Source organism: Leifsonia sp. Y878 (assembly GCF_057669685.1).
On record NZ_JBYHFS010000001.1, the window covers coordinates 401,342 to 457,022 of the forward strand.

The window sequence follows — 55,681 nt, forward strand, 5'->3', positions numbered from 1 at the left end:
GGCTGCAGGGTTGGCGGGGTGGTCGAGTGCGATAGTCATGCGCTGACCTCCTTTTCAGTGGCGTCGGCGATGCGTTCGTGTATCTCGACCATTTCGTCTGTCTCGGCCATCTCAACCTGCTCGATCACAACATCCGCTTCGGGGGCGGCCTGTGGATGTTCGGCTGCCCACTGCACCGATCTGACGATGGTGGCGTAGCCCGTGCACCGACACATCTGGCCGGAGATTGCCTGGCGGATCTCGGTGTCGCTGGGGTGGGGATTGTTGTCGAGCAGCGAGCGGGCGGTGAGCATCATGCCTGGGGTGCAGAAGCCGCATTGCAAGCCGTGTTCCTCCATGAATCCCTGCTGCACGGGGTCGAGCGTGCCGCCGACGGCCAGTCCCTCCACCGTGGTGATGGCATGCCCGTCCGCCATGGCGGCAAGCACGGTGCATGACTTCACGGGTTGGCCGTCCATGAGCACCACGCAGGTGCCGCAATTGGACGTGTCGCACCCCCAGTGCGTGCCCGTCAGTCGAAGTGTGTCCCTGATGAAATGCACGAGCAGGACACGCGGCTCGATCTCCCGTGTGACGTCGTCGCCATTGACCGTCATGCTCACCTGCATCGGCTTCAGCCTTCCTGTGGGGTGTCGGCGATGGCGCGCGCCGTGGCACGCTGCAGCACCCTGCGGGTGAGCTCGTCGGCGAGATGGAGTTTGTAGTCGATCGGCCCGCGTTGGTCGGCAACCGGTTTTGCGGCTGCCGCGGCGAGCCGACCGGCCTCGATGAACAGCTCAGCTGAGGGCTTCTGCCCCCTGAGCACAGCTTCGGCAGTGGGGATGGTTCCCTCGATCCCGACCGCCGTGAGACCGAGTGCGGCGTCGGCGATGGTGCCGTCATCGGCGAGTGTCACCGCGGCGCCGGCCGCCACGATCGCCCAGTCTCCAACGCGGCGCTCCACCTTCTCGTAGGCGCTGCCCGTGAGCGGATGAATGGGGAAACGGATCTCGCACAGTATCTCGTTGTGGGCCACGGCCGTCTCATACGGGCCCTGGTGGAATTCGGTCATGGGGATGACGCGCTCGCCGCCTGGTCCGCGGATCACGACTTCTGCGCGCAGGACATCGCACACGGTGGCGAGATCCTCCGCGGGATCTCCCTGGCACAGCGAGCCACCGATGGTTCCGCGGTTACGCACCACTGGGTCAGCAATCACACGCTCGGCGTCGGCGATGATCGGGAACAGGCTCACGACATCCGCTGATGCAAGGAGTGCGGCGTGCCGTGTCATCGCGCCCACCCGCAAGCGATCATCCTGTCTCAGGATGAAGTCGAGTTCGAAGAGGTCGTTGATGTCGATGAGCCATTCCGGCCTGGCCAGCCGGAGACGCATCATCGGGAGCAAGCTGTGCCCGCCGGCGACGACCAGGGACTCAGGTCCGTGCCGGTCGAGAAGGGCGATGGCGTCGTCGACATTTGTGGCTCTGACATAGTCGAATGGAGCCGGAATCTGCATTGTGGCCTCCTCATCTTCGAGTGGCCCACAACGTGAGCTTGGCTCAACTAGCTCACATCTTGCCCTGCCGTTTCGGTGATGTCAATATTTCTCCAACCGGCGCGACGCGTTCGGTGGCACGGACGACTCGCCAACGGTGGCGGGGGGAGTGGGCAACGATGATCGCGGTGGCGTTGTGCCTCTCTGTTGCCGCGATGGTCGTTGCGATCAGGCATCAACGGCCCGGTGCTCGCACTGTTGCGGGATCTGTTGCGGGATCTGTTGCGGGACCTGTCGCACGACCCGGTGCACAGTTTGTGCGTGGGCGACAGGTGAGCGGTCGGTGGCTACTCGGAGCATCGACGACGGTCTCGATGCTGGGCATGGGCGCGCTCATGTTCGTCCCCCTGCTGCTGCCGGAATTCACGTCGCTCATGACGGTGGCACTCGGCGGAGCGCTGCTGCTCATCGTGGTGACGATGGTCGCCGTTGATCGGATGCGGAGACTGTCAGCGCTGGGCAGCGGATCGATCCAGCATTGGCAGAAGTGTGTCGGGGGCCTTGCCGTCGTCGATCTTGGCTTCATGTCGCTCGCTGTGCTGGTGATGCCGGCTCATGGAACTCTCCAGGTGGCGACGCAGTCGCTGGCGGCCGCTACGGCCTCTGCGTCAGTGATGGGCGATCAGCATGCGATGACGGAGGGTGGCGTGATGATGTGGGCCGTGCTTGCGACGTGGCTGGCGTGTGCTGCCATCCTGGTTGCCCCTGCGCTGCGGGCAGAACGGAGTATCGGCGTTTCGCACGCCGTGTGTTCAGGGCTGATGATCGCCGCGATGGCGGTGCTTGTGCTCGCCGGAAGCTAGCCGGCAGCGTGTGGCGTGTCAGTCGTCTTCGGTGTCGTTGTCTGCAAAATGTTCGATCGCGGCGGCCTCTTCGGCCGCCTCAGCGACGGGTGCTTCATCGCTTTCGTCGGCCTCATCAGCCTCATCAGCCTCATCAGCCTCGTCGGCGTGACCAGCAGCTTCAGCCCGTGTGCCTTCGTCGAGCGTACCGGTGCCGTCCGGGTAGCCGGCCTCATCTGGATACTCGAGATCCGCCGCCGGGGTCTTCTTGTCTTTGTTGTCAGGATCGGTCATGGTCGCAGGCCTCAGTCGCGCTGGGGCAGCTCTTGCAATGCCCACGTGTTGCCGTCGGGATCGGCGAAATAGACGAAACGACCCCAGCTCTGTTCGTCAACCGGACTGGCATCCACGCCGGCAGCCACAAGCTGGGCACGCGCCGCATCGGCGTCGGCGACCACGATCTGGATGCCCTTCTGCGAACCGGGTTGCATCTCAGTGATCCCCTCGCCGAAGCAGATAGAGCACGCCGAGCCGGGCGGCGTGAGCTGCACGAATCGCAGGCTCTCGTTCACTCGCTCGTCGAAGTCGGCATTGAACCCGACCTGGTCGACATAAAAGGCTTTAGCCCGGTCGACGTCGGTGACGGGGAGTGCGACGAGTTCGATTTTCCAGTCCATGCGTATCCTCCAGGCCGTGACGCATGCTCGTCGAGCATGACACTGCCGAGGCTATCGCTGTCGGGGTCGCCCGAACAGATCCCAAACCGGCCTACACAAACGAGCGCGTCTCAACCAATTCATAGATGGCTTCCCCCCGGGGGCGCTGTTGCACCGCGAGGAGCCACATACCGGATACCGTGCGACCCCGCTGGTCGACCGGATCAACGAGGAGTGCCGGAAGATCGCCGAAACGATCGGGCTCCAGCGCGATGCGCGGTGGGTACTTGGTGAGATGTGGCCCGCGAAGTGCTGCGAGGATGAATCCTGTTTTCATGGGCTATACCTTCCGCTCAGTGACTATGGAGCACTATCGGCACGGTGCAGCGACACGTAAGCCTGCTCTGTCCTCTGGGTGTGCCGAGGCGGCTGGCGAGGCCGGCGGTTAACGTCGAGTGCACCGGATGCCAGGCATCCGGTGCACTCGTGGTGAACGGCTAAACGCTATCCGACTTCGGTGGGTGCGGTCGGGGCCGTTGCGAGGATATCGATGACGAACACGAGGGTGTCAGTGCCACTGATGCCGGCCTGTTCGTTGCCCGCCTCGCCGTAGCCCTCAGCCGGCGGGATGACGACCAAGACCTGTGAGCCGACGGTCTGGCCGACCAGTGCAGCCTTGAACCCGGGAACGACCTGATCGGTGGCGAGCGTTGTGGGGCCTGCGGTCGTCCACGAGCTGTCGAAGGTCTTGCCGGTGGCCCAGACGACGCCGGTGTACTCAAGAGCGACGGTGTCGCCGTCGGCGACGACTGCGCCGTCACCCTTCTTGAGGACGGAGATCTGGAGATCACTCGGGGCGTCGGTGCTCGGAATCGTGATGGTCGGCGAGCCGTCCTTGGCCAGCTTGACGGTGGGGAAACCGTCCTCTGCCGGCTGGTCGACGCCGGTCGCGCGAGACGGAACAACCTCGTTGACGTCAATGACGAAGATCATCGAGTCGTCTGCACCCACACCGAAGTCGGTGGAGCCCGTCTCGCCGAACGCCTCGTCTGGCGGCATGATCGCCACGACGCGGTCGCCGGTCACAGAACAGTTGAGGGCCTTCACGAGACCGGTGATGTACTGGGAGTCGTCGACGGTGAGGGTCGCTGTTGCGGCCTCATCGCCATAGCCGGTGCTGTCGATGGTTTCGCCCGAGGTGGCGTTGTATGCCGTGTACGAGATGTACAGCAACGAACCGTCTGTTGCTGCCTCGTCGCCATCGCCTTCGATGACAACGCTGCGCTCCGTGGTCTCTGTGGTGAGCGGCTCGTCAAAGGTGACAGTGGGCTCGGTGCCGAAATCGCCGCTCACCGAGATGGCGTCAGAGTTCGTTCCTGAGGTCGTGCATTCATCCGTCACCGAAGCGGCGTCGGTGTTCGCAGCGTCATCACCGCTGCTACTGCAGGCGGTGAGGGCGAGAGTAACGCCGACGATCGTAAGAATTGCGGGGAGTTTGGGCACGAGAAGTCTTCCTGTACGAGGTGAATCGAGAATTCGACCCCTTCAGAGTGCCCGGTCTACCTTTGAAGAACCTCAGTGCGACCTGAGTTTCTGCCAAGGTGCGGCTAGTCGCCTTGCTTGACCAGCGTGCCGATGTCTGCCCCGGATGCATCGAGCACCGTCATGATCTCGCCGTCGAGTGTGGCAGACGCCGCGTCCGACAGCCAGGTGTCAACGCCGTCACAGGCCATCCGCGTCGAACCGATCTCGGTGAATGTGACGGTGGTGTCGTCATCCGCGCTCCAGCCGCCGATCAGGCGGTTGCAGCCGTCAGAGCCCGACAGGTCACCGGCGTCGGCAAGTTCGAGGTAGGCGTCCCCCGACTCTGGGGATGCACCCCAGACGCCGGGAATGCCCGCTTCGGCCGAGGAGCCGGAAGCGGCGCAGCCGGTGAGCAGTGTCACGGATGCGGCGAGTGCAATCAGAATGAGTGAGGCCTTCATGGACAACACCATACTGGGATGAGGCCGCGCCATGCCGGAACGAGCCGGCACATCGACTGCGTGCCTGTGCCGGAATGGATGATGTCGTTCAGTCGTCGAATCCACGCGCCGTCAGGGCTTCGCCGATCGCGTCTGCCGCGTACAGCGAACGCACGACGACAGGGACGGCCAGCGCAACCATTGAGCCCTGCACGCCCCTGGCTTTCCGTGCCTCCAGTACCTCTGTGACGATGTCGGCGATGAGCGGAATGCATCGGATAGTGAGAGCGACGAGCAAGCCGACGCGATCGGTATCAACCCACCGGCGGAACGGCCGGAGCAACACCTGGAACGTCTCAAGCACGGACGTGACGGTTGTCGTCAGCGTGAACAGCGCAGCGAGAGCGACCGCAATGAGCAAGCGACCGGCCATCAGCGCGGCGACAACCCAGCCGGCGAAAATCGCCTGCAGCGGCACGGCAATCACGAGCAGCCACAGGACCGGTGCCACCTGGGTCCACACAACCCGAAGCGGTACCCCGGCCAGAAGAATGAGCACGACCACGCCGCCAAGGGCAGCGGCCAGATACCAGGGATCGGAGATCAGGCTGACGCCGATGACGCTCACCGCCAGCACGGTGAGCTTCAATAGCGTTGGCGTCCGATGAACGAAGGAGCGCCCCGGATAGTAGAGGCCGATCATGCCAGCAGTGACCTGTATGCCCCGAGTGCGGCGTCCGGCACGTCGTCAGCGACGACGCGTCCGTCTTCGAGGACGATGACGCGGTCGAATCGCTCCAACAGGCTCAGGTGATGAGTGACGATGATGACCTGCTGGCTCATCGATTCGAACTGCTCTGCAATGAGTCGGGCGTTGCGGGCGTCGAGCAGCGTCGTCGGTTCGTCGGCGACGATCACGTCGGGTTCGGCGACGAGAACGGATGCCAGGGCCAACAGCTGCTTCTGGCCGCCAGACAAACGGTGAGCGGGGTGCTCAGCGTGTGCGGTGAGGCCGAATCGCTCCAGCGCCGCTGCCGTTCGCGCTGCGCTCTCTGCAGCCCCCAGTTTGTGTCGCCGGAGCGTGAATGCCACGTCTTCCTGCACCGTCGGCATGACAATCTGATTGTCAGGGTTCGTGAAGATGAAGCCGATTCGGCGGCGCACCTCTTTGGCGTGCCGCGCGACGTCGAGCCCGTCTACCGTAACCGTGCCTGTGTCGGGCGTGACGAGTCCGTTGATGAGTCTGGCGAGGGTCGACTTGCCAGACCCGTTGGCGCCGACGATGCCGATTCGGTGCTCGGACAGCGTGAGTTGCAGGCTGTCGAGCACCCGACGATCGCCGAAGGAGTGGGAGACGTCGTCGAAGCGGATGGTGCTCACGGTGCGACCGGTGCTGGGGTCTCTGGGGCGTCGCGGGTGCCTGGCGTTCGGCGCCAGCGCGCCGGGGAGATCAAGCCGGGGTACGCCTTGTGCACCTGGCGGGCGACCAGGACGGTCACGACGACCTTGATCACGTCACCGGGCAGGAACTTGAGGCTGTCGAGAGCAGCCACCCACAGCGGGATGCCGAGGTTGATGGCGGTGACGGGGATGCCGATGAGGTACACGGCAACGACTCCGCCGAGGAACGTCGCACCGATGGCCTGCCAGAACGGGTAGCGGGGGAGCAAGCGAGCGGTGAGGAAACCGATCACGGCCACACCGAGCAGCCAGCCGTACGGGTAGCCAGCAGCGGGAGAGGTGGTGAACCAGACCAGTCCGCCGCGACCGCCGGAGAGCAGCGGCAACCCGGCAGCGGCCAACACGAGAAGGAGCAAGACGGCCAGAAATCCCTTGCGCGCGCCGAGGATGGCTCCGGCCAGCATGACGCCCAGCGTCTGGAACGTGATCGGCACGGCACCAGCGCCAATGCTCAGTGCGCCAGGAAGGCCAAGGGCAGCAATGATTGCAGCGAAGATCGCGATCTGCGCCAGATCCCTGGCGGTGAGCGTGGATGAAGTCATGTATTTCAATTTAGGATTCGGCTGTAGGCGGATGTCGACGAGTGTCTACAAAGATTTCGTTGGTTTTCTATGATGTTCAGTTTTGCCCGTCGGGGACGTTGGTTTCGAGACGACGGCTCCTTCGTCGCAGTCTCCTCAACCAGCGGCACGTCCGGTCGCAGCGAGGATGGCATCCGCTGCCCGTACCAGCGCCAAATGCGACAACGCTTGCGGCGTGTTCCCCGCTTGATGCTTGCTGGTGACGTCGTACTCCTCAGACAACAGTCCAACGTCGTTCGTCAGGCCGATCAGCCGGTTCATGAGTGCGACAGCATCGTCGGTCCGACCGGATGCCGCGTACTGCTCCACGAGCCAGAAGGAGCATGCAATAAATGGATGCTCACCGGGCTCCAGCCCGTCGACGTCTGCGTGCGTTCGATAGCGCATGAGCAAGCCATCGCGCATGAGGTCGGCTTCAAGTGCGGCAACGGTTCCGAGCATGCGTGGATCTGAGGCACTGCAGAACCCGACCTGGGGGAGTGCAAGGAGCGACGCATCCACTTCGTCTGACCCGAAGTACTGCACGAAGCTGTTGCGTTCCACGCTGAACCCGTGCTCTTCAATGTCTCGGCGCACCTCGTCGCGGAGTGCGGTCCAGCGTTTCAGCGGTCCGGCGAGACCGAATTCCTCAATGCCGCGCACACCACGATCGAAAGCTGCCCACACCATGACCTTGGAATGGGTGAAATCACGGGCGGGGCCGCGTACCTCCCAAATACCGTGATCCGGCCGTCGCCAGTTGTTCTCAAGAAACGACATGAGCGACCGTTGGAGCGGCCAGGAGAATTCGATCTCCTCCACGCCGGCCTCCCGCGCCGAATGCAGGGCCACCATCACCTCGCCGATGACATCGGACTGGAACTGACTCACGGCGCCGTTGCCGACCCTGACGGGAGCCGCTCCGCGGTAGCCGGGTAGCGAGTCGAGTTCACGCTCCGGCAGATAGCGCTCGCCGGCAAGGCCATACATGATCTGCACATCATTCGGGTCACCGGCGATGGCGCGGAGCAGCCAATTGCGCCAGGCCTCAGCCTCGCTCGCATAGCCGTGCGAGAGCAGCACCTGCAGGGTGAGCGCGGCGTCTCGCAGCCACACATATCGATAGTCCCAGTTGCGTGAGCCGCCGAACGACTCGGGGAGCGAGGTGGTCACCGCGGCGACGATGCCCCCTGTCGCCTCGTGGGTCAGCGCTCGAAGCACCAGCATCGACCGCACGACCTCTGCGTGGAATGGTCCGTCGTGGTCGCAGGCCTTCGCCCATTCGTTCCACCACGCCGCTGAGGCGGCGATCACGGCCGGCACGTCGGCGGCTTCGGGTGTCGGGCGATGAGAGGGATACCACGTCAGTTGCAGCTCGATCGTGTCGCCAGCATCCACGGTGAAAAAGGAGACGTGGCGTTTCTCCTCAGCGTGCAGATACAGGCCGCGCACCACGACGGCATCGGGACCGGCCACCGCGATGAGCCCGTGGGTCCGTTCACCTTTGAGCTGGCGCACCCACGGAATGACGGAGCCATAGCCGAAGCGCATACGAAGATCCTGCTGCATCTCGACAGAGCCGGAGATCCCGCGGACGAGGCGCGCGACATCCGCTCGATGATCGCCATGTGGCATGAGATCCACCACCTCCACCTGGCCGGATTTCGTGGTCCAGACCGTGCGGAGGATGAAGGTGTCATCGATGTATTCGCGCGTGCACGTCGCGCTGGGATCAACGGGAGCAACCAGCCAGCGGCCCTGGTCTTCTGCGCCCAGGAGCGCGCCGAATAGCGAGGGAGAATCGAAGCGCGGCAGGCATAGCCAGTCGATGCTGCCATCAGAGCCAACGAGCGCGCCAGTGTAGCTGTCGCTGATGAGGGCATAGTCCTCTATATTCAGCGCCATCCGCTCCTCCTGACTGTTAGCGCGCAGCACCCACCCGTCGTCGGCGGTCGTTCTTGCGACGCAGGTCGCGGTTGAGACGCCGATCACCGTGGTACAGGATCGATGACCAGTCAACAGGCTTTGACGGGTCGACGAGTGACCGTACTTCGGCTACCGGCTTCTTCTTGTCGACGTAGAGCCAGCTGAGAGTGCCGAGCCACAGGTCGACCACCGAGTTTTGGAGCCCAACGTAAGCCCAAGTCGCGTACCCGGCAAGCGACGCATTGAATGCGGCGAAGAGGGCATTTCCCCAGTTCTGTGCCGAGATGTCGCGCACCAGGGTCAGCAGCGAGAACGCAATGATCAGGTAGGGGACGACGACATAGAGCACAGGTGCCGCCGTGCGGTCCTTGACCTTCGGCGTGCGAACGAACGGGATCTTCTCGCCGGTGATGGCCTGCTGGATCGACTTCAGCACACCAGCCAGGTTGACAGGCAGCAGCACGAGGTTGAACCCGTAGATGCGCAAAATGTCGCTGAAGCGGTGGCCGCATGCGCGCAAGTCGCTGCCCATCGCGAGGAAATAGGGAAGCGCTGCCAGGAACACGACGGGGGAGAGCAAACGGCTGTCGTACGGATACGCCAGCAGGAACAGTAGACCGAAGCTGGCCCAGGCGATCGACGCCATGTAGTTGACGCGCAGCCACAGCTCGCGAACCAGGATTCGTTCGCGGCGGAAGCGGCGCTCCCTGACCTGGTCCCACAGCTTGGGGAGGATCAGGAGTCCACCGTTTGCCCAGCGACGGCGTTGCACGACGAGCGAACCGAAGTCTGGGGGAGTTGCAGAGTAGCTGAGGCGTTCGGGGTAGTTCACCAGGGTCCAGCCGTGGGTACCGAGGTCGACGCTCGACTCGGTGTCCTCGATGACCGTGCGGTCCTGGATGTAGGTGGCGATCTCAAAGCCGCCGACGTTCTCAATCTCGACGATGTCTTCGATCGCACGCTTGCGGATGACGGCGTTGGCGCCGACCCAGAAGGTGGCGCCGTAGTAGCTCATGCCCTGGTGCAGGATGTGCTGGAGGTCGGTGGTTGCACCGGCGATGCGTTCGATACGGGTGGGCGCTCCCCGGAATGAGGAATACGGGGTCTGCGTGACGGCGACCCGCTCGTTGCCCGGCTCCTCAAGGAAGTAGACCAGGCGCAGGCAGTAGTCGCGCAGCAGCAGGGAGTCAGCGTCGAGGGTGAGCAGGTACGGGCTGTCAGGAATGACCAGGTCAGCATCGGCTTCGTTGGCGGCGTGACGCAGGACGACGCCGTTCGCCGTCTTCTCCTCGCGCCAGTTGCGGCCCATCAAGCCGATGTAGGAGTTGAGGTTCATCGCCTTGTTCGACTCGTGCGAGAGCGATGAGTACTGTTTGCGCTGGAAGCTGCTCAGGCGAGCAGTGAACGTGAGCTCAAGTCGGCGACGCATCTCAAAGACGCGGTCGATGTCGGGGTATTCCTTCTGGTCAAGCGACGCGTTCAGGGCGAGAAGGTTGAGCCTGAACTCTGAGGCGAGGCCCATGAGGATCTGGTCGATGAAGAACTCATCGACATGGTCTTCCATCGGCTCTGCAGCAGCCATCTCTTCGAGCCAGACCGCGGCTGCCTCGTAGTCCCCGGCGAGTTCCTTGACGTGGCGACGCAGAACGGATGCGCCGCGCTGGCGCTCGTCGTCCAGCTTCTGCCGAGCGGCCTCGAAGCGGGAGCGTGGCCCTTCGAGGGCCTCTTCGATTTCTCCTGGGAGGCGCAGCGTTGCGGCGAGTCGTTCCCGATCGCTGTCGTTGGTCTGGACAGGGGAATCGTCAACCAGAAGCACGATGCGGACATTGGGGAACTCTTGCAGCGCGGCCGACCACAGCGTGCCGCGAACGACGGCTGGCTCTTCTGCATAAGAGGGAACAAGCACCGTGACGGCACTGTCGTAGTCGCGGAAGTGTCGGTCGAGCTCAGCGCGGGGGACGCGAGCGTGGTCGCGGAACCGGTACAGCGCACCCTGGCGGGCGAGCAGGTACATGAACGCGGAGAAGTTGAGGAACGTGACGACGATCAAATAGCTGATCGCTTCCATCGTGAAGCGGAATCCGCCCGGTGATTCGATGAACTCGCGAACGATCGTGGTGAGCACATAAATAAGCCAGAAGACGAACGTGGACAGCATCGCGATGCGTCCCCACATAATCTTGCTCACACTCGGGCGGGGATGCATGATCGAGAGCGGCTCAGATCGGCGCTCCGAACCCCACTGCCGTTTGCGGGCGCGCGATTGTTCCTGTTCAAGTGTCATTTTTTAAGCTTTTCCCCGTACTCATATTTTCGGACCGCACTCGTAGGATAGGGCAATCGTGACAATGTATTGCGTCGTGGTATGCAACTATTGTCACAATTGATACGTGCGCACCCGACCGCATACTCCCTTTTTTCTCCAACGCTGTGAGGTTTTGTGTCTGCGCGCTTTCCCAATCGACGCCTGTCCCTGGTGCGCCTCACCGTGCTCGTCGGAATTGTCGCCGGCGTGGGATTCGCCGGTGTTCAGGGCTGGAAATGGTTCGAGAACGAGTACACGGCCACAACGGATGCCTGGTTCGCCGGCTACGTCGACGTAACGGCCACGCCGCAGTTCACTTTCGAGTCGCCGCGTACCGCCGCAGACAAGAATGTTGTCCTCTCGTTCGTGGTGGCTGACGCCGACTCGGCGTGCACGCCAACGTGGGGAGCCGCATACACGCTGCAGGAAGCATCAGACCAGCTTGACCTCGACCGCCGTCTTGCCCGCCTCGAGCAGCAGGGCGGCAATGCGATGATCTCGTTCGGTGGTTTGTTGAACGACGAGCTTGCCGTGAGCTGCACCAATCCGAGCGAACTGAAGCGTGCATACGCCGATGTGATCGACCGCTACAACGTGCAGTCAATCGACCTTGACATCGAGGGCGACGCTCTCGCGAACACCGAGGCCAACGCGCGGCGGGCGAGCGTGCTCGCCGAGTTGCAGGCCGAAGCCGCTGCTGCCGGCACACCTCTTGCTGTCTGGTTCACCCTTCCCGTCACACCTGACGGCTTGTCCGTTGATGGGACGAACCTCGTTGCCGGCGCACTGGATGCCGGAGTCGAGATCACGGGCGTCAATGCCATGACCATGGACTTCGGCGACAGCAAGCCGGAAAAGCAGTCGATGATCGATGCTGTCACCTCGGCGCTGACCGCGACGCAGCGCCAGTTGGGTGTGCTCTACAGCCGCGCAGACATCAACCTCACAGACGTCACGCTCTGGGGCAAGATCGGGGCAACGCCCATGATCGGTCAGAACGACGTGCGCGATGAGGTTTTCACCCCTCAAGATGCCGAAGCGCTCAATGCCTTCGCCCAGGAGAAGCATGTCGGTCGTGTCTCGATGTGGTCGTCGAACCGTGACCAGAGTTGCGGCCCGAACTACGACGACGTGACTCGCGTCTCTGATGCCTGCAGCGGCGTTGCACAGGGCGAGGAGAGCTTCAGCTTCATTCTGGGAGCAGGATTCACTGGTGTGCCCGATTCCAGGGCTGGCGTCGAAACCACCGTGGAGCCCGTATCCGACGAAGACCTCACCGACGACCCTGCAACGAGCCCGTATCCCATTTGGTCAGAGGATGTCTCTTACCGTGCAGGAACCAAGGTTGTCTGGCACCGCAATGTGTACGAGGCAAAGTGGTGGACAAAGGGCGATGTCCCCGACAACCCCGTGCTGCAGGCCTTCGAAACGCCGTGGACACTGATCGGTCCGGTCATGCCAGGGGAAACCCCGGTGCCGGTGCCGACCATCGAGCCAGGGACTTTCCCTGAGTGGGCGGGCAACCAGACCTATGCCGCCGGCGACCGCGTTCTCTTCGACGGACACCCGTACGAGGCGAAGTGGTGGACCCAGGGCGACAGCCCACAGGCCGCTGAGACCGATCCGGACAGCTCACCGTGGATCGTGCTTGATCCCGCGGACGTGCTCGAGGAGATTGCTGGCGCGGCCACCACATCGGAAACCGCAGCGCCCGCCACTCCGTAGCCGGCCAGGTGCTGTCGCGAGAACGCGGCAGCACGGCTGCACTTTACGTGCGCAAGCTTGCTGCGAGTAGCGAGTAGCGAGTAGCGAGTAGCGAGTAGCTACGCGACGAGGCGTTCGCGCTGGCTTGATGCGCGGGCGCCAGAGGTGACCACGAGATCCGTAGACATCTCTACGTCGTGAGCAACGGCATCCGCAACCGGAGCCTCTGCAATGACAGTCGTGGGGCCTGTTACCGGATCTGCCCACACTGAGATCGGCGCTGGGGTCCAGGGAAGGGCAGCAGGTTCAGCCGTCACCTCTCCGCGCAAGACGGACAGCTGGGTGCGCAACTGGGCAGTGAGCAACTCAGCGATCTGTGTGGTCTTCAAATCGTGGAAGATCACGTCGGTGTCATCGTCGCTGCGCGGCGTGAGCGTCCAGGAGCCAGCGGAACCGATGAGTTCACCAAGCGTGGCCTGAATTGTCTCCAGGATCTGTTCGTCGCTGAGCTCAGGAGCCGGGGGTTGAACGACGGGTGCGACACGACGTCGACGACCGAACATATTGAACCCCTTCCGCGCTGGCAACAGCAGTGATACCAGTCTCGGTCACCACCGCGCTTTTACGGGCCTGACACGCCGTGCGGCGCGGAGCAATCAGCTATTTGAGCGCTTTTCATTCGCTTCCTCGACGACCGTGCCGATCGCGATCGCGGCGCCAATCGCCCATCCGATCCACATGAGGATGAGGCGCCAGTCCCTGGGGCCCTTCCTCGTGGCCTGAATGGTGTTCCAACCGCCGGACAGCACGCTGAGCATCGCAGTGCTAAAGATAAACTTTCGCATTTTTGCCTCCACGACCTAACGTACCTGCCGGTCCGGCTAAATGAACAACTGGTAGTCTGCCGTGAGCAGCAAGGTGTGAACCCCAGAGCTCACGCCGGAACGGACGAGTCATCGCAATCCCAGCCGACACCATACGAACGAACGTGAACACAGGCGCGTTCTCCCTTGTCGTGGTCTCCAACCGTTTGCCGGTTGACCACGTGGTCAACGACGACGGCACAGACGGGTGGTCGACGTCACCCGGTGGCCTCGTGACCGCGCTCGAACCATTGATGCGCGCCTCTGACGGCGCATGGGTGGGTTGGCCAGGGGTGGCCGATCGTGAGTTCGAACCCTTCGAGAACGACGGTATTTCTATCGTCCCCGTTGTCCTCACGAGCGAAGAGCTTGAGGAGTACTACGAAGGCTTCTCCAACGACACGCTGTGGCCGCTCTACCACGACGTCATCTCACCGCCGGCGTACCACCGCGAATGGTGGGACTCGTACGTCAAGGTCAACCGCCGATTCGCCGAAGCCGCCGCCGCAGTCGCGGCGACAGGCGCGACCGTATGGGTGCACGACTACCAGTTGCAGCTGGTGCCACGCATGCTGCGCAACCTCCGCCCCGACCTGGTAATCGGCTTCTTCAACCACATTCCATTCCCGCCATACGGCATCTACTCGCAGCTGCCCTGGCGCAAGCAGATTCTCGACGGCCTGCTCGGCGCCGATCTCATCGGCTTCCAGCGCATCGCCGACGCCGGGAACTTCACCCGCGCCGTCCGGCGACTGTTCGGCTACTCAACGCGTGGCGCCGCCATTGACGTCACGGACCCCGACGGACGCCCGCGTCGCGTCATTGCCAAGCAATTCCCCATCTCCATTGATGCGGACAGCTTCGAAGAATTGGCCAGGCGCCCCGAGATCCAGGCGAGGGCGCAGCAGATCAGGGAAGATCTCGGTAACCCGAAGACGATCATGCTGGGCGTCGACCGCCTCGACTACACGAAGGGGATCGGCCACCGGATCAAGGCATACGGCGAGCTGCTTCGAGAGGGCCGACTGAGCGTCGAAGATGTCACGCTGGTTCAGGTCGCCAGCCCGTCGCGTGAGCGTGTTGGCGCATACATGGCGCTCAGGGACGAAATCGAGCTCGCCGTCGGGCGACTGAATGGTGACTACTCCACCATCAGCAACTCCGCGATCAGCTACTACCACCGCGGGTACCCACGTGAAGAGATGGTCGCCCTGTACCTGGCTGCTGACGTCATGCTGGTGACGGCTCTGCGGGACGGCATGAACCTGGTTGCCAAGGAATATGTGGCCGTGCGGTTCGACGGTGACGGCGTTCTGGTGCTGAGCGAATTCGCGGGTGCCTCTGATGAGCTGAAGCAGGCCGTCCTCATCAACCCGCACGACATCGAAGGCGTGAAGAGCGCTATTTTGCAGGCCGTGCAGATGCCGAAACGTGAGCGGACCAGACGGATGCGCGCACTGCGTAAGCGTGTGTTCGACAACGACGTATCCACGTGGTCGAAGTCGTTCCTGGAGACGCTGACCGGCGGCGCCGCCGTACAGGGCGGTGTGCCAGAGAACCTGGTGGCAGCCCTGCGCGAGCTGTCTGCCAGTGAGACCCTGCTCGTCGCACTGGACTTCGACGGGACGCTCGCTCCTCACGTCGATGAACCGGACGACGCACGGGCCATTGATGGTGCCAGGGAAGCGGTGGAGAGGCTGCTGGAACTTCCCGGCGTTCGCGTCGCACTGGTATCCGGCCGGGCTCTCGAAAGCCTGCGCCATGTTGCCGAACCCTCGCAGGGAGTGCTGCTCGCCGGATCACACGGCATCGAAGTGCAATTCGATACCCCTCACGCCGAAATCACCCTGATCGACTCAGAGCTCGAACAGCTCGACACGCTGGCCAGGGTGCTCGAACGCATCAGTGGCCCGGTAGCGGGCACGTGGATCGAGAAGAAGCCGGCTGGGCTTGCCCTTCACACCAGGCTTGCCGCTCCGCAGGACGGCCCTGCCGTGCAACGCGAAGCCAGGGAACAGGTTGAGGAGCTTCTGCCCGGAATGACAATTCGAGAGGGCAAGAATGTGCTGGAGTTCTCGGTGCGCTCCAGCACCAAGGGCGATGCCCTTGAGCAGCTTCGCGACTACACAGGAGCAACGGCCGTGTTCTATGCGGGCGATGACGTGACCGATGAAGACGCCTTCGCGGTTCTCGGCGACGACGACCTCGGGCTGAAGATCGGGCCAGGAGCCAGCGGGGCCGAATACCGGGTGCGTGGCCCTGAGGAAGTCGCGCAGGTACTTGCCCTGCTCGCCGACTACCGTGCGTCATCAGCGGGCAGCGACGAGCCATCCTCGTCGTAGCTCCGGGAGTCGTGACACCGGGCGTCGGAGCGGACGAGGGAACACTCGCGGAGGTTCTAGACTCATTTCATGCCTGAGAATGATCTGAAACCACGCAGCCGTGTCGTCACTGACGGTATCGAAGCCATGACCTCGCGCGGCATGCTTCGAGCTGTCGGGATGGGAGATGCCGACTGGGAGAAGCCCCAGATTGGTATTGCGAGCTCGTGGAATGAGATCACGCCGTGCAACCTGTCCCTCGATCGCCTGGCGCAGGCATCGAAGGAAGGCGTGCACTCCGGCGGCGGATACCCGCTGCAGTTCGGCACGATTTCCGTCTCAGACGGCATCTCCATGGGACACGAGGGAATGCACTTCTCGCTCGTCTCCCGCGAGGTCATCGCCGACTCTGTCGAGACAGTGATGATGGCAGAGCGCCTCGACGGTTCGGTGCTGCTTGCCGGTTGCGACAAGTCGCTGCCCGGCATGCTCATGGCTGCCGCCCGCCTCGACCTGGCATCCGTCTTCCTCTATGCAGGCTCGATCGCTCCGGGCTGGGTCAAGCTCTCTGACGGCACCGAAAAAGACATCACCATCATCGACTCCTTCGAAGCCGTCGGCGCGGTCAAGGCCGGCCGTATGAGCGCAGAGGATGCCAAGCGCATCGAGTGTGCGTTTGCTCCTGGCGAGGGCGCCTGTGGCGGTATGTACACCGCCAACACCATGGCCAGCGTGGCTGAGGCGCTCGGCATGAGCCTGCCGGGTTCCGCATCGCCGGCATCCGCTGACCGCCGTCGTGACTACTACGCGCACCGCTCAGGCGAGGCTGTCGTCAACATGCTGCGTCTCGGCATCACTGCCCGCGACATCCTCACCAAGAAGGCGTTCGAGAACGCCATCGCCGTTGCCATGGCCTTCGGTGGTTCGACCAACGTCGTACTGCACCTGCTGGCCATCGCCAACGAAGCAGAAGTCGAGCTCACTCTTGACGACTTCAACCGCATCGGTGACAAGGTTCCGCACATCGGTGACCTCAAGCCATTCGGCAAGTTCGTCATGAACGACGTCGACCGTCACGGCGGCGTGCCCGTCGTGATGAAGGCGCTGCTCGAGGCCGGCCTGCTGCACGGAGACGCACTCACCGTGACGGGCAAGACCGTCGCAGAGAACCTCGCAGAGATCGACCCGCCGGCACTCGACGGCACCGTGCTGCGCACGCTCGACAACCCGATCCACCCGAGCGGCGGCATCACGATCCTCAAGGGTTCATTCGCCCCGGAGGGCGCCGTGGTCAAGACGGCCGGCTTTGACGCCACCGTCTTCGAAGGCCCTGCCCGCGTGTTCGAGCGCGAACGCGGCGCCATGGATGCCCTGACAGAAGGCCGCATCAACAAGGGCGACGTCGTCGTCATCACCTACGAAGGCCCGAAGGGCGGCCCAGGCATGCGTGAGATGCTCGCCATCACGGCAGCCATCAAGGGCGCAGGCCTCGGCGCCGATGTACTATTGTTGACTGACGGTCGATTCTCAGGCGGCACAACCGGACTGTGCATCGGCCACATAGCACCCGAAGCGGTGGACGCAGGTCCCATCGCCTTCGTGCGCGATGGTGATCTGATACGGGTCGATATCGCAGCTCGCACGCTTGACCTACTGGTCGACCCTGCCGAGCTGGCCGCCCGCCGTGAAGGCTGGGCTCCGCTTCCTCCGCGCTATACCCGTGGCGTTCTTGCAAAGTATTCCAAGCTCGTGCATTCTGCTGCCGTAGGCGCAATCACAGGCTAACTTTGCCCCCACCATCCGCATTCAATGTAGGGATCTGATCACTCATGACCACGGAATCATCCGCCGTGCCAACGCCCTCTGCTCCGATATCGACTGAACCTCCGCTGCTCACCGGTTCTGGCGCCATCATTCGCACGCTCGAACTGCTCGGCGTCACCGATGTCTTCGGACTGCCAGGTGGCGCTGTCATCCCGCTCTATGACGAACTCATGCAGCAGGATGCCGTCCGACACATCCTGGTTCGCCACGAACAGGGTGCAGGCCACGCTGCAGAAGGCTACGCATCCGCTTCAAACAGGGTCGGCGTCGCCATCGCGACGTCAGGGCCAGGTGCCACGAACCTCGTGACGGCGATTGCCGACGCATACATGGACTCCGTTCCGCTGCTCGCCATCACAGGGCAGGTGTTCTCGACCCTGATGGGAACGGATGCCTTCCAGGAGGCCGACATCGTCGGCATCACGATGCCGATCACGAAGCACTCGTTCCTGGTGCGGAAGCCAGAGGACATTCCGGCTGCCATCGCATCCGCTTTCCACATCGCAAACACCGGGCGCCCAGGCCCCGTTCTCGTTGACATCACCAAGGATGCCCAGCAGAACACGGCACCATTCATCTGGCCGCCGAAGATTGACCTGCCTGGCTACCGGCCGATAACCAAAGCACACGGCAAGCAGGTGCAGGCCGCGGCCCAGCTGCTCGTCGACGCGAAGAAGCCGGTGTTCTACGTCGGTGGCGGTGTCATTCGTGCCCGTGCATCTGCCGAACTGCTTGCACTGGCCGAACTGACCGGGGCACCCGTCGTCACGACGCTCATGGCGCGAGGCGCGTTCCCCGACTCGCACGAGCAGCACCTCGGTATGCCGGGCATGCACGGCACCGTTCCCGCGGTGCTCGCGCTGCAGGAGAGCGACCTCATCATCGCCCTCGGCGCCCGTTTCGACGACCGCGTCACTGGCAAGGCAGCCGAGTTCGCACCGAACGCGACAATCGTGCACGTCGACGTCGACCCCGCTGAGATCTCCAAGATCCGCATGGCGGACGTGCCGATCGTTGGCGACGCCAAGGACGTCATGGCCGACCTGTCGCTCGCATTCGCCGAGGCGCTGAAGACGTCGGGGGAGCCGGACACCGCTGAGTGGTGGACGTACCTGAACGGCCTGCGTGAAGAATTCCCGCTCGGTTACCCTGAGCCGGCCGACGGCCTCCTGGCACCGCAGTACGTCATCAAGCGGATCGGTGAGCTCACCGGACCAGAGGGCATCTACGCCGCCGGCGTCGGCCAGCACCAGATGTGGGCAGCCCAGTTCATCAAGTACGAGCGTCCGAACTCCTGGCTCAACTCCGGTGGAGCCGGAACCATGGGTTACTCGGTTCCCGCCGCAATGGGCGCCAAGGTCGCAGAACCTGACCGCGTTGTCTGGTCGATTGACGGCGACGGATGCTTCCAGATGACCAACCAGGAGCTGGCAACCTGCACAATCAACAACATTCCGATCAAGGTTGCGATCATCAACAACTCGTCGCTCGGGATGGTGCGCCAGTGGCAGACCATGTTCTACGACGGACGCCACTCGTTCACCGACCTCAACACCGGTCACGAAACGCGTATGGTGCCCGACTTCGTGAAGATGGCTGACGCATACGGTGCCCTCGGCATCCGTGTGACAAGCGCTGACCAGGTCGACGACGCTATCAAGCTCGCGCTGGCAACGAATGACCGCCCCGTCGTCATTGACTTCGTGGTCAGCCGTGACGCCATGGTGTGGCCGATGGTGCCGCAGGGTGTCAGCAACAGCTTCATCCAGTATGCGAAAGACAATTCACCGACCTGGGACGAGGAGTAAACATGAGCACACACGTTCTGAGCCTCCTCGTTGAGGACAAGCCAGGCCTGCTGACACGCGTCGCCGGCCTGTTTGCCCGCCGTGGCTTCAACATTGAAAGCCTCGCGGTCGGCCACAGTGAGATCGACGGACTGTCGCGCATCACGATCGTCGTCGATGTCGAGGACCAGCCGCTCGAGCAGGTGACCAAGCAGCTGAACAAGCTGATCAACGTCATCAAGATCGTTGAACTGGATCCCACCCAGTCCGTGCTGCGCGAGCACCTCCTGATCAAGGTTCGCGTCGACAACACCACGCGGTCTGCGGTGCTTGAGGCAGTGAACCTGTTCCGTGCGCGGGTCGTCGATGTGGCAACGGATGCCCTCGTCATCGAGGTCACCGGCGACTCTGGCAAGACCCAGGCCCTGCTGCGCGTGCTGGAACCGTACGGGATCAAGGAGCTTGCACAGTCTGGCCTCCTGGCGATCGGCCGTGGCTCGAAGTCGATCACCGAACGCGTTTTCAAGAACTAACGACTATTCCAGGGACCTCAGGGTCTCGACACGCTCGACCAACGATAAACAAGGAGATTCACCCGTGTCTGAGATTTACTACGACAAAGACGCCGACCTGTCGATCATCCAGGGCAAGAAGGTTGCCGTCATCGGTTACGGCTCACAGGGCCACGCCCACGCACAGAACCTTCGCGACTCCGGTGTTGAGGTCGTTGTCGGCCTGAAGGAAGGCTCCAAGTCACGCGCCAAGGCTGAGGAAGCCGGCTTCACCGTGCTGAGCGCAGCCGAGGCATCCGCTTGGGCAGACGTCATCGTCGTTCTGGCACCAGACCAGGTGCAGCGTCACCTGTACGCAGACGACATCGAGCCCAACCTGTCTGAGGGCAAGGCTCTCGTCTTCGGACACGGCTTCAACATCCGCTTCGGCTACATCACGCCGCCCGAAGGCGTCGACGTTGTCATGGTTGCTCCCAAGGGACCGGGTCACACCGTTCGCCGCGAGTACGAAGCAGGCCGTGGCGTTCCCGTCATCGTCGCTGTCGAGAAGGACGCGACCGGCAACGCCTGGCCGCTCACCCTCAGCTACGCCAAGGCAATCGGTGGCCTCCGCGCCGGCGGCATCAAGACCACGTTCACCGAAGAGACCGAGACCGACCTGTTCGGCGAGCAGGCTGTGCTCTGCGGTGGCGCTTCGCAGCTCATCCAGTACGGCTTCGAGGTTCTCACCGAGGCTGGCTACCAGCCGCAGGTTGCCTACTTCGAGGTGCTGCACGAGCTCAAGCTCATCGTTGACCTGATGTGGGAGGGTGGCATCGCCAAGCAGCGTTGGAGCGTCTCCGACACCGCTGAGTATGGCGACTACGTCTCCGGCCCGCGCGTCATCGACCCGAGCGTCAAGGAGAACATGAAGGCTGTTCTCGCTGACATCCAGAACGGTGCATTCGCCGAGCGTTTCATCAACGACCAGGATGCCGGAGCCCCAGAGTTCCTCGCACTCCGCAAGAAGGGTGAAGAGCACCCGATCGAGGCCACCGGCCGCGAACTGCGCAAGCTCTTCGCCTGGAACGCATCGAACGACGACGACTACGTTGACGGCGAAGTAGCACGCTAGTCAGACCGAGTCTGAAGTAGTTACAAGCGGGGCCCGTCGTATTGGCGGGCCCCGCTTCTGTGTCAGGCTGGATTAATGATCCAGACGCCTCGTGCCGACTCGCCTGGTGCCGACTCGCCTGGTGCCGACTCGCCTCGTGCCGACTCGCGCCGACGATGGGCAACGGCCGCCATGATCGGCGTGCTCGTGTACATCGTGGTTGACGTTGTGCTGCAGGCGCTGCCCCCGCACTACAGCCCGATCAGCGACGCAGAGAGCAATCTCGCCGTCGGCCCGTACGGCTGGATCATGAACCTCAACTTCCTCGGGCGGATGCTGACCACCGTGTGTGTGGTTGGCGCCATCGTGCAGGTGCGCCCGGCATCCGCTTTGCGTGCCGTGGGCGTTGCCTTGTTGCTGCTTGGTGGCGTCTGCTCCGGCGTGCTCGCGTTCTTCCCAACGGATGTCGGGATGCCTGGCGAGGTCGGCGTTGTCGCGACCACCGTTCCCGGTGTCGTGCACCTCGCCGTGGCTGTGACCGGCTTTGTTGCTGCGCTTATTGGTTGCCTAGTGCTCACCGTGTGGATGCGCAGCAGTTCCGAACTGCGGGCAGGTTTCAGGACGGCACTTGCGTTCACAATTGTGGCTGGAGCGGGTTTACTCGCGCTGGGCGTCGCAGCCCTGCTTGCCCCGCAGCTCATTGGGCTGGCTGAGCGCATCTGCCTGCTTGGCATCCTGGGGTGGGTGTTCGGGGTTGCCGTGCACATCAGGCAGGCGGCTGTAGTCCGGTCAGCCCCCGCAGGTCAAGCCAGGTCCGCCCTTCGGCCTGCACAACGGTGAACAACACGCTGTCGCAGGTGCAACAGCGCACGATCAGGCCAGGAGCATCCGGGTAGACCAGTGCGCGGGCGAGCGTCGTGACGTCACCGCAGCCGCTGCAGCGCCCGGTGGCCAGCGTCATGTCCCGTCCGAATAGCTCGGTTAGGGGACCGGCCAGCACGTTGCCGTCTAGGTGGGAACCGCCGGTACTCGCCATCAGGCACCTCCGAATCGCTCTGTCTTCACCGCAATGGGGTCGTGGCCGAGCGCCACCAGTGTGTCGGCGACGCTCTCGACGAAACCTGTTGGCCCGCACACATAAACGGCGGGTGAGCTCGTTGGCGCAAACGTCTCTGCCTCGAGAGTCCCGGCCGTCACTCGGCCAACGGGAGCGGTCCAGCCCGCTGGGGCCCGACGGGTGAACACATAGGTCACGTCGAGGAAAGACGACTCCGCGTGCTCGGCAAGTTCATCGGCGAAGAAGACGTCGTCTGGTGTGCGCACCGAGTACAGCAGCCGAAAGGGTGTTTCATCCTTCGTTTCTGCGTGGGCGCGGATCATGGCCATCAGCGGAACGATTCCACTGCCGCCACAGATGAGTTGCACCGGCGTGGACACTGCACCTGGCGCGGGTTCCGTCGGTTTCCAGACGAACCAGCCGCCGAGCGGACCACGGAGTTCGAGCTGGTCGCCGGCGCGCAGCTCCTCGACCAGGTACGGCGAGACTTCGCCGCCTGGAACCTCGTCAACGGCCAGCTGCACCGTCGCAGCCTTGCCCCAGGAGGCGAGAGAGTACGACCGGACGGCCGTGTAGCCGTCTTCTGCCGTGAGCCGTACGTCGACGTGCTGTCCGGCGATGTTGCCTGTCCAGCCGGGAACATCCAGGGTAATGCTGCGCGAGGTGGGGGTCTCGGTGTGGGAACCGACGACGGTGCCGACCGTCCAGACACCCGTGTCGACTACCAATAGCGTTGCTCGCGCCAGGGGTCGCCGTACAGGTGATATCCGTTCTGCTCCCAGAATCCAGGGTCATCGTTCTCCATCATGACCAGCCCGCTGATCCACTTCGCGCTCTTCCAGAAATAGAGATGCGGGATCAGGAGACGGGCAGGCCCACCGTGCTCGGCTGCCAGGGGCGCCCCATCGAATTCGTAGGCGATCCAGGCCTGGCCGTTCCGCAGGTCGGCGAGGGGAACGTTGGTGGTGTATCCGCCGTACGAGTGCGCCATGACGTACTCGTAGTTCGTGTCGACCCCGTCCAGAAGCGTGTCGAGGGACACCCCGCGCCACGACGTGCCGAGTTTCGACCATCTGGTCACGCAGTGGATGTCGGTGGAGACATCCGCTGTGGGCAAGCCCTGCAGCTGTGCCCAATCCCACCGGTGCATCGCTCCCGACTCCGTGCGGATACTGAACGCCCAGTCTGCGGTATCGATGCGGGGCGTCGGGCCGGCCGAAAGCACCGGAAAGTCCTCGGTGAGGTACTGGCCAGGCGGCAGGCTCGGATCGGCACTGCGACCACGCCCTGAAAAGGCGCGCGAGATGATTCCCATGGATGCTCCCCGGTTCGGCAACACACTCCTGCACGGACTCTACTGATCTGTGGGCCGGATGTCTGCACCTGCGCCCGCTTTGTGTCCGGGTCTACGCGAGAGTGTTCGGTGCGGCTAACGGCCCCGCGCAACCATTCCGGCCAGGAAGATGTCAACGCCCGCGAGGAATTGTCGGCGGTCGTCATGGTCGCGTAGCGGTGACGAAATGTCGAGCGAGAAAGCGGACTGGTCGTTGGATTGCTGTGCCCACTGTGTCGCGAGCGTAGCGAGATAGGCTTTTCGGTCCGCTTCGAGCGGTAGGCGGCGCGGACCCGCCGCGTACTGTGCCGCAGCGCCGAGAACATAGTTGACGAGAGCGTAACCGGCATCCGATTGCGCTGGTCCTGCGATGCCGAGAGCGCTGAGTTGCCGCCCGATGGCTATCCAGATGCGAAACACCGCGGGTTGTCCAGGGTCGCGGGAGAGCTGTGTGCCCACCCAGGGATGAGAATCGATTGCGTCGAATATGCCGAGGGCAACGTCGCGCACCGCATCGCGCGGATCTGAGCCGTCACCTGTCACGGCGATCGCCCCGGCGATCACATCGTTCGCGGCCGCAGCGAGCAGATCGTCCTTGTTGGCGACGTGGTGATAAATCGCGCCAACGCCGGTTGAGAGGCGGGTCGTGATTGCGCGGAACAGCTGGGCGCCCTCGCCCTCAGTGTCGAGGATCTCGATGGCCGCCGCGACGATCCGTTCTTTCGAGAGCGCATCGGTGCGCCTGTCTGACCGCTTCCTGTCCGTCGTCATAAGCATCATCTTGACACAGTTGGAATCTAGTTCCAAGATTGGCGTTGGAATCAGATTCCAAACAATGAAAGGAACACAGATGACGACTCCCGTCTTCATAATCGGCGCCGGCCTCGGCGGCCTCACCCTCGCGCGCGTGCTCAGCCTTCACGGCATTCCCGTCACCGTCTACGACGCGGACGCGTCACCGGATGCGCGCACCCAGGGCGGACAACTCGACCTCCACGAGCACAACGGTCAGCTCGCCCTCGAAATCGCGGGCCTCACGCGGGAGTTCCGTTCGATCATCCACGAGGGCGGCGCGGAGCAGCGAGTGCTCGACCGGCACGGGAACGTGCTCGCCGGGCTCCCAGACGACGGTTCATTGGATAGCCCAGAGGCGCTCCGCGGCGACACCCGGCGGATCCTCCTGGACTCCCTTCCGGCCGGCACCGTGCAGTGGGGGAAAAAGTTCCTCGGCGCTTCACCACTCGGTGATGGTCGGCACGAACTGGTGTTCGCGGACGGCTGGGTGACCACCGCCGACATCCTTGTCGGTGCCGACGGAGCGTGGTCGAAAGTTCGCGGGCTTCTCTCAGACGCCAAGCCGGAGTACGCGGGCATGAGCTACATCGAGACGTATCTGTACGACGTCGACGAGCGTCACACCGCGACGGCCGAGGCCGTGGGAGCCGGCGCGATGTATGCCCTCATCCCAGGCAAGGGATTCCTCGCGCACCGCGAAGCGGGAAGCACCATCCACACATATGTCGTTCTGGACCGCCCCGTCGCTTGGTTCGACGCCATCGACTTCACCGACACCACTGCAGCGAAAGCTGTAATCGCAACTGAATTCGGCGGTTGGGCGCCTGCACTCACCGACACGATCACCGCTGCGGACTCAGCACCGGTACTCCGCAGCATTTACCGATTGCCCGACCGCCACCAGTGGCCTCGCGTGCCCGGCGTGACGCTCCTGGGGGACGCGGCGCACGTCACGCTGCCAGGCGGCGAAGGGGCCAATGTCGCCATGCTCGATGGTGCAGAGCTCGGTCTGGCTATCGCCGCCAACCCTGGCGACGTCGAGGCTGCCTTCACGGCCTACGAAGAAGTGATGTTCGAGCGCAGCGAAGCAGAGGCAATCGCCGCACGGGAGACTATGCACATGATCTTCGGCGACAGCGCACCTCACGGGCTCGTCGGTCTTTTCAGTGGCAACTGAGTGGCAACTGAGTGGCGGCGATCGAGGTAGCGTAGCGAGTTACCGCCGTTACCCAGAGCGGATGCCGCACCGAACCTGGTGCTGCACTGAACCCAATGCTGTACAGAACCAACGCTGTACTGAGGAGTGCCATGCAGTCTCATACGCCCGCCCGTGACGCCGACACCGCTGTGACCGACTACGGCACGACAGCCGCCGTTGAGATCGCTGTGCAGGATGTCGACGGGCTTCGCATCGCCCTGGCCGGCGGTGCCGACCGGGTCGAGCTCTGCAGCGCACTGGGCGTCGGCGGACTGACTCCATCGTTCGGCACGATGGAGTCAGCTGTCGAGGCAGCGGATGCCATGGGGCGTCCGGGATTCGTGCATGTGCTGGTGCGCCCGCGTGCCGGGGGATTTGTCTACTCGGCTAGCGAGATCGACACGACGGTGCGCGACATTCGCGCCGCGAAGCGTGTCGGTGCCGGCGGCATCGTGATTGGCGCCCTGACCCCTGACAACCGTGTCGACGTCGCTGCGACCCGCGAGTTCGTCGCGGCCGCAGACGGCCTGAGCGTGACATTTCACCGTGCCATCGATGCAGGGGGAGACCCACTGGCAGCGCTCGACACCCTGGTCGAGCTGGGCGTCACGCGCGTGCTGAGTTCCGGCGGCGCGGTGCACAGCCTCGATGGCGTTGACGTGCTCACGACCATGGTGGCGCGCGCAGCCGGCCGCCTCCAGGTGATGGCGGGAGGCGGCGTGAGCATTGCGAGCATCCCGACGCTCGTCGCTGCCGGCGTCGACGCCGTTCACCTGTCGGCGCGGCACATGCTGAACGCTGCGGGGCCCAGTGGGCCGGGCGGGGGAGCGGCCGAGTACGACGCCACAGATTCCGCACTGGTTCTGGCTGCCGTTGCTGCCGCGCGCAGTACTGTGGAGGGATGAGTTCCAAGCGAGACGACGATGCCCTGAGCTGGGCCGGTGACGACGACGCGACGCTCGTCGTTGGAGACACCGGGCGCACGTCGCACATCGCAGGGGCAGACGCAGAGGCAGACGCAGACATCGACGTCGACGCAGACGCACCCGCTGGCACCAACGCGGGCGAATTGCCGGAGGGCTGGACCGCTGTCGGAACACAGGGCAGCCCCGCTCCGGCGGCTGAAGCCGAGGCGGACGCGACGGCCACCCCGGGCGCCGCTCTTGGCGCGCAGTCATCCGTTGCCCTGATCGGCATGGGAATCTTCGCCGGCATCTACCTGCTCTACATCGTGGGCTGGTACATCGGGGCGAACCGCATCGGCAACCCCATCACCGAGCCGCTCGGCGAGTTCATGTTCTCGTTCGGCGCCTGGCTCGCCATCGCATCACCCCTGGTCTGGTTCGCCTCTGTCTACTGGCTGACGTCAACTCGACCGAGGCTTCGCCTCCTCTGGCTTGTCATCGGTGTCATCGTGCTTGCGCCGTTCCCGTTCATCTTCGGAGTAGGAGTGAACGCATGAGCAACGCGTCAGCTGCACCAAAGGTCGCCCCTGTGACCGCCGCGCACCCTGCCCCCCTGTGGCTCTCCGTCACCATTGCGGTGGCATTCGGACTGTTCTACGCGTACGACGCGTGGGAGGGCGTTGGCAACCTGATCGGCGTGAACACAGCCGCGCAATCCCTCGACACGTCGCTGTCGGCGTTCGGCTGGACCATCCTGATCATCGGCGTCGTCATGCCCGTTGTCGTATTTGCGCTCGCATTCTGGATGGGCCGCACCCGCACTGCCCTCGTGCAAGCCATCATGCTGTTCGTGGGGCTGTGCCTGGTCGCAGCGCTGTCGCTCGACATCCTTGTGATGTTCGGTTTCAGCCGCCTGATCGTCTAGCCGCGGGGAGCGACCCACGCCGCCCCGCGGCGTCACAGTTCTGATGCTCATCTGCGCAGCCGGTAGAGTTGCAGCTATCTGGCGCCCCACTGGTGTGGCGCAAGCTCCTGTCTGTTCGCAATCGAAGGAACCACTTTAGTGTCGAAGCCAGTTGTACTGATCGCCGAAGAACTTTCACCCGCCACCGTCGATGCGCTCGGTCCTGACTTTGAAGTCCGGACTGTAGACGGAACAGATCGAGCCGCCCTGCTCTCTGAATTGGCCACAGCGGATGCCATCCTGGTGCGATCCGCAACCAAGGTTGACGCCGAAGCCATCGCCGCTGCCCCGCAGCTGAAGGTCATCGCCCGCGCGGGCGTCGGACTCGACAACGTCGACATCAAGGCTGCAACGGCCGCCGGAGTCATGGTTGTCAACGCACCGACCTCCAACATCATCTCGGCCGCAGAATTGACTGTCGGCCACATCCTCAGCCTGGCCCGCCACATCCCGGCCGCTCACGGCGCCCTCGCCGAAGGCCAGTGGAAGCGCTCCAAGTACACCGGTGTCGAGCTGTACGAAAAGACGATCGGCATCATCGGCCTCGGCCGCATCGGTGCGCTCATCACCGCTCGCATGCAGGCATTCGGCACCAACGTGATCGCGTACGATCCCTACATCACGTCGGCACGCGCCCAGCAGCTCGGCGTCACCCCTGTCAGCCTCGAAGAACTGCTTGAGCGTTCAGACTTCATCACCATCCACATGCCGAAGACGCCGGAAACCACCGGAATGATCGGCGCAGAGCAGTTCAAGCTCATGAAGCCGACCGCGTTCATCGTCAACGTGGCTCGCGGTGGCCTGATCAATGAGGATGCACTGTACGACGCCCTCACCGCAGGAACCATCGCCGGTGCCGGACTCGACGTGTTCGTGAACGAGCCGCCCGTCGGTTCGCCGCTGCTCGGCCTGCCGAACATCATCACGACGCCGCACCTCGGCGCATCGACCGACGAGGCGCAGGAGAAGGCCGGCGTTTCCGTCGCCAAGTCGGTGCGTCTCGCCCTGTCAGGCGAGCTCGTTCCGGATGCCGTCAACGTTGCGGGTGGCGTCATCGACCCGTACGTGCGCCCCGGCATCCCGCTGCTCGAGAAGCTCGGCCAGGTGTTCTCCGGCCTCGCAGGCCACAGCCCGCTGACCAGCGTCGACATCGAGGTGCGCGGCGAACTCGTCGAATACGACGTGAGCGTACTGAAGCTGGCTGCACTCAAGGGCATCTTCACCAACGTCGTTAGCGAGACGGTCTCGTACGTGAACGCACCGCTGCTCGCCGAGCAGCGCGGCATCAACGTGCGCCTGATCACCGACGCGGAGTCGCCCGAGTACCGCAACGTGATCACGCTCCGTGGCGCGCTGGCTGACGGCTCGCAGGTGTCGGTCTCCGGCACGCTGATCGGCACCAAGCAGACCGAGAAGATCGTTGAGATCAACGGCTACGAGGTTGAGGTGCCGTTCGCCAAGCACCTCATCGTGATGCTGTACACCGACCGTCCAGGCATCGTCGCCGTGTACGGTCGCGAGTTCGGCGACGCGGAGATCAACATCGCCGGCATGCAGATCGCACGCCACGAAGCCGGCGGAACGGCGCTCAGCGTGCTGACGGTCGACTCTCCGGTGCCCGCAGGGCTGCTGGCATCCGTTCGTGAGGCCATCCAGGCCAGCGTCATGGTCGAAATCGACCTGACCGAGTAACACGGGCATTCCTTGAGTCACCGGCATGGGGCTTCGCGTGGAGTGATGATTCGTCGCAGTACAGTTGACGTACAGTTCAATCACAGACACACGGAGCCCCATGTCGCGTCAAATCAAGCTCGCTGTCATTCCCGGAGACGGGATCGGTCCAGAGGTAATCGCTGAAGCCATCAAGGTTTTGGACGCTGCCATCAGTGCGGAAGACGTCGTCATTGACCTGACGCATTTCTCGCTCGGGGCCACTCGATTCCTCGAGACAGGCGACGTGCTGACGGATGCCGACCTCACGGCGATTTCGGAACACGACGCGATCCTGCTCGGTGCCGTCGGCGGCGTACCCGGCGACCCGCGCCTCGCGAACGCCAACATCGAGCGCGGACTGCTGCTCAAGCTCCGGTTCTCACTGGATCACTATGTGAACCTGCGCCCGAGCATCCTGTTCCCCGGCGTTGCCAGCCCACTTGCTGTTCCCGGCCACGTTGACTTCATTGTGGTGCGCGAGGGCACGGAAGGACCATACGTCGGCAACGGCGGAGCGATCCGCCTGGGCACGCCGCATGAGGTCGCCAACGAGGTGTCGGTGAACACCGCCTTCGGCGTCGAGCGTGTCGTGCGCAACGCCTTTGAGATCGCCGCTGCGCGCCCGCGCAAGAAGCTCACCCTCGTGCACAAGACCAACGTGCTGGTGTTCGCCGGTGGCCTGTGGCAGCGCACGGTGGATGCTGTAGCGGCCGAATTCCCCGATGTTGCGGTTGACTACCTGCACGTTGATGCCGCAACCATCTTTCTCGTCACACAACCGAGTAGATTTGATGTCATCGTCACGGATAACCTCTTTGGCGACATCCTCACCGATCTGGCCGCCGCAATCAGCGGTGGCATCGGTCTCGCGGCCTCCGGAAACATCAACCCGAGTGGTCGCTTCCCCAGCATGTTTGAGCCGGTTCACGGGTCGGCACCAGACATCGCGGGCAAGCAGCTCGCCGATCCGACGGCAGCGATTCTGTCGGTCGCCCTCCTGCTCGACCACCTGGGACTCGGTGACGCCGCTGCACGCGTGAGCGCAGCCGTCACGTCCGACATTGCAGACCGCACGGCTCCCGGAGCCGGCGCAGTTCCGCGCGGCACTGCTGAGATCGGCGACGCGATCGCCCATCGGATTACAGCACTCGCCTGAAAACAAGAATTCGCCTGACACAGATAGGGACTCACATGAGCCAATCAGCCTCAACCACCACGTACCCGCTGAGCTTCGCCCTGACACCGTCGCCCGCCGTCCGCGCCGAAGCCGAGCGCGAGGCTATCCTCGCTGACCCCGGGTTCGGCAAGCACTTCACCGACCACATGGTCACCATCGACTGGACCCTTGAGCAGGGCTGGCACGATGCACGCGTCGGCGCTTACGGCCCGCTGCAGCTCGACCCGGCATCCGCTGTGCTGCACTACGCACAGGAGATCTTCGAGGGGCTGAAGGCCTACAAGCACGAGGACGGCTCGATCTGGACGTTCCGTCCTGAGAAGAATGCGGAGCGCCTGCAGCGTTCAGCGCGCCGCCTTGCCCTGCCGGAACTGGCCATCGCCGATTTCGTTGAAGCCGTGAAGCAGCTGGTGCAGGTGGACAGCCAGTGGGTGCCGAGCACGCCGGAGTCGAGCCTCTACATTCGTCCGTTCATGATCGCCAACGAAAACTTCCTCGGTGTGCGCGCCGCACAGGCCGCGAGCTTCTACGTGATCGCCAGCCCGGCAGGCGCCTACTTCGCCGACGGTGTTGCGCCGGTGAAGATCTGGCTGACGACCGAGTACTCCCGCGCCGGCCGCGGTGGCACGGGAGCCGCCAAGTGCGGCGGCAACTACGCCTCGTCGCTGCTGCCCCAGATGGAGGCCTACGAGAACGGCTGCGCCCAGGTATTGTTCCTCGACGCTGAAACGGGAACCAACGTCGACGAGCTCGGCGGCATGAACGTGTTCTTCGTGCACGGTGGCGACAACACCCTCGTCACCCCGCGCCTGACCGGCAGCATCCTCGAGGGCGTCACCCGCGACAGTATCCTGCAGCTGGCCCGCGACCGCGGTATGTCAGTGGAAGAGCGCGCCGTGAGCATCGACGAATGGCGTGACGGCGTGGCATCCGGTGCCATCACTGAGGTATTCGCCTGTGGAACGGCCGCCGTGATCACGCCCATCGCGCAGTTGAAGAACGCCAATCTCTCCATTGGTGATCCCGACGCACCGGCTGGCGAGATCACCATGGCGCTGCGCCAGGAGCTGACCGACATCCAGTACGGTCGCCTGCCTGACCGTCACGGCTGGCTCACGCGCCTCGACGCGTAGGTGCGACGCCGGGTTCGACGCCCAGATTCGATGCAGTCGCACCCGGCTTCGCAGATTTGCAGTACCCGTATTCGTATTTTTGTAGTGAAAGCAGGACTTCATGAAGATCGCACGCTTCAGCCATAACGACGTGATTGCCTTCGGGATCATCGATGATGACGCGCTGGTGGCGTTGAAGGGCGACCCGATGTTCGCCGGCTTCGAGCCGACAGGGCAGCGGATCCCGCTGGACGACGTGAAGTTGCTTGCTCCGGTGATTCCCCGCTCCAAGGTGGTGGCCGTCGGTAAGAACTACCGCGACCACGCGGCCGAGATGGGCGGGGACGCGCCGGCAGAGCCGCTGCTGTTCCTGAAGCCAAACACCTCGGTGATCGGCCCTGACGACACCATCGTGCTGCCGCCGCAGAGCTTGCAGGTGGAGCACGAGGGCGAACTGGCCGTTGTGATCGGCAAGATCACGAAGAATGTCAGCGTCGAGAGTGCGCTGGACTCCGTGCTCGGCTACACCGTGGCCAACGACGTGACCGCTCGCGACCTGCAGAAGGCCGACGGCCAGTGGGCGCGGGCCAAGGGCTTTGACACGTTCTGCCCACTCGGCCCTGTCGTTGAAACGGATGTCGACTTCGGCACTGCGACCATCGAGACCAGGGTGAACGGCGAGGTTCGCCAGTCGGGCAAGCTGAGCGACATGGTGCACTCGGTCGCAGAGATCGTGGCCTACGCGTCGAGTGTGTGGACGTTGCTTCCCGGCGATGTCATCCTGACGGGCACGCCGGCTGGCGTCGGCCCGCTGGTGGATGGCGATGTCGTCGAGGTCGAGGTTTCCGGCGTCGGTACACTGCTGAACTCGGTCGTCCGCCACTAGCGATGCGCTGCTAGCAGTGCGCTGCTAGCAGTGCGCTGCTAGTCGGCGGCGGTAGGTGCGGGGGAGCCCGCGTCGGTCGCGTCGGTGCGCGCTGGATTGCGGATGCCGACGAACGAGACGAGGCCGCCGATCACGAGGAATGCGGCGCACGCCCACGCCGCCCGGTGGTAGCCGGGCAGGTCGAGGGCTGAACCCACGATGATGCCGGTGCAGGCGACGGCGATGAGTCCGGCGATCCGGGCGACGGCGTTGTTGATGGCCGACCCGATACCCGCCCTGGCCGGGTCGACCGCGCCAAGGATCGCAGAGGTGAGCGGGGCAACGGTGATCGCCATCCCGAGGCCGAGCACGATCACGCCTGGGAGAATCTGCGTCCAGAAGATCACCTCGCCGGTCACGCTGAGCGTCAGCAGGAATCCAATCGCGCAGACGATCGGGCCCACTGTCATGAACGGCCGCGGACCGTACTTCCCCGACAACCCGCCGAAGTACGACGCGAATGCGATGAGCAGGATGAACGACGGCAACGAGACGGCCCCAGCGATCAGCGCGGTGTAGCCGCCCACCTGCTGCACGAACACGGTCAGCGCGAACGGGCCGAACGTGAACGCCGCGTAAATAAAGAATGTGGCGAGGTTGCCCATCCCGAAATTGCGAATCCGGAACAATCCGAGCGGCATCATGGGCTCTGGCGCACGATGCTCCCACCAGATGAACAGGCCAAAGCAGACCACACCGAGAATCAGCGGCAGGTAGACCACCGGGCTTGACCAGCCGAATCGTTCTTGCTCGATCAGGGCGAAGACCGGACCGCCAAGGCCCAGCACCCCGAGCGTCGCACCCACGTAATCGACGCGAGCATGAGTTGCTCCGAGCTGGTCCCGCCCAAGCCTTCTCATCAAAAACAGCGCCACCGCGATCGGAATGACGTTGACCGCGAAGATGAGTCGCCACGACCACAGGTCGACGAGAAACCCGCCCAATAGTGGCCCAATGATGAAAGCGGATGTCGTCCACGCCGTCCACGTGCCGATGGCCTTTCCCTGGTCATCCGACGTGAACGTCGCAATGATGATGGCCAGCGAGCTCGGCACGAGGAGGGCAGCTGTTCCGCCCTGCAGGATGCGCGAGATCACGAGGAACAGGTCAGTCGGGGCCAGCGCGCACAGCAGTGACGTGATGCCGAACCCGATGAGGCCGATACGCATCACGCGTAGCCGCCCATATGAATCGGACAGTGACCCGGCGATCAGGATGAATGTGCCGAGGGTGATGAGATAGCCGTCGACGACCCACTGTTGCACGATCAGCCCGCCGCCGAGATCACGCGAAATGGCGGGGAGTGCGACATTGATGACGGCGCTATCGAGGAAGGCGACGAACGTCACGATGATGGCGATGAGGAGAACCCGGCTTTGCCTGGTCATGGTTCAAGGGTATTCCTGAATGCGGCATCCGGAATGGTCGGTGGGGCCGATGCTGGCGGTTCAGCCCGCTCACCGTCGGCACTCAACTAGAATTGATCCTGATGTCTGAGAACACTGCACACCCCTTCTCCACCGCAACCGGCACTGACGTGCGAGTGCGGTTCTGCCCGTCGCCGACCGGAACGCCGCACGTCGGCCTGATCCGTACCGCCCTGTTCAACTGGGCGTACGCCAGGCACACCGGCGGCAAGATGATCTTCCGGATCGAAGACACGGATGCCGCGCGCGACAGCGAGGAAAGCTTCGGCCAGATCCTCGAAGCGCTGCGCTGGCTGAAGCTCGATTGGGACGAAGGCGTTGACGCCGGCGGACCCCACGGGCCGTACCGCCAGTCTGAGCGCTACGACATCTACCGCGATGTCATCGCGAAGCTCGTGGAGTCCGGCCACATCTACGAGAGCTTCGCCACCGGCGAAGAGATCGAGGCGCGCAACGTCTCCCTCGGCCGCGACCCGAAGATGGGCTACGACAACTTCGAGCGCGACCTCACCGAGGAGCAGAAGGCTGCATACCGTGCAGAGGGCCGCTCGCCGGCACTGCGCCTGCGCGTGCCAGACGAAGACCTCTCATTCGACGACCTGGTTCGTGGCGAGATCACCTTCCCGGCCGGCTCGTTCAGCGACTTCGTCGTTGTGCGCCCCAACGGACATCCGCTGTACCCGTTCGTGAACCCCGTCGATGACGCGCTGATGGGCATCACCCACGTGCTGCGCGGCGAAGACCTGCTGTCGTCGACCCCGCGTCAGATTGCGCTGTACCACGCGCTCATCGACATTGGGCTGACGACGTTCGTGCCGCGCTTCGGCCACCTGCCCTACGTCATGGGTGATGGCAACAAGAAGCTCTCCAAGCGCGACCCTGAGTCGAACCTGTTCCACCACCGCGATCGTGGCTTCATCCCTGAGGGCCTCGTCAACTACCTGGCGCTGCTCGGTTGGTCACTCACGCACGACCGCGACGTGTTCTCCATCGACGAGATGATCGCCGCGTTCGACGTCGTCAACGTGAACCCGAACCCGGCACGCTTCGACCTGAAGAAGGCCGAGTCGATCAACGGCGACCACATCCGCTTGCTTGACACGGCCGACTTCGCGGAGCGCACCATTCCGTATCTCGCGGCTGCCGGCATCCTGAGCGAGCCGCTTTCTGACGAGCAGCGCGCCATCCTGACGGCGGCAGCCCCGCTCGTGCAGGAGCGCATCGCGTTGCTCGGCGAGGCGCCGGCCATGCTCGGCTTCCTCTTCACGACGAGCGATGCGCTGGTTCACGAAGCGGATGCCCTCAAGTCGCTCCCGGCGAATGCTGCAGACATCCTGGCCGCGTCTACCGCAGCGCTCGAGAACATTCCGGAATCGGAATGGACCCACGAGCGTGTGCACACGACGCTGACTGAAACGCTGATTGAGCGCCTTGAGCTGAAGCCGCGCGTTGCATTCGGTCCGTTGCGCGTTGCGATCTCTGGCCGTCGGGTGTCGCCGCCGCTGTTCGAATCCATGGAGATCCTCGGAAAGCCTGAGTCGCTCGCTCGTTTGGCGAAGCTCGGGGCAACGCTGCCGGCATGACCGAGCAGTACGACGTTGTCATCATCGGTGCGGGCCCTGCGGGGCTCGCAGCCGGGCTGAGTCTTGTTCGCGCCCGCCGACGGACGTTGCTGGTCGACAGCAATCGTCCGCGCAATGCGGCGACGCTGGCCTCGCACGGCTTCGTGTCGCGCGACGGTGTGCCGCCGCTTGAGCTGCGTCGTATTGGCCGGGAAGAGTTCGAGGGCTACGCGGAGGCATCGTTCCACACCGGGATGGTGCGTTCAGTCACACCGATCGAGGGTACGAGTGACGTGAGTCTCGACAACCCGTCGCCCCGCTTCACCGTCGTGACGAAGGGGCTGCGCGGCGCACAGAACCTGGATGTCACGGCCAGAGTCGTTCTCGTCGCAACAGGTCTGTCTGAGACGCTGCCTGCCCTGCCGAGCATTCGTGCCTGGTACGGCACCAACCTGCACAGCTGCATCGAGTGCGATGGCTACGAGAAGACCGGGCAGGCGCTTGCGCTCATCGGTGAAACCGACGATCTCGCCGAGCGCGCGCTGCTCATCTCGCAGTGGACCGACGACCTCATCGTTTTCACGAACGGTGTCGGAACCGTGACGGATGCCGAGGAGCGCGGCCTGGCTGCGCGAGGCATCCGTGTAGAACGTCGACCCATTCGCGACGTCGTGGGGGAGCGCGGCGCCATGACCGGCATCGAGCTGGAAGACGGCGAGCTGGTCACACGCGACGGGGGATTCGTGCGCCCGTTCTGGCACCCGCAGGTCGACTTCATAGCAGCGCCGGGTCTTGAACGCGACGCTGACGGATTGGTCGTCGTGGACGCCGACGGCAGGACGGCCGTCACTGGGCTGTACGCGGCCGGTGACCTCACCCCGCCAGGGCCGGAACAGCTGATGGTTGCGGCCGGTTTCGGAGCGCATGCGGCGTCTGCGATCAACCGCGATCTGATCGGCGCGCTCTAGTTATCGACGTGCGCCTGCGCGGCGCAGTCACATGTCGAAATAGGAATGAAGGCATCCATTTCAGGTCCTGTTCGGCAGTCAACGCGGAGCGCAAATGATAAATATGACTCAATTTGTCTCGGCCGCACAGGTAGGTTAGAGTTACTAACCGGCCCGCTCTTCGGGGTAGGCCAGTGGGGTATGGTGTAATTGGCAACACGGCTGATTCTGGTTCAGTTGTTCTTGGTTCGAGTCCAGGTACCCCAGCATTACAACCCTTGAGTTTCTCCGGAAATTCAGGGGTTTTTGTGTTTCTAGGCGAAATCTGGTTCGGCGGCGGGAGCAGTCTCCAACTGGTCGTTGAATCGACGACGCCTACCTCGAGCGGTGGATCGGATGTCTTGGCTGGCTGTATTCCGTGCTCGAGCTCAGAGCAGGCGCCGTCGCGATCGCAGAGGCGCACCTCCTCGATCTGACGGCTCCTGGTCAGGTGGGCATTCGCGCCGTCCAGTTGTATTCGGGGAGGGCGATCGCGTCAGACCTGTCAAGCATTCGAGCAACGAGTTGGCGCATCGGCCAGTGGTGCATCAGCCGCGTCGACAGCACCCGCATCCGGAGCATGAAGCGTCCGCGCGGCAGAAAGCCGTCAACCCCGCCGGGGGCCAACTTGTGGGATGCCACGACGTACGGTCGCATGATCTCCTCGTAGCGCGCGAAAGCTGCGGTGTGATCGCCGCGCGCGCGGCCCAGTTCGCCGGCCAGCACATACGCGCCGACCAGCGCCAGGCTCGTGCCCATGCCGGTGAGCGGTGAGCCGCAGTAGCCCGCATCGCCGAGCAGGACGATCCGGCCGCACGCCCAGGAATCCATGTGCACCTGGCTGACCGTGTCGAGGTGGAAGTCATCGTCAGCATCGGCCGCCGCGAGCAGTTCCTCTGATCGCCATCCCATGCCAGCGAAAACCTCGTGGAGGAGGCGCTTTTGGCTGGCGACGTCGCGCCGATCGACGTCCAGTCCGGTGTCGGAGAAGGCGAGCATTGCCCTGGCTGAGCCGCCTCGCTCCGGACGGAGGGCGAGCATCCGCCCTGGCTCGCTATACATATCGAACCAGGAGTCGAGCGGCCCGGCATCAGGGACGCTGCAGTAGCCGAGGTAGGCGCCGAGGTGGACGACGAACTGGGACTCGGGTCCGAAGGCGAGCGAGCGCACACCCGAGTGGATGCCGTCGGCTCCTACGACAACGTCGAAGGACCGCACGAGCCCGCTGCGGAAGGTGACGGCGACGCCGTCTGGGCCGGCCTCGACCGTCGTGATGCGGTCGCCGAAGATGATCTCGGTGTGGTCTTTGATGTGGTCGTGGAGGATCTCCGTGAGGTCGCCTTTCATGATCTCGATCTCGGTCACCGGACTGCCGTCGCCGGTGAAGAGGTCGGCGGGCATCGTGGCGAGCTCTCGGCCTTCGCTGTCGACATAACGCAGACCCTTCTCATGCACGATGCGCTCCCGCACGCGGGGCATGATGCCCATCCTCTCGGCGACCACCTCGCCGAGACCGCGCAGGTCGACGGCCTGCCCGCCCAGGCGCAGATTGGGTGCATGCTCGACGATCGTGGACCGAATGCCCTGTCGGTGTAGCCAGTGGGCGAGGGCAGGGCCTGCGATGCCTGCACCGGATATGAGTACGCTGTATTCGTTCATGTATTGCACGGTAATACAGGTAATGTACGGTGTACAAGTGTTCTAGATTAAGGACGGTGTACTAGTACAGTGCGTGTGACTTCCCAGAGCATCGCGGCGGAAATCTCCGAGCGGATCGCATCCGGAATCCTGAGACCGGGCGACCGCGTGCCCTCAGCGCGCGGAATCACCAAGGAGTGGAACGTTGCGATCGCCACAGCCACCAAGGTGCTCGCGCAGCTGCAGCAGCAGGGCCTCGTCGTGTCGACCCCGGGCATCGGCAGTGTTGTCGCGTCAACGGCCGCCCAGCCACCGACGCAGCTGTCGACCGCGAGGGTCGTGGCGAGGGCCATCGCGATGGCCGACGCGGAGGGAATCGCGGCGATCTCGATGCGGCGGATCGCCGCCGATCTCGGTGCATCGACCATGTCGCTGTACCGGTACGTCGACAGCAAGGATGCGCTAGTCCTACTCATGATCGATGCGGTGCTGGGGGAGGATTCCTTCCCGCCGCCCTCCGAAGCTGATTGGCGAGCCGATTTGGAGGTCTCGGCGCGGCTGCAGTGGGCGGGCTTCAGGCGGCATCCGTGGCTGGCCGGCGTGATGTCCATTGCGAGGCCACAGCTCGTACCGAATGGATTTCGGTACACGGAGTGGTGCCTGCGGGCGCTCGCTCCGCTCGGGTTGAGTATGGAGTCGATGATGTACATCAGTGTCATCATCTTCAGCCATGTTAAGGGGATGGCGATCGACGTCGCCTCCGAGGTTGAGCAGCAGCAAGACACGGGTCTGACGGCCGACGAGTACATGACGACCCGATCTGCCGACATCGCTGCGATGGTGTCGCCGCTGGAGCTACCGCTGCTTGCGTCCCTCGTAAGAACGGATGATTTCGATCTCGACCTGGATGCCCTGTTCGAGTTCGGGCTTCAGCGGCTGCTCGACGGCATCGAAGGATGGCTGGCGCTGTCGGCCGAGCCGCCGGCCCCTACCGCGTCGGAATGAGATCGATTCGGTCAGCCGGGTGAGTGGCTAGGCGACGACGCCCACTGCGACAGCCTTGTCGGGCCTGGCCGTAGCGAGGGTCAGGATGGCCCAGCCGAACAGGCCGGAAAGCACGCCCATACCGATGGCGAAGGCCGAGACACCGAATGACACCACTGAGGTGAAGAGCGAGGTGCGCAAGAACGACGCGTTCATGACGGTCGCGCGCAGCGGGTCATCCTGCTCGAGCTCGGCATAGGTTTTGTTGCCGGCCATTTCGAGCGCGTGATGGTTGATGATGGTCGCCTGCGCGTAAGCAGAGAACGGACCGACAACCGGAGCGCCGGCGAGGAACTCAGCGTCCTCTGACACGGTGATGTTCTCGGCAGCGAGCTGTGAGCTCACGATGCCCCACACCACGCCGCCACCGATGATCATGACGATTGCACCGAGGATGCCGGCCCAGCCGATGAGCTTGATTACCTTGATCTTGGTGGCGCTCAGGGCCGTGGCCGGAACGGTTGCTATTGACACGATGTGGCCTTTCGTTGTGATGCGGAAGGTAGCTACAGGCTCGCAGCATAGCGGACGGCGGGGGCCGACTACCCGGTTAAACGGAAACGACCTCGGCACCGTGCCCGGCGGGGTGCGGCCGCCGGCCTCTACCGCGTCAGGACGAGATCGATTCGGTCAGCCGGGCGATGAGCGCAGCATGATCCGCGAGGTTCGACGGCAACCCGATGGCATCCGGCCGTCGCTGCCACGGCCGTGGTCCGTCGGCTTCCCGATACTCGATGCCCATCGCGCGCAGCCGCTGGAGGTGCGGGGACAGATCGTCGGCGAAAGCGTCGAAGTTGGCCGGTCCAGTGCGCCAGAGCGCATCGGCGATCGCGCAGAGCCGCGGGAACATCATGTAGTCCATCGCCCTGGACGAGTCCATGTTCTCGGTCCACACATTGGCCTGGCCCCCGATCACATGGGCAGCTTCCTCAGGTGTCAGCCCCGATGGCACTGGGCTGAAGTGGTAGGTGTCGCGCACCGTCACGGGGATCGCGAACGGCACGGGTTCGTCGTCGCCGTCCGACTGCCGATAGTCGAGGTAGACGAGGTTGTCCGGGCAGGACACGACATCAAGCCCGCGTTTGGCGGCACTGATCGCACCGTTGACGCCCCGCCAGGAGGCGACGGTCGCCGACTGTGACGGTGACCCCTCGAGGATCTCGTCCCAGCCGAACAATCGGCGTCCGCGAGCACGGATGCCAACCTCAAGTCGCGCCATGAACCAACTCTGGAGCTCAGCCTCACTAGCGAGACCGAGTTCACGCATCCGCTCCTGTGTGCGAGGGTCGGAGAGCCACTGCGTCTTGGGGCACTCGTCGCCACCGACGCCGATGTAGGCCGAGGGGAATATGTCCATGACCTCGTCTAGCACGTTCTGAAAGAACTCGACGGTCGATTCCTCAATGTTGAGGATGTCGTCGCTCACCCCCCACCGGGTCGAGACAGTGACCGGCTCTCCCGTGACCCCGAGTTCGGGGTAGGCGGCGAGGGCGGCGCACACGTGCCCGGGCGTTTCAATCTCCGGCACGACGTTGATGAACCGCTCAGCGGCATAGGCGACGATCTCGCGCAGGTCATCCTGTGTGTAAAAGCCGCCGTGCGGGCGTCCGTCTCCTGGCGCATCTGGTGACGCACCGCGGGGGCTCTCAGTACGCCAGGCTCCGACTTCTGTGAGCCTCGGGTAGCGCTCGATCTCGATGCGCCATCCCTGATCGTCGGTCAGGTGCAGGTGCAGGGTGTTCAGTCGGTGCAGCGCGAAGATGTCGATGTAGCGAAGGAGCTCATGTTTCGGGATGAAGTGTCGCACGACGTCGAGCATGACCCCACGCCAGGCGAACCGGGGCCGATCCCGGATGACCACACAGGGAACCGACCAGTTCTCGGTGGACGTCGACGCCGCACGGTAGATCGAGGGCGGCAGCAGTTGGAGCAACACCTGGCAGCCGTAGAACACGCCGGCCGGGTCACCACCGACGATCACCACCGCGTCCGGGGTCGATCGGAGCTCGAAGGCCTCCGCCCCAAGAGCCGAGTCAATTCGGAGATCGATCGTATCGGCGGATGCGACGCCATCGTCCGAGAGTGTAAGCCGCAAGCCGGTCGCGGGCCGGAGTGCGGCGCGCAGCCATTCTCCGGCGTCGGAGGCCGACGCTGCCGCGAGGATCCGCGTCCGGGGTCCGAGAGTAAAGGCGCCGGATCCCGTCTCGACAGTATCCGGTTGGGGTATCAGACCGAACATTAGTTCCTCTCGAGGCAATCCGATTTGTATGTAATGGACCCTAATAGCATCCTGACGCTTTCGGCAAGAGCGGTGCCCGAAGCCAATGCACGTATTTCCCTTGTGTTACAGGTCTATGACAGCAGCAAAAAGGCGGTTGACATAAGTATGAATGCCTGCTTTATTAGTGAAACGTTCCGAGGGAACGCAACGAAAGGGCACGCGGATGGCGAAAGAGACCACCACAGTGGGGCGACACAACACGGCCCTGCGGCCGTTGCGCGTGACGAAGATGGTGTCGCCAGAGGACAGTCGCAAGCTGAACAAAACGCTCCTGCTCCAGAAGCTCTTCAAGGAGGGGCAGCAGAGCCGCGCCGACCTGGCGCGAGGCTCCGGGCTATCGCGGGTCTTGGTCTCTGATCTGGTCGGGGAACTGATCGAGGAGGACGTCGTCGAGGAGATCGGCGTGCAGCGCCGCACGGGCGTCGGAAAGCCGGCGACGCTTCTTGCGGTGCGTAATGACGCCTTCCACATCGTCGCAATCGACCTGTCGGACGAGCAGCGTTTCGTCGGTGTCGTGACGAATCTGCGCGGGGAAGTCCTACACCGGGCGGAGGCATTCGTCGCCGGCAAGGCGGGGGACGAGGCACTCGATCTTGTTGCGGGCCTCGTGGGGCGCCTCACCGAGCTGTCGGCCGCGCCAATCCTCGGCGTGGGCATCGGCACACCGGGTGTTGTCGCGAGCAAGAAGGTCGTACGTCTCGCGTCCACCCTCGGCTGGCAGGACGTCGACATGGCCGCTCGCATTAGCCGCACTTTCGATGGACCGGTCAGAGTGTCCAATGATGCCAACGCGGCCGCCCTCGGCCTTTACACGTACCGCGGCCTCTCGCAGTCCTCGCTCATGTTCGTCTCGATCGAACATGGCGTGGGCGCCGGCCTCATCATCGGAGGGTCTCTCGTGGAGGGCGCGCAGTCCTCAGCCGGCGAGATCGGGCACATTGTGGTCGATGACGACGGCGATGCGTGCCCGTGCGGGCTGCGCGGATGCCTCGACCTCGCCGTCTCGGCGCCGAGCCTGCGCAAACGGCTGCGAGAGACCGATGTCGGACACGATGCCATCCTCGCTACCGCTGCCCGGACCCTCGGCAAGTCTCTTGCGCCGATGATTGCGGCCAACGGGGTAAATGACATCGTCATCGGCGGTCCCGTCGACCTCGTAACGGAGGAATTCCTGACCATCGTGCGCGAGACCATCACGTCTCGCGTTTTCTGGAGCGTGAGCGATGGTCTCACCGTCGAGTCGGCCCCGGGCGGGGAGGACCTAGTGCTCCTCGGCGCCGCCGCCCTCGTGCTCTCCACTGAACTCGGAGTCGCCTGACTTCTTGCACCCCGCCACACCCTGCAACTCACCTACAAAGGAGAATCATGAATCGCACTTCACTCGGCGCCATAGCTCTTGGTCTCGGCGCTGTTCTCGCCCTGAGCGCCTGTTCAGGGGGAGCGCCTGCGAAGCCCGCGGCGGCTGCAACGGATGGCACGGGCAAGACAATCACCGTCTGGGTGATGCAGGACGACCTTACCGACGCCACCGTTAAGGCGATCAACGACGCCTTCACCAAGAAGACCGGAGCCTCGGTCAAGGTCGAGCTGCAGCAGTGGGACAGCATCAACACCAAGATGACGACCTCGCTGGCGAGCTCAAACTCTCCCGACGTCGTCGACCTCGGCAACACCGACGTGCCACTCTTCGCGGCGAGCGGCGGATTGCTCGACCTGACGGACCAGCGTAAAGACCTTGAACAGGGACAGACCTGGCTTGCCGGCCTCGTCGAGCCGGCCGAGGTCGACGGTCACCTGTACGCAGTGCCGAGCTTCGGTTCCGCTCGGGCCGTTATCTACAACAAGAAGATCTGGGCCGCGGCCGGAGTCACGACTGTGCCGACCACGTACCCGGAGCTCACGGCAGCCCTCGACAAGGTCAAGGCCGCGAACCCGTCACCTGACTTCTCTACGTTCTACCTGCCGGGCCAGAACTGGTACGCCGGCGTGCCGTTCGTATGGGATGCGAACGGACAGATCGCCACGCAGAAGGACTCGAAGTGGTCCGGCGCGTTCGGAACTGCAGACAGCGTGAAGGGTCTTGAGGAATTCAAGAAGTTCCAGAACACCTACTCAAGCGTGGCCTCGCAGACGCTGTTCACGAAGACGCCGAGCCAGAACCAGGTTTTCGCCGACGGACAGGCATCAGCCCAGCTCGGTAGCCAGTCGTTCGTGAAACAGGCGTTGACCCTGAACCCCGCGCTCACATCCGATGACATTGGGACCTTCCCGTTCCCCGGCGTCTCCGGCAAAAACCAGCCCGCTGTGATCCTCGGTAGCGACTGGGGTGTCGCCGCGCACAGCTCCAACCCAGACCTCGCGATCGAGTGGGCGAAGATCGCGGCCAGCCCCGAGATCCAGGACAAGTTCATCTTCGGCACAGACGGCTGGATCCCGAACAGCGAGGAGGGCATCAAGAAGGCGGAAGCAAGCGGACTCTCTGAGGATGCCAAGGCCTTCTTCACTGCCGCGCTACGCTCCGACTCCACTCCTGCTTCTGGCGGATGGGCGACGATCGAGGGCGACAGCTCAATGCAGCAGTTCTTCCAGTCTGTTGCGACGGGGTCGTCCAGCGTCAAAGACGCGGCGAAGGCGTTCGACGAGCACCTGACAACCGCACTGAACAAGAATTAGGTTTCGATCACCATGATTGAAATGACGATGGTTGAGCCGGCCATCGTGGGCCCGGCGCCCGAGGGAACCCCTCGGGCGCCGCGGCGCGGCTCGCGCGGCCGAGCGGCCAGAACGCCGCTCCTGCTCCTTGGGCCTGCCGCCCTCGTCCTGATCGCTCTCGTCATCGTGCCGATCGGGTTCCTCGCGTTCACCTCGTTCACGAACTTCAACCAGCGCACCCTGTTCACCGGGGAATTCAACTTCGTTGGACTCGACCAGTACAGCGCGATCATGGCCGATTCCGAGTTCTGGGCGGCGCTCGTGCGTACTGTCCTGTTCACCGCGGCGATGGTGATCGGCAGTGTCACGGTCGGCGTCTTCTCGGCGCGGCTGATGATCCAGCTGGGCAAGCGGATGCGCATGGCGCTGACAGTCGCGCTCGTGCTGGCATGGGCGATGCCGACCGTCGCGTCGAGCCAGGTGTGGCTGTGGCTGTTTCAGCCTGGGTACGGCGTCGTGAACTGGATTCTGACGAAGCTGCTGATCTTCGGTGACATGACGCACGTGAACTGGGCTCAAGACACCAACCTCGCCTTCGTCTCGATCTGGCTCCTCATCGTCTGGCAGGCCGTACCTCTTATTGCGTTGACCGTCTACGCCGCGCAATCGCAGGTGAGCGCCGAGTACCTCGAGGCGGCACGCCTCGACGGTGCGAGCGAGTGGCGCGTCTACTGGCAGATCGTGCTCCCCTTCCTCCGGCCGACGATTTTGCTCATGACAGTGCTCTCGGCAATCTGGGATTTCAACGTGTTCAACCAGATCTGGCTCATCTCACAGGGTGGACCGAACAATGCGACCACCACGCTCGGGATCTACACCTACAAGCAGGCGTTCGTGAGTTTCGACATCGCCAACGGTGCCGCGATTGCGATCATCACGACCCTGCTGCTCCTGCTGATCAGCGGCTTCTACGTCCGTAACCTCATTCGATCCGGGGAAGACCTGTGAACTCAAAGACCACACCGAGCGGCGCGCTGAAGCCGCGCACTGGCATGCGCGCCAGGGGCCGCACCCGTCGGCTCCCCAATATCATCGCCCTCGCCATGATCGTTGTGTGGGTCTTCCCCGTCTACTGGATGATCAACACAGCATTCAAGCCGCGCAGCGGAGTGATGTCGGTGACACCGCAGTTTTGGCCGTTTGAGCCGACCCTGAATAACTTCGCTATCGCGATTGGGTCAGGCTCCTTCCTCAATAACCTGCTCAACAGCCTCATCGTGGTCTTAGGCGCGGTGCTGCTCTCGCTCCTACTGGCCTTTTTCGCAGCAGCGGCGCTGACCCGTTTCCGGTTCCGCGGCCGCCGCCCGATCATGGTCACCATCCTGGTGGTGCAGATGCTGCCGGGGCCGGCACTCATCATCCCGATGTTCCTCATCTTCAACGACATCAGTCTGATCGGCACCTATATGGGGCTGATGCTCGCCTACGTGGCACTCGTGTTGCCGTTCTCGATCTGGGTGCTGCGCGGGTTTTTCATCACCGTTCCGGTCGAGATCGAGGAGGCTGCCGCAATCGATGGCGCGGGAACCTGGCGAATCCTCTGGAGCGTACTGTTCCCGCTCGTGTTACCGGGGCTGATCTCGACGAGCGTCTTCGCGTTCATCACGGCGTGGAACGACTACATCTTCGCCTTCACTTTCATGAAGGATCAGTCGATGTACACCCTGCCGGTGTGGCTGGCGTCGTTTTCGACGCCGACCGGAACTGACTTCGGGAGCCAGATGGCGGCCTCTGTACTGTTCTCGGCGCCCGTCGTCGTCTTCTTCCTCCTCGTGCAGCGCCACCTCGTTTCCGGGGTTGCCGCTGGCGCAGTGAAAGGCTGACCTCGACCTCGGCAGCGTGTCCGGCGGGGTGCAGCCGACTGCCTCTACGGCGTCAGGATGAGAACAAGTTCATCCACCCACTCTCGGTTCAGTGCACTGCGGCGTCCATTGCGGTGCCCGCGGATGAACTCGCAGGCTCAAGCGGACCGCTGTTCACCGTTCATGATCACTCAGTAGCAGCAGGAACGCGCACGAGAAGTTTGCCGGGCTCGATCCACGCTGTGAACGCGACGGCTTTACCGAATCCGTCGCCGTCGAGTTCGATTTCTTCCGGTCGGGAAAAGCGTGCCGTGAATTCTGAGCCTGTTTCGTAGCGCAGGTCGCCGTCATTTTTCTGGTCTCCGGCGAGAGCACGGCCTGCTTTTGTCCGTCGAACAACGCCGTTGGTCCAGGCCACTTTTACCCACACCCGAATCCAGCCCAATGGGCCGCCTGGCCTGGTCATCATCACATCGAATAGTCCGTCATCCAGCGCGGCTTCTGGCATGAGCAAGATGTTGGCGGGCAGCGAGCCGCAGTTGCCAAGGATCAGGGTGTGTACCGTTGCGCGCTTTTCCGTGCCACCGTCGAGCCGAAAACGCATGTGGAGTTCGTCCGGGTCCCGCAGGGACTTGACGATCGCTTTCACGTATGCGGCCCATCCCACTTTCGCTTTGAGATCTTCGTCGGTATTGGCGATCATTTTCGCGTCGAGACCCAAGCCGGCCATCACGACGAACGCGTGCTCATCGCGTCTTTTGTCTTCACGTTCAACACGAATCATTCCCACGTCAATGCGGCGGTCCTCGCCGCTGAATGCGGCGCGGACGCTTTCGGGCATGTCGTTGAGGGTCATCTTGAGATTGCGGGCGAGGAGGTTTCCCGTGCCCGATGGCAGAAGCGCGACGGGTACGTCGTGCCCGCGGACGGCTTCAACGACCGCGCGGACGGTACCGTCACCGCCGGCGACGACAACCAGATCCACGCCGAGCTCGAGCGCCTTAGCTGTCACGCCCTGGCCGACGTCGTCGATGGACGTCTCGAACCAAACGCTCTCAGCCCATCCGGCGGCGGCCGCTTCTGCATTCACGGCCTCCCGGAGCGTGTCGAGATCAACCTTGACGGGGTTGTAAATGACAGCGGCTGTGCGAGAGATGGCAGCATCCATTGCGCAAGTGTAGATCACGCCAGAGGACAGGCCAGTATTCGTCACTGCTTCGGATTGGCCATGGCCGCCCTCGTGACCGTTCGCCTTCGATCGACGAAGGTGAGGGCAAAAGAATGTCAACAGGCCGATTCATCGCTGCCCCTGTCGCTTCCAGCGAGAACGCGGTTGGATGGCCCCATGGAGCCTTCGGAAACACCTCTCACTGCAGTCCTTCTCGACATCGACGGCACCCTCGTCGAATCGAACTACCTCCATATCGATGCCTGGGATCGGGCGTTCGTTTCTGTCGGGCACCCCGTCGAGCTCTGGCGGATCCACCGAAGCATCGGCATGGATTCCGGAAAACTCCTCGAGAGTCTTCTGGGTGAGGATGCCGACACAATCGGCGATCAAGCGAAAGAGCGACACTCAGAGTTCTACCTCGCATCGGCGGGGCGGCTCCGACCGATTCCCCGCGCGCGGGAACTCTTGGCCGCGTTGGCTGATCGTGGCCATGCAGTCGTGCTGGCTACCTCAGCGCCAGAAGATGAGTTGAAAGTCCTCTTATCCGTACTTGATGCCGACCAGCACATTTCCGCGGTGACATCGTCCAGTGACGTGACCACCGCCAAACCCGACCCGGACGTGATCAAATCCGCCTTGGAAAAGGCAGAGGTCAGCTCTGGCCAAGCGGTAATGGTCGGCGACTCAACCTGGGACGTGAAAGCAGCACTGCGGGCGGGCGTTTCTTGCATCGGTCTTCTCAGCGGCGGATTCGGTGCACAAGAACTTCTCGCGGCGGGCGCGAGCGAGGTCTACGACGACGCTGCAGACCTCCTAGATCACCTGGGCGAAAGCCTCGTTGCACAACTCTGAGTCCCGCCGCCAACGGCGTCCCGACGAGTGAGGTCTGTCAGGAAGCGAATGAATGACTCCCCGCCGTAAGATCGCGCTAATAGTTGCTCTGAACACGTTGTAGAAATGTCCTGCCAGGGAGCCAGCCCTGCTGGAATTTCGCTGTGTCCCGATTTAGGGGATGACGTTGGCTGCGCGGTAACGCTCGACCTTGTCGATAAAACTCTCTGGCGTCGCCCGAAAGCCCAGAAAGCCGGCTTTGCGGCTCTTGTTCATGTCGGTAAAGCACTCGATGTTGCGACCAAGGTCACTGTCGGTGTGCCACCAGGAAGCCAGGAGATCAACGTCAGCCTCAACAAGACCCTCTCGCTCGGCAATCGTGCGCCAGGTTTCTTCCATGCCGGCCATCTGAACGGCCAACGGGCGAGGCTCTCCCTCAAATCCAGCCCACGGCACATCGAAGATTTCGGCGATCTGTGGCCAGAGCCACCGCCACCGGAAGACGTCGCCGTTTGCGATATTGAACGCCTCGTTCCGACCTTCGGGATGGGTGCCGGCCCACACAATTTGCTCACCGAGCAGTTCGGCATCGGTCACATCCGTGATGCCGTTCCACTGAGTGGACGAGCCTGGGAAGGTGAAGGTCAGGCCAAGCTCCTTACAGATGGTGGCGTAGACCGAGAGGGTGAGCACCATGTTCATCGCGTTCCCTGTTGCGAAGCCGAACACGGTGTGAGCACGGTGAACGCTCCAGGTGAATCCGTTTCGAGCGGCAGATTCGAAGACCTCGTCCTCCTGCGCGTAGTAAAAGTTTGGTGCGCTCAGGCGCGGCTCGTTCTCGTGGAACGGGGTATCGGCCATGACGCCCGTCGCGTAGTTGTCGAACGGCCCCAGATAATGCTTCAGACCGGTGAGAAGTGCGACGTGGCGCACCGACTTCTCCGGCTCCAGCGCAGCGAGCACATTGCGGACAGTCGCACTGTTGACCCGGATGTTCTCGGCCTCGCTGTCGCGCTTCATCCACGCCGTGATCACGACGAGGTCTGGGCGGGTGCCCGTGAGCGCCTCAGAGAGCGATGCCGGGTCGAGAAGATCTGCGGTGACCGAGATGATGTCGGCTTGCTCGACGCGGCCTCTTCTAGAGAGGCCAAACACTGTCCAGCCTTGTTCCGTCAGCTGCCTCGCCACGGTCTGGCCTGCGATCCCCGTCGCGCCCACTACGAGGGCTCTTCCCGGAGGAACCTGTTTGGTGGAAGTCATCCGATACTCCTTGATATATCTACTACTGTCGCTGAACTTTTTGCCGGATTCCTCCACCGACAGAATACGTGGCTCGATATATTGCCCGCTGGGAGTCAAGACGTCGACATGTGGCGGCGGTCACGCACGCCACGGCGTGAGCCCTGGCCACCCCCGGGGACGTTGCGCCGGTAGTCGAGATACTGCTCGCCGTAAGCCAAGGTGAGTGTCGGCTCCTCGTAGCCCTTCACGAACGCGACGACAGCGACGAGGGCGATAGCGGCGTACAGCACGAGCCACCACCAGTTGCCGAACAGCACCGCCTGGCCGAGGATGATCGCGATCACCGCGAGGTACATGGGATTGCGCACGAAACGGTACCCGTCACGACGAGCACCTCAGTCGGAGCGACCGGAGCGGGTGTTCCGCGGTTCAGCGCAAACAGTGCGAAGGCGTGGCTGCCTGGGCCATGTGCGTGCGGTTAGTCCGATTCCTCCGACCGCTGACTGGCGGCGGGGAATCCCGTCTTTCGTTCAACATGGTGCTTCAGTGACTTCATTGTCCGCTCGCTCTCTGCGGAAGCCATCCGCAGAAGGATCGGCTGAACGATCCGGAGCATCCCATGGGTCGTCATCTCACCGACCCTGGTAACGTGCGTGCCTGTTCCGTCGGCATCCAGGTCATATCGGATGAGCGCATCCAGGCCGCCGGACGGTTTCCCCTGGTGGAACTGCAGCGCGTGATCTGGCACATCTTCGACAAGTTCGCCGGGCATTCGGCCGACCATGGTGGCATCTTCGTAGGTGAGCCGCGCTCCGGCCTGCGGTGTGCGCATTCTCGTGCCGCGGTACACCGTTGAATGGCCGAGCCAGGTCGGGTAGGCGTCGAGCGCGCGAAGGGCCGAATAGACCTGCTGGGTCGACGCGTCTATGTCGATTGTGTTCGTGATCCGGACCATGTCACCCGTTGTACACCCCGCCGCGCAGCCGCACAAAGGACCTTGCCCTCGCGAAAGCTCCGTGGTGGGTGCACAGTGGCTGATTGACGGCAGCTCACTGCGCGCGGAGACGGGCGCTGATTTGTCGATCCGCTACCAGTCACTCGGGTAACCCCGAGATGCATTCGGCTCATCCCGACATAAAAGGAGCAAGCGATGAACAGAGTCCCAGATTCCGAACTCGTACTCGTGCCAGGTGGCACCCTGATTACCTCGACGGCTGAGGAAGGCCGCGCGCTAGCCATCACAATGGCCAGACACAGCATCCACAACATCCAACCTGATCTCGACGTGCTCACAGGCGGCCGCCCGAACTACTCCACAGACCCAGACAGCCTCATCGCTGTCAGCCAAGTCATCGCGATAGAGTTCCAGACCATTGCGGCCGCGAACAATTACTGGCGGGCTTGACCGCCACAGCCCCACGACACGCATGCCAGGGCCGTTATGGTCGACGACGGTACCGGACTCAGGGCGCTGTTGTCAGAACACCTTGACTTCACCGGTACTCTCGCCGGCCACATCCCCGACGCGACAGACGGGTTCCTGCGGGTGGGAGCAGGCTCGTTGCCTTCGGTTCTCATAGGAATGGCATAGGGAACGCATAGCGAAGCTGCTTATCGTGGTCGTCATGATGAAGATCTACGCGACCAAATCCACTGCTGCGAAGCGGCCATTGCGGGAGAAAACGACCTGGATGACCGCCATGCTGTTGGCGGGCGGCATCGCCCTGGCAGGTTGCGCCACCACCATGACCGATTCCACAACCAGCTCCTCGAGCAACGCCAGCTCCAGCACGCATACCGATTCCACCGTGTCGACCACGGACGCGACCACGACAGCCGAAACGATTTCCGCCACGGCTGAGGCGGCTGACGCATTTCTATCCACCCTCACGAGCGAGCAGCGCGAGGCCGTGCTGTACGACTACGACGACGAGACCAAGACCACATCCTGGTCGAACTTCCCGGTTACCTTCGTCGAGCGCGCGGGACTAAACCTCACCGACCTCACCGCCGAGCAGCAGACCGGGGCACTCGCGGTGCTCGAGTCGCTGCTCAGCGACGAGGCGTATGCCACGGTCACCGGCATCATGGGCGGAGACGAGTATCTGGCCGAGAACAGCTCGAGTACCGAGAGCTCGCTCGGCCAGTACTACATCGCGTTCTTCGGCGACCCGTCCGACACGAGCGCGTTCGAGGTGCAGTTCGGCGGCCACCATCTCGGCATCAATGCCACGCTCAACGGCTCTGCCGACGCCATCACCTTTGCACCGACACATCTGGGCGTACAACCTGCCGTCTACACGGATGGCGATGGCACCGAGGTCCAGCCGTTCGACGGGATCTACACCGACGCGTTCGCGTTCTTCGACGGCCTCACGGCCGAGCAGCAGGCGACCCTGACCTCGGGCGACGTGAGCATGTGCGCACCGGGCGACACCTGCGACTTCTCCACCGGCGCCGGGCTCACCGGTGCCGACCTCACGAACGAGCAGAAGCAGTTCCTCCTGGACGTGATCGCCAACTGGGTCGGAATGGCCGATGAGGAGACCACCGCCGCGGCTCTCGCCAAGATCGAGGCGACCCTCGATGACACCGTCATCGCCTGGTCCGGCGAGACGACGTACGACATGAGCACCGGTGACGGCATCTCGTTCTCGATCTCCGGCCCGAACGTGTACATCGCCTTCCAGGCTCAGCAGGGGTCGGCCGGCGCGGACATCAGCGGGGTTACCACGTCCGGTTGGGGTCATGTGCACACCATCTACCGCGACCCGACCAATGACTACGCCAACAGCGTCACTCAGCAGGGGGCCTCCGGGATGGGCGGCGGGACCCCTCCGGGGGGAGGCGGCGCGCCTTCAAACCTGTCGAGCGAGAGTCGGTAGGTGGTTCTGACCTCGCTGTTCACGCACGCAGAGAAGGCATCAATCGATGCGGAGGGGGATACGAGATCATCCGTACTCAGTGCATCCGCTCAGCGGTGGAGTAGCGTCTTCCAATCGGCCGGAACCGCGCCGAGGGGGCCGGGCGTTGGCTGTTCGATCGGCCGATGTGCTGGCGCGGCGAGCTCCGGGCCGTCGATGTATGCCTCGATTGAATAGTCCCAGAACCAGCTCTCGCCAGGCTCAAACGTGCGGACAACCTGGTGGCCTGTGCCGGTCGCGTGGTCACGCGCGTGCTGCTCGGGGGAGCTGTCACAGCAGCCAATATGGCCGCATGCCGCGCAGCGCCGCAGATGGAACCACCAGCCGCCGGAGTCCAGGCATTCCAGGCAGCCGTCACCGCTCGGCGGGATCATCGGGTTCACATCCGCCATCGTCATCTTCGCCCTCCGCTACGTGTGTCTCGTGCTCGGTTCGTGCGCCGTGTGGCCGAGCGTGTCGCACCGGCGCCCTATGTTCGGTCGCGCTCATGACTGGATCGCTGCCGGGCTCACTGCCGGGCATCCGCTCGCCCTCACATGGAGGATAGCAAATGCGCCCGGACCGTCATGGTCGAACGACGGCCCGGGCGGGGAGCCTGGAATACCTGTTGGTCTCAGGTATTCGAAGCGTGCTACTTCGCGATGAAGTCGAGGATGTCCTGGTCGAGCTCAGCCTGGTAGGAACCGTAGATACCGTGCGGGGCGCCGGGGTAGACCTTCAGGGTGCCGTCCTTGACGAGCTCGCTTGACTTGATCGCCGCGTCGGCGATGGGCACGATCTGGTCGTCATCTCCGTGGGCAATGAAGATCGGCACGTCGAGGGCTTTGAGGTCCTCGGTGAAGTCGGTCTCGGAGAACGCCTTGATGCAGTCGTAGGCCGCGGCGAGGTTGACGAGCATTCCCTGGCGCCAGAATTCGCGCTTCGCACCCTCTGAGACCGTGCTGCCTTCACGGTTTGCTCCGAAGAACGCCTCTGTCAGGTCGATGTAGAACTGCGAGGAGTCAGCCAGTACGCCAGCACGGATGCCGTCAAACACCTCAATGGGCAGCCCGTCGGGGTTGCTGTCGGTCTTCACCATCTGGGGCGGAACAGCGCCGGCAGTGATCACCTTTGCGACGCGTCCGACACCGTGCTGAGCCGCGTAGCGCACGACTTCACCACCACCGGTGGAGTGGCCGATGACAACGAGCTTCGTGAGGTCGAGGTGCTCGACCAGCTCGGCGAGGTCACGGGCGTATGTGTCCATGTCGTTGCCGTTGTAGGTCTTTGCCGAACGACCGTGGCCGCGGCGGTCGTGGGCGATTGCACGGTAGCCATTGTCGGCGAGGAGCTTTACCTCAACCTGCCAGGCATCCGACGACAGCGGCCATCCGTGGCTGAGTACGACGGGCTGCCCTTCGCCCTGATCGGTGTAGTAGAGCTCGGTTCCGTCCGAAGTGGTGAAGTACGGCATGGTTTCTCCTTGATGTTGGTGGAGTGACTGGTTCAGCGCGCACTGGCTCGACGCTCGTCTGCAGTCGCTGATTACATGGTGTCGCCACTCGTCGCGTGCTGCAGAGGGGATTCGCAAATTGTGAAGAACTAATTCGGCTGTGGTCAAGTACGGGCGTTTTCGGTGGACACACGTCGACGCCTATGTAAAAGTTGGTCCCGATGTATCTCCCTCAAGCAACACGCGAACAGACCGGGTTCTCGTCTGCTGTCGCAACGGTGGTGAAAAGCAAGGCACTCGGCCCAGTGCACCTGATTCACACCAAAGCTCCCACCGCAGGCAATGATCCTTTTGCTGGCTACACCGACCCGGGCGATGCGCTCGTGTGGGCATTCATCACCGATGGCGCGATCGTATGCAAACGTGCATACAACGACATCGAAAACCACGCCGGCAACATGAATATGAACCATATGCCGAGGCTGAGCGGCTTCCAGATGACGCCGGACTTCCGTGCACTGTCGATACGGATGGATCGCCAGGCGATCGGTCTCAGTTCGTCAGACATTGACTCCATTGCCCGCACAGTTTTCCCTCTCACCGAGGGGCTGCCTCTCATGATCGGTTCGCTTGCGTCGCAGGCCATGAGAATGGACACCGACCTCGGCCCAGCTTCTGGAGCAGCGCTCGCTCATTCGATTCTCGAACTCACGACGGCGTTCGTCGACGATTTCCTCGGGCGTCACTCTGCCCCAGACACCATTCGCAGCAACCTGGTGACCGAAGCGCGACAGCACGTCGAGCTGTATTCCAGAAGCCCAGCCCTCACCGCGGCATCCGTCGCAGCCGCGTTGCAGGTATCGGGCAGAACGCTTCAGAAGGCATTCGAACTCGAAGAGACCACGCTCACTCGTGCCATCCTCGAGAGCAGACTATCGAGAGCCAGGTCTCTGATGGAGCGCGACCGCACGAGCGAGCTTGCCCTCGGCACCATCGCGACCAGATCTGGATTCTCATCCGCTTCGACGTTCAGCCGAGCCTTTCACTCTCGCTATGGACTCGCCCCTCGCGACTGGCGGGACCGATATCGTCAATCCATCGCAGGCTGACGGACGGGCCGGGACCGGCGTCAACGCGGCCGTTACTCGTCGTGATGGCGTTCGGTCGGGTTCGGCGCAACCGGCGAAGTAGATGAAACCGGCGCAGCAGACGGAACTGGTGCAATCGGGTCGACGGGCCCCTGGTCGAGGCGGAACGGCGGGTACTCGTCGCGCATCAGCGCGGTGTAGCTGATCACCCGGTATACCCAGCGGTTGATGCCCATGATGAAGTCGAACAGCGGGCGCTGGTAGCGGCCGCTGAATAGCAGGATGACGGCGGCGATGATCACCAGGAGGACGAGCAACGAGATGCCTGATCCCCATCCGTAGCTGAAGCCCCACCACCATCCGATGCCGCCGCCGAGGATACTGATGACCAGCAGGTGCGGAATGGCCAACAGCCACCACTTCACCAGCACGAGGCCGTGGGAGAGCCGCTCGGGGTAGTCGACGTCGAAGTCGGCAGGATAATCCGTTCTGGCGAGCGTGAACGGCGGGTACCTGTCGGTGCCGAGCGCGGAGTACGCGTAGAAACCGACACGCCAGTTCCAGCGCAGGACGCCGACATTGAACCAGAACAACGACCGCGGGTACCGGCCGGTGAACAGGATGGCGAAGCCGGCGATGATCGTGACGACGACGAAGGCAAACCAGAGGAATGCCAGCAGGATGAAGTGCGGGATACCCAGGAGCCACTTCACGATCCACAGCCCACGCGAAAGCGGGGAGTCGAGGTGGCCGGTGAGGTGCGCTGGGTATGCCTGCAGCCCGGGACGAAGGCCCGCGGGAGGCGACACTGGTTCCAGCTGGCGGCCCAGCATTGCAGCGCCGATGACGGTGAGGGCCACACCAATGAGGAAGAGCACGGCGCCACCGATCAGCAGCCCGATGGCGAAGGGCAGGATGAGGCCGCTGTGCACGCCGGCAGCGAGGTCGACGTTCACTCCAGGGCTCGCATCGGCGTTCATCACCACGACAGACCAGCTGCCAGAGCGCAGGGTCCAGTCCACATGTTGAGTTCCAGCGCCGGAGGCCGACTCGGTCCAAAATGTTTC

At 63.4% G+C, this 55,681-nt stretch carries 57 protein-coding genes and 1 tRNA gene (2 of these 58 cut by a window edge); 28 read left to right on the top strand and 30 right to left on the bottom strand.

What is annotated here, in order from left to right:
• The 3 genes in view from AC25Y4_RS01830 to AC25Y4_RS01840 are tightly spaced (at most 5 nt apart) and all read right to left on the bottom strand, a layout consistent with a single transcriptional unit that may run on beyond the window.
• Positions 1–39 carry the start of an aerobic carbon-monoxide dehydrogenase large subunit gene (locus AC25Y4_RS01830; protein ID WP_488118659.1) on the bottom strand. Its footprint begins 2,355 nt before the window's first position, so only the first 39 of its 2,394 coding nucleotides appear in the window; its start codon is at positions 37–39; its stop codon lies beyond the left edge, outside the window.
• Positions 36–608 carry a (2Fe-2S)-binding protein gene (locus AC25Y4_RS01835; RefSeq protein WP_488118660.1) on the bottom strand — a complete coding sequence of 191 codons (573 nt, stop codon included), beginning with the start codon at positions 606–608 and terminating at the stop codon, positions 36–38. The genes AC25Y4_RS01830 and AC25Y4_RS01835 overlap by 4 nt, the downstream gene beginning before the upstream one ends.
• 5 nt (positions 609–613) lie before the next feature.
• Entirely contained in the window at positions 614–1,498 is an 885-nt protein-coding gene (locus tag AC25Y4_RS01840) for an FAD binding domain-containing protein (protein WP_488118661.1), read from the bottom strand.
• Positions 1,499–1,809: 311 nt separating this feature from the next.
• On the opposite strand from AC25Y4_RS01840, the gene AC25Y4_RS01845 reads away from it, so the two are divergent.
• The gene (locus AC25Y4_RS01845; RefSeq protein WP_488118662.1) at positions 1,810–2,340 is read left to right on the top strand and encodes a hypothetical protein; all 531 of its coding nucleotides are present in this window, start codon (positions 1,810–1,812) and stop codon (positions 2,338–2,340) included.
• Between the two features lie 18 nt (positions 2,341–2,358).
• Here the strand turns inward: AC25Y4_RS01845 and AC25Y4_RS01850 are convergent, their stop codons facing one another.
• From AC25Y4_RS01850 to AC25Y4_RS01895, 10 genes are all read right to left on the bottom strand, one after another.
• The gene (locus AC25Y4_RS01850; RefSeq protein ID WP_488118663.1) at positions 2,359–2,613 is read right to left on the bottom strand and encodes a hypothetical protein; all 255 of its coding nucleotides are present in this window, start codon (positions 2,611–2,613) and stop codon (positions 2,359–2,361) included.
• Between the two features lie 11 nt (positions 2,614–2,624).
• Positions 2,625–2,996 carry a glyoxalase superfamily protein gene (locus tag AC25Y4_RS01855; protein WP_488118664.1) on the bottom strand — a complete coding sequence of 124 codons (372 nt, stop codon included), beginning with the start codon at positions 2,994–2,996 and terminating at the stop codon, positions 2,625–2,627.
• Positions 2,997–3,087: 91 nt separating this feature from the next.
• A complete protein-coding gene (locus AC25Y4_RS01860; protein WP_488118665.1) occupies positions 3,088–3,312 on the bottom strand; it encodes a hypothetical protein in 225 nt (74 codons plus the stop codon).
• Between the two features lie 167 nt (positions 3,313–3,479).
• The gene (locus AC25Y4_RS01865) at positions 3,480–4,478 is read right to left on the bottom strand and encodes an FKBP-type peptidyl-prolyl cis-trans isomerase (RefSeq protein ID WP_488118666.1); all 999 of its coding nucleotides are present in this window, start codon (positions 4,476–4,478) and stop codon (positions 3,480–3,482) included.
• A 104-nt stretch (positions 4,479–4,582) separates the two neighbouring features.
• The gene (locus AC25Y4_RS01870) at positions 4,583–4,960 is read right to left on the bottom strand and encodes an META domain-containing protein (protein ID WP_488118667.1); all 378 of its coding nucleotides are present in this window, start codon (positions 4,958–4,960) and stop codon (positions 4,583–4,585) included.
• 88 nt (positions 4,961–5,048) lie between these two features.
• Positions 5,049–5,642, bottom strand: a complete 594-nt coding sequence (locus tag AC25Y4_RS01875) for an energy-coupling factor transporter transmembrane component T family protein (protein ID WP_488118668.1) — start codon at positions 5,640–5,642, stop codon at positions 5,049–5,051.
• Positions 5,639–6,319 carry an energy-coupling factor ABC transporter ATP-binding protein gene (locus AC25Y4_RS01880; protein ID WP_488118669.1) on the bottom strand — a complete coding sequence of 227 codons (681 nt, stop codon included), beginning with the start codon at positions 6,317–6,319 and terminating at the stop codon, positions 5,639–5,641. The genes AC25Y4_RS01875 and AC25Y4_RS01880 overlap by 4 nt, the downstream gene beginning before the upstream one ends.
• A complete protein-coding gene (locus tag AC25Y4_RS01885; protein ID WP_488118670.1) occupies positions 6,316–6,942 on the bottom strand; it encodes a biotin transporter BioY in 627 nt (208 codons plus the stop codon). The genes AC25Y4_RS01880 and AC25Y4_RS01885 overlap by 4 nt, the downstream gene beginning before the upstream one ends.
• Before the next feature lie 135 nt (positions 6,943–7,077).
• Positions 7,078–8,865, bottom strand: coding sequence for a glycoside hydrolase family 15 protein (locus tag AC25Y4_RS01890; protein ID WP_488118671.1), 1,788 nt, complete (start codon positions 8,863–8,865; stop codon positions 7,078–7,080).
• A 16-nt stretch (positions 8,866–8,881) separates the two neighbouring features.
• On the bottom strand, positions 8,882–11,170 hold the full coding sequence (locus AC25Y4_RS01895; RefSeq protein ID WP_488118672.1) for a glycosyltransferase family 2 protein: 2,289 nt from the start codon (positions 11,168–11,170) through the stop codon (positions 8,882–8,884).
• A gap of 156 nt (positions 11,171–11,326) precedes the next feature.
• On the opposite strand from AC25Y4_RS01895, the gene AC25Y4_RS01900 reads away from it, so the two are divergent.
• Positions 11,327–12,916 carry a chitinase gene (locus AC25Y4_RS01900; protein ID WP_488118673.1) on the top strand — a complete coding sequence of 530 codons (1,590 nt, stop codon included), beginning with the start codon at positions 11,327–11,329 and terminating at the stop codon, positions 12,914–12,916.
• A 98-nt stretch (positions 12,917–13,014) separates the two neighbouring features.
• On the opposite strand, the gene AC25Y4_RS01905 is transcribed toward AC25Y4_RS01900, so the two are convergent.
• Positions 13,015–13,458 (bottom strand): hypothetical protein, encoded by a 444-nt coding sequence (locus AC25Y4_RS01905; protein WP_488118674.1) that lies wholly within the window; start codon positions 13,456–13,458, stop codon positions 13,015–13,017.
• Positions 13,459–13,551: 93 nt separating this feature from the next.
• A complete protein-coding gene (locus tag AC25Y4_RS01910; RefSeq protein ID WP_488118675.1) occupies positions 13,552–13,740 on the bottom strand; it encodes a hypothetical protein in 189 nt (62 codons plus the stop codon).
• A gap of 143 nt (positions 13,741–13,883) precedes the next feature.
• Between AC25Y4_RS01910 and AC25Y4_RS01915 the strand changes: the two genes are divergently transcribed.
• The 6 genes from AC25Y4_RS01915 (at position 13,884) to AC25Y4_RS01940 (ending at position 22,135) form a co-directional block, all read left to right on the top strand.
• Positions 13,884–16,100, top strand: a complete 2,217-nt coding sequence (locus AC25Y4_RS01915) for a bifunctional alpha,alpha-trehalose-phosphate synthase (UDP-forming)/trehalose-phosphatase (protein WP_488118676.1) — start codon at positions 13,884–13,886, stop codon at positions 16,098–16,100.
• 69 nt (positions 16,101–16,169) lie between these two features.
• Complete coding sequence (gene ilvD / locus AC25Y4_RS01920; protein WP_488118677.1) at positions 16,170–17,864, top strand: dihydroxy-acid dehydratase; 1,695 nt, start codon at positions 16,170–16,172, stop codon at positions 17,862–17,864.
• 44 nt (positions 17,865–17,908) lie between these two features.
• On the top strand, positions 17,909–19,711 hold the full coding sequence (locus AC25Y4_RS01925) for an acetolactate synthase large subunit (RefSeq protein ID WP_488118678.1): 1,803 nt from the start codon (positions 17,909–17,911) through the stop codon (positions 19,709–19,711).
• Between the two features lie 2 nt (positions 19,712–19,713).
• Entirely contained in the window at positions 19,714–20,223 is a 510-nt protein-coding gene (ilvN, locus tag AC25Y4_RS01930) for an acetolactate synthase small subunit (RefSeq protein WP_488118679.1), read from the top strand.
• 64 nt (positions 20,224–20,287) lie between these two features.
• Positions 20,288–21,316 (top strand): ketol-acid reductoisomerase, encoded by a 1,029-nt coding sequence (gene ilvC, locus AC25Y4_RS01935; protein ID WP_488118680.1) that lies wholly within the window; start codon positions 20,288–20,290, stop codon positions 21,314–21,316.
• Between the two features lie 75 nt (positions 21,317–21,391).
• Positions 21,392–22,135 carry a DUF998 domain-containing protein gene (locus AC25Y4_RS01940; protein WP_488118681.1) on the top strand — a complete coding sequence of 248 codons (744 nt, stop codon included), beginning with the start codon at positions 21,392–21,394 and terminating at the stop codon, positions 22,133–22,135.
• Here AC25Y4_RS01940 and AC25Y4_RS01945 read toward each other — a convergent pair.
• From AC25Y4_RS01945 to AC25Y4_RS01960, 4 genes are all read right to left on the bottom strand, one after another.
• A complete protein-coding gene (locus AC25Y4_RS01945; RefSeq protein WP_488118682.1) occupies positions 22,062–22,331 on the bottom strand; it encodes a DUF6510 family protein in 270 nt (89 codons plus the stop codon). The genes AC25Y4_RS01940 and AC25Y4_RS01945 overlap by 74 nt on opposite strands.
• Positions 22,331–23,080, bottom strand: a complete 750-nt coding sequence (locus AC25Y4_RS01950; RefSeq protein WP_488118683.1) for a ferredoxin reductase — start codon at positions 23,078–23,080, stop codon at positions 22,331–22,333. Before AC25Y4_RS01950 ends, AC25Y4_RS01945 begins: the two co-directional genes overlap by 1 nt.
• Positions 23,074–23,667 (bottom strand): sulfite oxidase-like oxidoreductase, encoded by a 594-nt coding sequence (locus AC25Y4_RS01955; RefSeq protein ID WP_488118684.1) that lies wholly within the window; start codon positions 23,665–23,667, stop codon positions 23,074–23,076. The genes AC25Y4_RS01950 and AC25Y4_RS01955 overlap by 7 nt, the downstream gene beginning before the upstream one ends.
• Positions 23,668–23,781: 114 nt before the next feature.
• Positions 23,782–24,456, bottom strand: a complete 675-nt coding sequence (locus tag AC25Y4_RS01960; protein WP_488118685.1) for a TetR/AcrR family transcriptional regulator — start codon at positions 24,454–24,456, stop codon at positions 23,782–23,784.
• 79 nt (positions 24,457–24,535) lie between these two features.
• On the opposite strand from AC25Y4_RS01960, the gene AC25Y4_RS01965 reads away from it, so the two are divergent.
• The 8 genes from AC25Y4_RS01965 (at position 24,536) to AC25Y4_RS02000 (ending at position 32,435) form a co-directional block, all read left to right on the top strand.
• Complete coding sequence (locus tag AC25Y4_RS01965; RefSeq protein WP_488118686.1) at positions 24,536–25,657, top strand: FAD-dependent oxidoreductase; 1,122 nt, start codon at positions 24,536–24,538, stop codon at positions 25,655–25,657.
• 131 nt (positions 25,658–25,788) lie between these two features.
• On the top strand, positions 25,789–26,583 hold the full coding sequence (locus AC25Y4_RS01970; protein ID WP_488118687.1) for a copper homeostasis protein CutC: 795 nt from the start codon (positions 25,789–25,791) through the stop codon (positions 26,581–26,583).
• The gene (locus tag AC25Y4_RS01975) at positions 26,580–27,140 is read left to right on the top strand and encodes a hypothetical protein (protein WP_488118688.1); all 561 of its coding nucleotides are present in this window, start codon (positions 26,580–26,582) and stop codon (positions 27,138–27,140) included. The genes AC25Y4_RS01970 and AC25Y4_RS01975 overlap by 4 nt, the downstream gene beginning before the upstream one ends.
• Positions 27,137–27,508 carry a bacitracin resistance protein gene (locus AC25Y4_RS01980; protein WP_488118689.1) on the top strand — a complete coding sequence of 124 codons (372 nt, stop codon included), beginning with the start codon at positions 27,137–27,139 and terminating at the stop codon, positions 27,506–27,508. The genes AC25Y4_RS01975 and AC25Y4_RS01980 overlap by 4 nt, the downstream gene beginning before the upstream one ends.
• Before the next feature lie 138 nt (positions 27,509–27,646).
• Complete coding sequence (serA, locus tag AC25Y4_RS01985) at positions 27,647–29,239, top strand: phosphoglycerate dehydrogenase (RefSeq protein ID WP_488118690.1); 1,593 nt, start codon at positions 27,647–27,649, stop codon at positions 29,237–29,239.
• Positions 29,240–29,339: 100 nt separating this feature from the next.
• Positions 29,340–30,416: a 3-isopropylmalate dehydrogenase gene (locus AC25Y4_RS01990; RefSeq protein ID WP_488118691.1), complete on the top strand. Its 1,077-nt coding sequence runs from the start codon at positions 29,340–29,342 to the stop codon at positions 30,414–30,416.
• Between the two features lie 35 nt (positions 30,417–30,451).
• On the top strand, positions 30,452–31,570 hold the full coding sequence (locus tag AC25Y4_RS01995; protein WP_488118692.1) for a branched-chain amino acid aminotransferase: 1,119 nt from the start codon (positions 30,452–30,454) through the stop codon (positions 31,568–31,570).
• 100 nt (positions 31,571–31,670) lie between these two features.
• Complete coding sequence (locus AC25Y4_RS02000) at positions 31,671–32,435, top strand: fumarylacetoacetate hydrolase family protein (RefSeq protein ID WP_488118693.1); 765 nt, start codon at positions 31,671–31,673, stop codon at positions 32,433–32,435.
• Positions 32,436–32,473: 38 nt separating this feature from the next.
• Here the strand turns inward: AC25Y4_RS02000 and AC25Y4_RS02005 are convergent, their stop codons facing one another.
• The gene (locus AC25Y4_RS02005; RefSeq protein ID WP_488118694.1) at positions 32,474–33,862 is read right to left on the bottom strand and encodes an MFS transporter; all 1,389 of its coding nucleotides are present in this window, start codon (positions 33,860–33,862) and stop codon (positions 32,474–32,476) included.
• Between the two features lie 101 nt (positions 33,863–33,963).
• On the opposite strand from AC25Y4_RS02005, the gene gltX reads away from it, so the two are divergent.
• The 3 genes from gltX to AC25Y4_RS02020 all read left to right on the top strand — a co-directional run bounded on the left by gltX (position 33,964) and on the right by AC25Y4_RS02020 (position 36,677).
• Positions 33,964–35,484, top strand: coding sequence for a glutamate--tRNA ligase (gltX, locus tag AC25Y4_RS02010; RefSeq protein ID WP_488118695.1), 1,521 nt, complete (start codon positions 33,964–33,966; stop codon positions 35,482–35,484).
• Positions 35,481–36,431 (top strand): NAD(P)/FAD-dependent oxidoreductase, encoded by a 951-nt coding sequence (locus tag AC25Y4_RS02015; protein WP_488118696.1) that lies wholly within the window; start codon positions 35,481–35,483, stop codon positions 36,429–36,431. Before gltX ends, AC25Y4_RS02015 begins: the two co-directional genes overlap by 4 nt.
• A gap of 174 nt (positions 36,432–36,605) precedes the next feature.
• A tRNA-Gln gene (locus AC25Y4_RS02020) sits at positions 36,606–36,677 on the top strand.
• 219 nt (positions 36,678–36,896) lie between these two features.
• On the opposite strand, the gene AC25Y4_RS02025 is transcribed toward AC25Y4_RS02020, so the two are convergent.
• Positions 36,897–38,108, bottom strand: a complete 1,212-nt coding sequence (locus tag AC25Y4_RS02025; RefSeq protein WP_488118697.1) for an FAD-dependent monooxygenase — start codon at positions 38,106–38,108, stop codon at positions 36,897–36,899.
• A gap of 75 nt (positions 38,109–38,183) precedes the next feature.
• Here AC25Y4_RS02025 and AC25Y4_RS02030 point away from each other — a divergent pair, with 75 nt between their 5' ends.
• Positions 38,184–39,092 (top strand): TetR/AcrR family transcriptional regulator C-terminal domain-containing protein, encoded by a 909-nt coding sequence (locus AC25Y4_RS02030; RefSeq protein ID WP_488118698.1) that lies wholly within the window; start codon positions 38,184–38,186, stop codon positions 39,090–39,092.
• Between the two features lie 27 nt (positions 39,093–39,119).
• Here the strand turns inward: AC25Y4_RS02030 and AC25Y4_RS02035 are convergent, their stop codons facing one another.
• Both AC25Y4_RS02035 and AC25Y4_RS02040 read right to left on the bottom strand, forming a co-directional pair.
• Complete coding sequence (locus AC25Y4_RS02035; protein WP_488118699.1) at positions 39,120–39,605, bottom strand: aromatic ring-opening dioxygenase LigA; 486 nt, start codon at positions 39,603–39,605, stop codon at positions 39,120–39,122.
• Between the two features lie 136 nt (positions 39,606–39,741).
• Positions 39,742–41,370: a beta-N-acetylhexosaminidase gene (locus AC25Y4_RS02040; RefSeq protein ID WP_488118700.1), complete on the bottom strand. Its 1,629-nt coding sequence runs from the start codon at positions 41,368–41,370 to the stop codon at positions 39,742–39,744.
• Positions 41,371–41,575: 205 nt separating this feature from the next.
• Between AC25Y4_RS02040 and AC25Y4_RS02045 the strand changes: the two genes are divergently transcribed.
• The 4 genes from AC25Y4_RS02045 to AC25Y4_RS02060 are packed head-to-tail and all read left to right on the top strand — an operon-like array spanning position 41,576 to position 45,947.
• Positions 41,576–42,730, top strand: a complete 1,155-nt coding sequence (locus AC25Y4_RS02045; protein WP_488118701.1) for an ROK family protein — start codon at positions 41,576–41,578, stop codon at positions 42,728–42,730.
• 47 nt (positions 42,731–42,777) lie between these two features.
• Positions 42,778–44,085 carry an extracellular solute-binding protein gene (locus AC25Y4_RS02050; protein ID WP_488118702.1) on the top strand — a complete coding sequence of 436 codons (1,308 nt, stop codon included), beginning with the start codon at positions 42,778–42,780 and terminating at the stop codon, positions 44,083–44,085.
• Positions 44,086–44,097: 12 nt separating this feature from the next.
• Positions 44,098–45,072: a carbohydrate ABC transporter permease gene (locus AC25Y4_RS02055; protein ID WP_488118703.1), complete on the top strand. Its 975-nt coding sequence runs from the start codon at positions 44,098–44,100 to the stop codon at positions 45,070–45,072.
• Complete coding sequence (locus AC25Y4_RS02060; RefSeq protein WP_488118704.1) at positions 45,069–45,947, top strand: carbohydrate ABC transporter permease; 879 nt, start codon at positions 45,069–45,071, stop codon at positions 45,945–45,947. The genes AC25Y4_RS02055 and AC25Y4_RS02060 overlap by 4 nt, the downstream gene beginning before the upstream one ends.
• Positions 45,948–46,113: 166 nt before the next feature.
• Here AC25Y4_RS02060 and AC25Y4_RS02065 read toward each other — a convergent pair whose 3' ends face one another.
• A complete protein-coding gene (locus AC25Y4_RS02065) occupies positions 46,114–47,094 on the bottom strand; it encodes a diacylglycerol/lipid kinase family protein (RefSeq protein WP_488118705.1) in 981 nt (326 codons plus the stop codon).
• 177 nt (positions 47,095–47,271) lie between these two features.
• On the opposite strand from AC25Y4_RS02065, the gene AC25Y4_RS02070 reads away from it, so the two are divergent.
• Entirely contained in the window at positions 47,272–47,949 is a 678-nt protein-coding gene (locus tag AC25Y4_RS02070; protein ID WP_488118706.1) for an HAD family hydrolase, read from the top strand.
• Between the two features lie 153 nt (positions 47,950–48,102).
• Here AC25Y4_RS02070 and AC25Y4_RS02075 read toward each other — a convergent pair whose 3' ends face one another.
• The 3 genes from AC25Y4_RS02075 to AC25Y4_RS02085 all read right to left on the bottom strand — a co-directional run bounded on the left by AC25Y4_RS02075 (position 48,103) and on the right by AC25Y4_RS02085 (position 50,125).
• On the bottom strand, positions 48,103–49,188 hold the full coding sequence (locus AC25Y4_RS02075) for an SDR family oxidoreductase (RefSeq protein WP_488118707.1): 1,086 nt from the start codon (positions 49,186–49,188) through the stop codon (positions 48,103–48,105).
• A 95-nt stretch (positions 49,189–49,283) separates the two neighbouring features.
• Positions 49,284–49,538, bottom strand: coding sequence for a methyltransferase family protein (locus tag AC25Y4_RS02080; RefSeq protein WP_488118708.1), 255 nt, complete (start codon positions 49,536–49,538; stop codon positions 49,284–49,286).
• A 110-nt stretch (positions 49,539–49,648) separates the two neighbouring features.
• Entirely contained in the window at positions 49,649–50,125 is a 477-nt protein-coding gene (locus AC25Y4_RS02085) for an SRPBCC family protein (RefSeq protein ID WP_488118709.1), read from the bottom strand.
• 195 nt (positions 50,126–50,320) lie between these two features.
• Between AC25Y4_RS02085 and AC25Y4_RS02090 the strand changes: the two genes are divergently transcribed.
• Entirely contained in the window at positions 50,321–50,575 is a 255-nt protein-coding gene (locus tag AC25Y4_RS02090; protein ID WP_488118710.1) for a hexameric tyrosine-coordinated heme protein, read from the top strand.
• 220 nt (positions 50,576–50,795) lie between these two features.
• Entirely contained in the window at positions 50,796–52,055 is a 1,260-nt protein-coding gene (locus AC25Y4_RS02095) for a DUF3500 domain-containing protein (protein ID WP_488118711.1), read from the top strand.
• 89 nt (positions 52,056–52,144) lie between these two features.
• Here AC25Y4_RS02095 and AC25Y4_RS02100 read toward each other — a convergent pair whose 3' ends face one another.
• Positions 52,145–52,492: a UBP-type zinc finger domain-containing protein gene (locus AC25Y4_RS02100; protein WP_488118712.1), complete on the bottom strand. Its 348-nt coding sequence runs from the start codon at positions 52,490–52,492 to the stop codon at positions 52,145–52,147.
• Positions 52,493–52,725: 233 nt separating this feature from the next.
• Entirely contained in the window at positions 52,726–53,547 is an 822-nt protein-coding gene (locus AC25Y4_RS02105; protein WP_488118713.1) for an alpha/beta fold hydrolase, read from the bottom strand.
• Between the two features lie 200 nt (positions 53,548–53,747).
• Between AC25Y4_RS02105 and AC25Y4_RS02110 the strand changes: the two genes are divergently transcribed.
• Positions 53,748–54,635, top strand: coding sequence for a helix-turn-helix domain-containing protein (locus tag AC25Y4_RS02110; RefSeq protein ID WP_488118714.1), 888 nt, complete (start codon positions 53,748–53,750; stop codon positions 54,633–54,635).
• 32 nt (positions 54,636–54,667) lie between these two features.
• Here AC25Y4_RS02110 and AC25Y4_RS02115 read toward each other — a convergent pair whose 3' ends face one another.
• Positions 54,668–55,681 carry the 3' portion of a DUF4389 domain-containing protein gene (locus tag AC25Y4_RS02115; RefSeq protein ID WP_488118715.1) on the bottom strand. Its footprint extends 480 nt past the window's final position, so only the last 1,014 of its 1,494 coding nucleotides appear in the window; its start codon lies beyond the right edge, outside the window; its stop codon occupies positions 54,668–54,670.

Bases quoted from the DNA above. Each gene is read 5' to 3' on its own strand.
- AC25Y4_RS01995 (WP_488118692.1), top strand. From the start codon at position 30,452: ATGAGCCAATCAGCCTCAACCACCACGTACCCGCTGAGCTTCGCCCTG.
- AC25Y4_RS01990 (WP_488118691.1), top strand. From the start codon at position 29,340: ATGTCGCGTCAAATCAAGCTCGCTGTCATTCCCGGAGACGGGATCGGT.
- AC25Y4_RS02015 (WP_488118696.1), top strand. From the start codon at position 35,481: ATGACCGAGCAGTACGACGTTGTCATCATCGGTGCGGGCCCTGCGGGG.
- AC25Y4_RS01925 (WP_488118678.1), top strand. From the start codon at position 17,909: ATGACCACGGAATCATCCGCCGTGCCAACGCCCTCTGCTCCGATATCG.
- AC25Y4_RS01855 (WP_488118664.1), bottom strand. From the start codon at position 2,996: ATGGACTGGAAAATCGAACTCGTCGCACTCCCCGTCACCGACGTCGAC.
- AC25Y4_RS02095 (WP_488118711.1), top strand. From the start codon at position 50,796: ATGATGAAGATCTACGCGACCAAATCCACTGCTGCGAAGCGGCCATTG.
- AC25Y4_RS01840 (WP_488118661.1), bottom strand. From the start codon at position 1,498: ATGCAGATTCCGGCTCCATTCGACTATGTCAGAGCCACAAATGTCGAC.
- AC25Y4_RS02000 (WP_488118693.1), top strand. From the start codon at position 31,671: ATGAAGATCGCACGCTTCAGCCATAACGACGTGATTGCCTTCGGGATC.
- AC25Y4_RS01895 (WP_488118672.1), bottom strand. From the start codon at position 11,170: ATGACACTTGAACAGGAACAATCGCGCGCCCGCAAACGGCAGTGGGGT.
- ilvN (WP_488118679.1), top strand. From the start codon at position 19,714: ATGAGCACACACGTTCTGAGCCTCCTCGTTGAGGACAAGCCAGGCCTG.
- AC25Y4_RS02045 (WP_488118701.1), top strand. From the start codon at position 41,576: ATGGCGAAAGAGACCACCACAGTGGGGCGACACAACACGGCCCTGCGG.
- AC25Y4_RS02025 (WP_488118697.1), bottom strand. From the start codon at position 38,108: ATGAACGAATACAGCGTACTCATATCCGGTGCAGGCATCGCAGGCCCT.
- AC25Y4_RS01940 (WP_488118681.1), top strand. From the start codon at position 21,392: ATGATCCAGACGCCTCGTGCCGACTCGCCTGGTGCCGACTCGCCTGGT.
- AC25Y4_RS01870 (WP_488118667.1), bottom strand. From the start codon at position 4,960: ATGAAGGCCTCACTCATTCTGATTGCACTCGCCGCATCCGTGACACTG.
- gltX (WP_488118695.1), top strand. From the start codon at position 33,964: ATGTCTGAGAACACTGCACACCCCTTCTCCACCGCAACCGGCACTGAC.
- AC25Y4_RS01860 (WP_488118665.1), bottom strand. From the start codon at position 3,312: ATGAAAACAGGATTCATCCTCGCAGCACTTCGCGGGCCACATCTCACC.
- AC25Y4_RS01975 (WP_488118688.1), top strand. From the start codon at position 26,580: ATGAGTTCCAAGCGAGACGACGATGCCCTGAGCTGGGCCGGTGACGAC.
- AC25Y4_RS02065 (WP_488118705.1), bottom strand. From the start codon at position 47,094: ATGGATGCTGCCATCTCTCGCACAGCCGCTGTCATTTACAACCCCGTC.
- AC25Y4_RS01890 (WP_488118671.1), bottom strand. From the start codon at position 8,865: ATGGCGCTGAATATAGAGGACTATGCCCTCATCAGCGACAGCTACACT.
- AC25Y4_RS01850 (WP_488118663.1), bottom strand. From the start codon at position 2,613: ATGACCGATCCTGACAACAAAGACAAGAAGACCCCGGCGGCGGATCTC.
- AC25Y4_RS01970 (WP_488118687.1), top strand. From the start codon at position 25,789: ATGCAGTCTCATACGCCCGCCCGTGACGCCGACACCGCTGTGACCGAC.
- AC25Y4_RS02085 (WP_488118709.1), bottom strand. From the start codon at position 50,125: ATGGTCCGGATCACGAACACAATCGACATAGACGCGTCGACCCAGCAG.
- ilvD (WP_488118677.1), top strand. From the start codon at position 16,170: ATGCCTGAGAATGATCTGAAACCACGCAGCCGTGTCGTCACTGACGGT.
- AC25Y4_RS01960 (WP_488118685.1), bottom strand. From the start codon at position 24,456: ATGACGACGGACAGGAAGCGGTCAGACAGGCGCACCGATGCGCTCTCG.
- AC25Y4_RS01905 (WP_488118674.1), bottom strand. From the start codon at position 13,458: ATGTTCGGTCGTCGACGTCGTGTCGCACCCGTCGTTCAACCCCCGGCT.
- AC25Y4_RS02090 (WP_488118710.1), top strand. From the start codon at position 50,321: ATGAACAGAGTCCCAGATTCCGAACTCGTACTCGTGCCAGGTGGCACC.
- AC25Y4_RS01945 (WP_488118682.1), bottom strand. From the start codon at position 22,331: ATGGCGAGTACCGGCGGTTCCCACCTAGACGGCAACGTGCTGGCCGGT.
- AC25Y4_RS02005 (WP_488118694.1), bottom strand. From the start codon at position 33,862: ATGACCAGGCAAAGCCGGGTTCTCCTCATCGCCATCATCGTGACGTTC.
- AC25Y4_RS01980 (WP_488118689.1), top strand. From the start codon at position 27,137: ATGAGCAACGCGTCAGCTGCACCAAAGGTCGCCCCTGTGACCGCCGCG.
- AC25Y4_RS01955 (WP_488118684.1), bottom strand. From the start codon at position 23,667: ATGGGAATCATCTCGCGCGCCTTTTCAGGGCGTGGTCGCAGTGCCGAT.
- AC25Y4_RS01885 (WP_488118670.1), bottom strand. From the start codon at position 6,942: ATGACTTCATCCACGCTCACCGCCAGGGATCTGGCGCAGATCGCGATC.
- AC25Y4_RS02055 (WP_488118703.1), top strand. From the start codon at position 44,098: ATGATTGAAATGACGATGGTTGAGCCGGCCATCGTGGGCCCGGCGCCC.
- AC25Y4_RS02100 (WP_488118712.1), bottom strand. From the start codon at position 52,492: ATGACGATGGCGGATGTGAACCCGATGATCCCGCCGAGCGGTGACGGC.
- AC25Y4_RS02050 (WP_488118702.1), top strand. From the start codon at position 42,778: ATGAATCGCACTTCACTCGGCGCCATAGCTCTTGGTCTCGGCGCTGTT.
- AC25Y4_RS02075 (WP_488118707.1), bottom strand. From the start codon at position 49,188: ATGACTTCCACCAAACAGGTTCCTCCGGGAAGAGCCCTCGTAGTGGGC.
- AC25Y4_RS01910 (WP_488118675.1), bottom strand. From the start codon at position 13,740: ATGCGAAAGTTTATCTTTAGCACTGCGATGCTCAGCGTGCTGTCCGGC.
- AC25Y4_RS01875 (WP_488118668.1), bottom strand. From the start codon at position 5,642: ATGATCGGCCTCTACTATCCGGGGCGCTCCTTCGTTCATCGGACGCCA.
- AC25Y4_RS01965 (WP_488118686.1), top strand. From the start codon at position 24,536: ATGACGACTCCCGTCTTCATAATCGGCGCCGGCCTCGGCGGCCTCACC.
- AC25Y4_RS02110 (WP_488118714.1), top strand. From the start codon at position 53,748: ATGTATCTCCCTCAAGCAACACGCGAACAGACCGGGTTCTCGTCTGCT.
- AC25Y4_RS02040 (WP_488118700.1), bottom strand. From the start codon at position 41,370: ATGTTCGGTCTGATACCCCAACCGGATACTGTCGAGACGGGATCCGGC.
- AC25Y4_RS02070 (WP_488118706.1), top strand. From the start codon at position 47,272: ATGGAGCCTTCGGAAACACCTCTCACTGCAGTCCTTCTCGACATCGAC.
- AC25Y4_RS02105 (WP_488118713.1), bottom strand. From the start codon at position 53,547: ATGCCGTACTTCACCACTTCGGACGGAACCGAGCTCTACTACACCGAT.
- AC25Y4_RS01835 (WP_488118660.1), bottom strand. From the start codon at position 608: ATGCAGGTGAGCATGACGGTCAATGGCGACGACGTCACACGGGAGATC.